Genomic DNA, 56,019 nt, shown 5'->3' with positions numbered 1-56,019 from the left:
ACCAGCTCATCCCCCACCGGATCCACCGCCAGCACGACCGAGATCGCCATGCACCGCTCACCCGCAGACCCGAACCCCGCCGACACCGCCGCATCAGCCACCAGATCCAGATCCGCGTCCGGCAGCACCAGCATGTGATTCTTGGCCCCGCCCAGCGCCTGCACCCGCTTACCGTGCCTGCTGCCCGTCTCATACACATACCGGGCGATCGGCGTCGAACCCACGAACGACACCGCCGCCACATCCGGGTGCTCCAGCAGCCGATCCACCGCCACCTTGTCACCCTGCACCACCGAGAACACCCCGTCCGGCAGCCCCGCCTCCCGCCACAACCGCGCCATCAGCAACGACGCCGACGGATCCCGCTCCGACGGCTTCAACACGAACGCGTTCCCGCACGCGATCGCCACCGGGAACATCCACATCGGCACCATCGCCGGGAAGTTGAACGGCGTGATCCCCGCCACCACCCCCAACGGCTGCCGCATCGAATACGAATCCACCCGCGTCGAGACACCCTCAGAGAAACCCCCCTTCAGCAGATGCGGGATCCCGCACGCGAACTCCACCACCTCCAGCCCGCGCGCCACCTCCCCCAACGCGTCCGAGTGCACCTTGCCGTGCTCGGCCGAGATCAACGCGGCCAGCTCGTCACGATGGGCGTCCATCAGCTCACGGAACCGGAACAGCACCTGCGCCCGCTTGACCAGCGAGGCGTCCCGCCACGCCGGGAAAGCCGCCACCGCCGCCGCGACCGCCGCGTCCACCTCGGCCACCGACGCCAGCGCCACATGACCGCTGACCTCACCCGTCGCCGGGTTGAAGACCTCCGCCGTCCGGCCACCGCCCTCCGTCAGAGCGCCGTTGATCCAATGCTTGACCGACTTCACCGTTCTCCCTCTCCCAGTGCCAGTTCCACCGCGTCCACGAGCGCGCCCTCGGCGCAGGGGCGCGACACCACGTCCGCCGCCGCCAGGACGTCCGGGTGGCCGTCTCCGACCGCGATGCCCACGCCGGCGGCCTGGATCATGTCGATGTCGTTGGGGTTGTCGCCGATGGCGGCGACCTGCTCCAGCGGCACCCCCCGGGCCTTCGCCAGCTCGCGCAGGGCGCTGCCCTTGGTCGCCCCCTCCGGCAGCACCTCCAGGTACGTCGCCTCCGACCGGACGGTGACCGTGCCCGCGATGTCCAACGCCGGCAGGCGGTCGCCGATCAGCATGCACTTGGTGATCCCGTCGGGGGGCAGCGCCGCCCAGTCGCCGGGGTCGCGCAGCGTGATGCCGTCCCGACGGGCGTAGTCCCGCAGCTCGGGGACGTCGTCCACGGCCAGCGCCTCCCCACCGGAGAACGCCACCGGGTACACGCCCGGAGGCAGCTCGCCGAACAGGCCGAGCAGCGTCTTCCAGGCGGTGGCCGGCAGGTGGCGGGAGCGCAGCACCTCGCCGGTCGCCAGGTTCACGGTGCGGGCGCCGTTGTAGAGGATGGCCGGGCCGTCCAGGCCCAGCTCGTCGTAGTAGGGGCGGGCCGAGCGTTCCATGCGGCCGGTGGCGATGACGACCTCGCCGCCCGCGGCCCGGTAGCGGCGCAGCGCCTCCCGGGCGGCGGGCACCATGGCCAGGTCGCGCCCGACGAGCGTGCCGTCCAGGTCGGTCACGATCCAGCGGATCACGACGCGCTCCCCGCCCCGGCGACGTCGGCGGCCCCGGCGGCCACGTCGGCCAGCACCGAGGAGGCCAGGTCGAACCCGCCGACGCAGGCGAGGTAGCCGCCCGGCTCGAAGACGCTGCCCGACAGCGGGATGTAGACACCGCCGGCCTGCCTGACCAGCAGGGATCCGGCCGCGACGTCCCAGGCGTTGACGCGGGTGCCGTACGCGACGTCGGACCATCCGGCGGCGACGTGGGCGAGCTTGAGCGCGGCACTGCCGGGACGGCGAATGGTCGCGAACGACTGGGTCATCCTGGAGAAGCGGCGCAGCGCGCCCTCCTCGTCCTCGGCCAGGTCGCGCGGCGTGGGGTAGCTGGACAGCAGCACCGCCTCGCGATCGGAACGGGCGCCCGCGCTGCGCAGCGGCTCACCGTTGCAGACGGCCCCGCCGAGCCAGGCGGTGAACTCGTCGTCGCGCACCGGATCGTAGATCACCCCGGCCACCACCTCGCCGTCCACGGCGGCGGCGATCGAGGTGCAGAAGAACGGCAGGCCGACGGCGAAGTTGGCGGTGCCGTCGATGGGGTCGACGTACCAGCTGACGGCGCCCTCTCCCCTGGTGCCGCCCTCCTCGCCCACCACGACGCTGTCGGGGCAGAGCCGGTCGATGACCTCGCGGATGCCCTCCTCGGCCGCCTTGTCGTGCTCGGTCACCGGGTCGTGGAAGTCGCGCTTGGTCTGGATCTCGGGCCGGGAGCGGAAGGCGCCGCGCAGCCTGTCGCCGACCGCCCTGGCCGCCTCGGCCGCGATGGCGGCCATCTCGCGCGAGGTGTTCACGTCCATGTCTCCTCCAGGAGGCTCAGCAGGGCGCGGGGGTCCTCGACCGTGGCCTGAGGGCGCTGCCGCACCGGATAAGGGATCTTGTCGGTGCTCGCGGACACCATCAGGACGGTCGCCCCCACCCCGGCCCGGGCGCCGCAGATCACGTCCCGGTCGTAGTTGTCGCCGACGTACCAGGTCTCGGCGGGGTCGACGCCGAGGGCGCGGCAGGCGAGCCGGATCATCTCGGGGTTCGGCTTGCGCACGCCGACCTCGTCGCTGTAGACCTGCGCCGCGACCAGGTGGTCCAGGCCGCTGCCGGCCAGGTAGTCGCGGTGCACGGCCCCGCACAGGGCGTTGCTGACGACGGCGGGGACGACGCCGTTCCGCAGGCAGGCGTTCAGCAGCTCCTCCATGCCGGTGCGCAGTTTCCTGTCGCTGCGCAGCTCGCCCATGCGCCTGCACAGGGGCGTCGCCTCGACGGAGACCAGCGTGCGGGCCTGCTCGGGCCAGTCGGTGGCGACGAACTCGGCCCAGAATCGGCGGTGCGTCATCTCCTCGGGCGCGAACTGCCGGGAGGTGGAGTCCTTCCAGTACTTGTCGGCTCGTGCACCGGCGCGGATGTCGCTCTCGACGTCCGCGGCCGTCAGGCCGTCGAACCCGGTCCTGGCCAGCATGGTGTGCACCTCGGCGGCCAGTTCGGCCGCCCAGGACGATCGCTTGGCGGTCTCGACGATCACGCCCCCGAAGTCCAGGAGCAGCGCCTTGGGCCGGATCACGCGGTCACCCCCGCCCGGTCCCAGGAGGAGAGGCGGGCACCGTCCGCGCCGAAGAGGTGGAGCTGCTCGGTCCAGCAGGGCAGCACGTCGCCGGGCGCGGCCCGCACCGGCGTGTACGACAGGGCGAACAGCTCGGTGTCCAGGACGCGCAGCCGTACCGTCCAGGAGGAGCCGGCCGGCAGCACGGCCTCGACCAGCGCGTCCTCGCTCCAGGCGGCGGCGGGCGGCGCGCCGAGCCGCAGCGCCTCGGGCCGGATGCCGACGGCGGACGGGGTGACCTCCGGGTCGCGCGCCGCCACGAACCGCAGCAGTGACCCGGCCAGCCCGCCGGGCGCGGGCCCGGTGTCCACGATGGCCATCGGCGGGCTGCCGACGAACTCGGCGACGAACCGGTTGGCGGGCCGCTCGTACATCTCCATGGGAGCGGCGAGCTGCTGCAGCTCGCCCTCGTTCATGACGGCGACGTCGGTGGCCATGGTGAGGGCTTCGAGCTGGTCGTGGGTGACGAAGACGATCGTCGCGCCGGACTCCTCGTGGATGCGCTTGAGCTCGGCCCGCATCTCCAGGCGCAGCCGGGCGTCGAGGTTGGACAGCGGCTCGTCCAGCAGCAGCACGGACGGGTTGACCGCGAGCATCCTGGCCAGGGCGACGCGCTGCTGCTGGCCGCCGGACAGCTGGGAGGGGTAACGGTCCATGGCGGCGTCGACGTGCACCATCTTCAGCGCCGCCTCGGCCCGCGCGCGCCGCTCGGGGCCCGGGACCTTGCGCATGCGCAGCCCGAATTCCACGTTGTCGCGCACCGACAGGTGCGGCCAGAGCGCGTAGTTCTGGAAGACCAGCCCCATGGCCCGCTTCTCGGGCGGGACGTAGACCCCCTGCTCGACCGAGTCCAGGACGCGGTCGCCGACGGCGATGCTGCCCGCGGTGGGCTGTTCAAGGCCGGCGATCATGCGCAACGTGGTGGTCTTGCCGCAGCCGGAGGGGCCGAGCAGGCACATGAAGGCGCCGTCGGGGACCACGAGGTCGAGGTTCTTCACCGCGTGGTCGCCGCCGCCGTAGCTCTTGGAGACTGCGCTCAAGGTGATGTTCGGCATCTATCCTCCTAGGCCGGACGCCAGGCTGCTCTTGGTCAGCCGCTGGGTCAGGGAAGTCATGGTGAAGGAGAGCAAAGCGATCATGAGGACGACGCCGTTGGCGAGCTGCGTGTATCCGTAGTCGACCAGGCCGATGGAGAGCGTCGTGAGGAGCTGGGTGCCGGTGGTGGTCAGCATCACGACGATGCTGAGCTCCTTCAGCCCCGAGATGAACGGCAACACGATCCCGGTGACCAGGGCGCCCTTTTGGATCGGGAAGATGATCCGCCGCATCCGGTGCCACCAGGACGCCCCGGCGATCTGCGCGGCCTCCTCCGGCTCCCGGCCGAGCTGCATCATCGCCGCGATGCCCGAGCGCGAGCTGTACGGAAGATGCGTGACCGCCATGACCAGGATCAGCAGGAACGTCGTCCCGTACAGCGCCGGGACGGGCCCGCGGGCGACCGCGAACAGCGACAGCGAGGCGGCCGCGAAGGCGATGCCGGGGATGAGGTACGGCAGGAACGACACCTGGCGCAGGAACCCGGCGATGCGCGGGGCGGTGCCGCGGACCACCACGTACCCGATGAGCAGGCCGGCGACCGCGCAGATCAGCGAGGCCAGGCCGACGATGCGCAACGAGTTCCAGGCGGCCTGCCACAGCTCGGAGCCGCGCAGGATGCCGTGCGGGAACCCGACCGCGCCGGGGAGCCGGTCGGCGATCCAGTAGTCGAGCGTCAGGGTGGACAGGTCCAGCGGCGTGCGGGTGAGCGTGGACAGCAGCAACGTGAGCACCGGGATCAGCACGCTGACCACGAACACCACCGCGCCCAGCGCGAACGCCGGCCAGCGCCAGCCGCGCAGGTCACCCAGCCGGTCCATCGCGCCCTTGCCGCCCACGGTGACGAACCTGCGCTGCTCGCGCATCAGCCGCATGTCGGTGAAGACGATCAGCACGCCGATGATCACGATGACGGTGGCGAGCACGGAGGCCACGCCGGTGCTGCGGTCCCTGATCGACTGGAACAGCCCGGTGGACAGCACCTGGTAGTCGGCGGGCAGGCCGAGCACGTACGGGGTGCCGAACGTGCCGAGCACCCGGCCGACCACGAGCAGCACGGCCGAGGAGAGCGCGGGCAGCATCAGCGGCACCACGATCCGCCGCACGACGACGCGCCGCGGCGCCCCGAGGATCCGGGCCGAGTCCTCAAGCTGGACGTCGATCCTGCGCAGCGCGTTGCCGACCAGCAGCAGCACGAACGGGTAGTAGTGCAGCCCCAGCGTGACGATGATCGGCAGCGGTCCGTAGGCCAGCCAGTCGGGGGTGCGCACGCCGGCCGACTCCAGGAATCCCACCTGCCCGCCGGCCCGCGCGTTCTTGAACAGCGTCAACCAGGCCAGCGAGAACGTCCACGACGGCAGCATGTACGGCACCACCAGCGCCCCGGCCAGCCACTTGCGGCCGGGCACGTTGGTGCGGGTCACCAGCCAGGCCATCCCGCCGCCGAGCAGCAGCGCGAACAGGACGGTGCCGACCGCGACCACCAGCGTGTTGACCAGCGGCCCCCAGAACAGCAGGCCGCTGATCTGCGAGCGGAAGACCCGCCACAGGTAGTAGCCCGTCCACTCCCCCGGCTGCTGGCCGGCGTGCAACTCGTCGCCGAACTGGAGGCGGACGGCGTCCGACAGGACCGCGATCAGAGGGGCGACGACGAGGTAGGCGAGCAGGACGACGAGGATCAGGCCGAGCGCGGCGGTCGGGTCGTGCCGCAGGACCTGGAGGCGGTAGCGGAGTCGGCGCCGTCTCGGCGGGCGAGGCGGCGGTTCCGTCTTGGTCAGAACAGCCATGGGTCTTCCTTCGGGGGGTCTTCAGTGGCTTCGTTTGAGCATGGCGTCGGCGAGGGCGTCGGCGGCCTCGCCGAGCCGCCGGCCCACGGCGTCGAGTCGGGAGAGCAGTTCGCGTTCGCGCAGGGTGTCCATGTCCAGCGGGCCGGCGAACAGCTCGGTGAGCCGGGCCTGGTGGAGCTGGCGGACGCGGCTGCGGGACTTGCGGGTGGCGAGCACGGCCACGGTGACCGAGCCGGGGTCGCCGGTGATCTTCAGCAGGGCGCGGTCCAGCTGGTCCAGGCCGTCGATGACGGCGCCCAGCGGCTCGGTGGCGAAGGTGAGGTCGGCGGGCCCGAACAGGTCCGCCTCGCGCACGAAGTCGCGTAGCTGGTCCAGCACGTCGTCGATCGAGCGGGAGAGCCGGAACAGGTCCTCCCTGTCGATGGGGGTGGCCAGGACCCGTCTCAGCGCCCGGACGAGCTCGGCCCGCGCCGCGTCGCCCTCGTGCTCGACGTCGGCCATCCGGGCGCGGGCGGCGGCCTGACCGGTCGTGCCCGAGGCGGCCGAGCAGGCCAGCACGGCTCCCTCCCTGGCCACGGCGACCTGGCCGCGGACGAGGTCGATCACCCGGCGTCCCGACCGGCCGCGCAGGTCGTCCCAGACGCGGGCGAGCCGGCGGCTCCTCCCGCCGCTCACAGCAGCCTCAGGCCGAGCCCGGCCAGGGCGCCCAGGGCCATGGACGACGGCAGCGTGACCAGCCACGCCGTACCCATGTTCAGCACTCCCTGCCATCGCACCCTCCTGCTTCCTTCGCTTGCCACCACGCCGACGACTCCGGCCGTCACGGACTGGGTCATGCTGACCGGGCTGCCCAGGGCCGAGCTGCCGAGGACGGCGCCGGTGGCCGCCGTCTCGGCCGACAGCACGTGCAGCGGCCGGGTGATGACCAGGCCACGGCCGACCCGCTCACCCACCCGGGGCAGCGTGGTGAGCGCCCCGGCGAGGAACAGCGCCACCAGCACGGCCATCCACCCCGGCGCGACCTGCACGGGCCCGACCCGGCCGAGTCCGTTGCGGCCCACGTCCACGGCGACGCTCACGACGGCGATCATCTTCTGGCCGTCGTTGACGGCGTAGGCCAGGCATTGGGCCGCGTAGGCCACCAGGTGGGCGGCCAGCACCAGCCCCGGCATCCGGCGCGAGGACGGCACCCGCCTGGACGCGGTCCCCAGCAGGTAACCGAGCCCCAGCCCGACCAGCGGCGCGCACGCCCCGATCGCCAGGACCGTGACCAGCCCTGCCCAGGCCACCGGCAGCCCCGCGCCGAGCCCGGCGCCCGCGATCCCACCGATCACCGCCAGCGTCAGGCTGGTGGGCAGCCCCTTGCCGGTCAGCACCGCCACCACCACGACGGCGATCGCCACGCCGGCCAGGAACACGGCCGCGCCGCTCCTGGAGTCGAGCCCCGCGAGCCCCTCGGTGAAGGTCCGCGCGACCGCGACGCCCAGCACGTACGGCCCGGCGAACAGGACCACGACGAGCAGCGCGGCGGCCGCCCAGCCGGGCGTGCGCGGGAAGCGCAGGCCGAGGCCGATCAGCGTGGCGCCGTCGTTGGCCCCGCTGATCAGCACGAACAGGGTGGCCACCGCGGCGAAGGCCAGCGTCCAGCCCATCAGAGGTAGGGCCGCTGGTCGCGCTTGGCCTCGTCGTAGCGCTCGCGCGCGGCCCGGACGTCGGGCAGCCCGGACACCTCCGCGACCGGCACGTCCCACCACGCCTGCGCGCCGGGGCCGCCGCCGGGGACGGGCTCCACGTACACGACGGTGGTCCTGGCCGACTCCTTGGCCTTGACCAGGGCGGCCCGCAGCGACTCGGGGCCGTCGGCGCGCAGCACGTCGGCGCCCAGGCTGGCGGCGTTGGCGGCGAGGTCCACCGGCAGCGGCTCGCCGTCGAGGTCGCCGCCGGGCCCGCGGGTCCGGTACGCGGTGCCGAGCCGCCGCGCGCCCACCGACTCGCTGAGGTTGCCGATGGAGGCGAACCCCCGGTTGTCCACCAGGACGATCACCAGCTTGATCCGCTCCTGCACGGCGGTCGCGATCTCCTGCGCCATCATCAGGTACGACCCGTCGCCGACCAGCACGAACACCTCGCGTTCCGGCGCGGCCAGCTTCACCCCGAGGCCGCCGGCGATCTCGTACCCCATGCACGAGTAGCCGTACTCCACGTGGTACTGCTCGGGGTCGGCGGGCCGCCAGAGCCGGTGCAGGTCGCCCGGCATCGAGCCGGCCGCGTTGACCACCACGCCGCCTTCGGCGACCTCGTTGAGGATGCCGAGCATGACGGGCTGGGTGAGCTCGGGGCCCGCGTAGGTGTGGCCGATCTCCGACTGCCAGGCGGCGGCCAGGGCGGCGGCCCGGTGGGTCCATTCGGGGTCGGCCCGCCAGTCCGTCTCGTCGAGGGCGCGCAGGGCCTCGCGGGCGTCGGCGACGAGCGTGGCGCCCGCGTTCTTGGCCGCGTCGAAGGCGGTGACGTTGACGTTGAGGAAGGCGGCCTGGCCGAACAGGGTCCTGGAGGCGGTGGTGAAGTCGGTGTAGCGGGTGCCGACGCCGATGACCAGGTCGGCCTCACGGGCCAGGGTGTTGGCCGCGTCGGTGCCGGTGTGGCCGATCGCGCCGGCCGCGCAGGGGTGGTCGTACGGCAGCGCGCCCTTGCCCGCCTGGGTCTCGCCCACCGGCACGCCGTGGTTCTCGGCGAAGCGGGTCAGCTCCGCCCACGCCCGGCTGTACCTGACCCCGCCGCCGGCCACGATCAGCGGCCTGCGGGAGCCGCGCAGCAACTGCTCGGCCCTGGCCAGCGCGGCCGGCTCGGGCACCGGCCGGGCGACGTGCCACACCCGGCGGGCGAACAGCTCCTCGGGCCAGTCGTACGCCTCGGCCTGCACGTCCTGGGGCAGCGCCAGCGTGACCGCGCCCGTCTCGGCGGGGTCGGTCAGCACCCGCATCGCCGCCAGCAGCGCGGACGGGAGCTGCTCGGGCCGGTTGATCCGGTCGAAGAAGCGCGACACCGGGCGCAGCGAGTCGTTGACCGACACGTCGTAGGACCGGGGGTCCTCCAGCTCCTGCAGCACCGGGCCGGGGGCGCGGGTGGCGAAGACGTCACCGGGCAGCAGCAGGACCGGCACCCGGTTGATCGTCGCCAGCGCCGCGCCGGTGACCAGGTTGGTGGCGCCGGGCCCGATGGACGTCGTGCAGGCGAAGGTGGACAGCCGCGCACGGGTACGGGCGTAGCCGACGGCCGTGTGCACCATGGCCTGCTCGTTGCGGGCCAGGTAGTACGGCAGCGGGTCGCGCGTGCCCGCGCCCTGCTCGGCCAGCGCCTGACCGACGCCCGCGACGTTGCCGTGGCCGAAGATCCCGAGCACGCCGGCGATCAGCCGCTGCTCGACGCCGTCGCGCTCCGACCACTGGTTGGCGAGGAAGCGGGTCAGCGCCTGAGCGGTGGTCAGCCTCATGAGGCACCTCCTTGCACGAGATCGGGCACGCCGCCCTCCAGCAGGCCGAGCGCGGTGTCCACGGCGGCTGCCACGTCGCCGTCGGGCGGGTAGAGCAGCGCCCGGCCGACCACCAGGCCGCGGACGCCGGGCAGGCGCAGCGCCTTGCGCCAGGAGTCGTACATCTCGCCGGAGTCCTGGCCGGAGTCGCCGCCCAGCAGCAGCACGGGCAGCGTCGTGGACTCCACGACGCGTTCCATGTCGCGCACGACCGGGATCTTCAGCCAGGTGCGGGCGGAGGTGGCGCCGAGCCCCTGGCCGACGCTGATGGAGTGGATGACGGCCTCGGGCGACAGGTCGTGCCGCACGGCGCCGTCCTGCCGCCTGGACCAGAACGGCTCGACCATCGCCATCAGGCCGTGCCTGGCCAGGTCGGTGACCGCCTGGCCGCAGCTCGCCAGGGTGGCGGCGGTGGCGCTGTCCTCCAGGGCGATCCGGCACAACATCTTGCCGCCGTCGAGGCCCATCGCGGCGATGGAGGGGGCGTCGTAGGCGGTGAAGCGGTCGTCGAACTCGAACACCGAGCCGGCCACGCCGCCGCGGTTCATCGAGCCGATGACGATCTTGTCGTCGAGGGCGCCGAGCAGCAGCAGGTCCTCGACGATGTCGGGGGTGGCCAGCACGCCGTCCACGCCGGGCCTGGCCAGGGCGGTCATGAGCCGGTCGAGCAGGTCGGCGCGGCTGCGCATCGCCATCGGGTGGCCGGCCACGCCGAGGGCGCCGCGGGCCGGATGGTCGGCGGCGATGATGAGCAACTGCTCCCTGCCGTTCCTGAGCGGCCTGCGCCGGCGGGCCGCCGCCGCCTCGGCTATACGCTCCGGCTGCCAGGCGCGCTGGTCGAGCAGCCGCCGGTAGTCCTGCTCACGCATGCGTGGCGGCTCCTTCCGAGAGGGGGGCGGACAGGACGGCCTCGACCTCGTCCGCCGTGGGCATCGCGGGCGCGCAGGCCAGGCGTCCGGCGACGATCGCGCCGGCGGCGTTGGCGAAGCGCAGGGTGCGCTCCAGCGGCCAGCCTTCGAGCAGGCCGTGGCACAGGGCGCCGCCGAAGGCGTCGCCGGCCCCGAGCCCGTTGACCACCTCGACGGGCACGGGCGGCACCCGTACGGTCTCGGTGGCGGTCATGCCGAGCACGCCGTCCGCGCCCTGCTTGACGATGGCCAGTTCGACGCCCGCGGCCAGCAGGGTCTCGCCGGCCGCGCGCGGGTCGCGGGTGCCGGTGGCCACCTCGACCTCGTCGAGGTTGCCGGCCGCGACGGTGACGTGCGCGAGCGCCTCCCGCACCCGTTCGCGGGCGGAGGCCGCGCCGGCCCAGAACATGGGCCGGTAGTCCAGGTCGAGCACGGTGTGCCGGGCGCGCCCGCGGGCCCGCCAGGCGGCCAGGTGGGCGGCGTGGGACGGCTCGGCCGACAGGCCGGTCACGGTGGCCCAGAACAGCCGCGCCTCGGTGACGGCCGTCAGGTCGAGGTCGCCGGGTGTGATCTCCAGGTCGGGCGCGTCCTGGCGGTAGAAGTAGAGCGGGAAGTCGTCCGGCGGCCTGATCTCGCAGAACGTGACCGGGGTCGGCCGGCCTGGCGCGGCGCCGACCAGGCGGTCGTCCACGCCGTACGAGCGCAGCGCGTCGTGGACGAACGCGCCGAACGGGTCGTCGCCGGTCCGCGTGATCACCGCGCTGGAGCGGCCCAGGCGGGCGGCGGCGACGGCCACGTTGGTGGGGCTGCCGCCCAGATACTTGCCGAACGTCTCCACGTGGCGCAGCGACACGCCGCTCTGGAGCGGGTAGACGTCCACGCCCACCCTGCCCATCGTCAGCACGTCGAGGGCGCTCATGCCAGGCCCCGCAGGAACGCCACGCCCGCCCGTACGTCGTCGGCCGGGCCGGCGCCCGCCGCGGGCTCGGCGTCGAGGACGACGTCCTGCTCCATGACGTACCAGCCGTCGTACCCGGCGGCGGTCAGGCGTTCGACGATGCCCCGGACGTCCACGTCGCCGAGGCCGAGCCGGCGGTAGATCCCGGCGCGGACGGCGTCGGTGTAGGTCAGCTCGCCGGCCCGGACGCGTCCGGCGAGCGCGGCGTCGACGTCCTTCAGGTGCACGTGGGCGATCCGCTCGGGGGCGCGGGTGACGAGGTCGAGCGGGTCGCCGCCGCCGATGAGCAGGTGGCCGGTGTCCAGGCAGAGCGGGACGGCGCTGCCGCTGAGCACCCGGTCCACCTCCTCGCCGGTCTCGACCATGGTGCCGACGTGCGGGTGCAGGGTGAGCGCGCGGCCGTCGCCCTTCGCCTCGTGGAAGGCGCGGTCGAGGTTGCCGAGCAGGGTGCGCCAGCCGGCCTCGTCCAGCTCGGGACGGGCGTCGTAGCCCTCGGCGCCGGTGGCCGCGGCCAGCACGACGACCACGTCCGGGGCGAAGGAGGCCCAGGTGGCGCGGAGTGCGGGCAGCGGGTCGTGGGCGGGGTCGTGCAGGACGGCGGGGACGAATCCGCCCACGGCGCGCAGCCCGTACCGGCCGAGCAGGTCGCGGTCGGCGGGAAGGAAGCCCTCGGGGCCCAGTTCGGTGGCGGTCAGGCCCAGCTCGGCCATCTCGGCGAGCACCCGGTCGGCGGTGAGCTGGTGTCCCCATCCGGGCACCTCGCACACGCCCCAGGAGATCGGTGCGGCGGCGATCCTCACTTGGCCACCTCCAGCACGCGCACCGGGCGGCCCTCGCGGCGCGCCAGGTCGGCGGCCTCGGCCAGGTAGAGGGCGGCCAGGGCGTCGCGGACGGTGCAGGGGCTCTCGCTCTCGCCCCTGGCCATCGACAGGAACGCGCCCATCTCGGCGACGTAGGCGGCCTCGAACCTGGTCTGGAAGTCCGGCCACGGCGGCCCGTCCGGGCTCAGGCCCTCGGCCGAGCGCAGCGGGGTGCGGTCGCCGAGCCCGACGGCGCGGGTGCCGAGCGTGCCGGCCAGCTCCATGCGCACGTCGTAGCCGGCGCCGTTGTAGCGGGAGCCCTGGAGGGTGACCAGCGTGCCGTCGTCCATGACGATCAGGGCGGCGCTGTTGTCGACGTCCCCGGCGGCGGCGAAGTACGGATCGCCGCGATTGGCGCCGACCGCCTGCACGACGTCCGCCTCGCGGCCGGTGACCCAGCGCAGGATGTCGAAGTCGTGGATGTGGCAGTCGCGGAAGATGCCGCCGGACTGGGCGACGTACTCGGCGGGCGGGGGCGCGGGGTCGCCGGTCAGCATGTGGACGCGGTGCAACTCGCCGAGCTCGCCCGCCAGCAGCGCCTCGCGGGCGCCCCGGTACCCGGCGTCGAAGCGGCGCTGGAAGCCGATGTGCACGCCGATCCCGGCCCGTTCGACGGCCTCGGCGACCCGTAACGTCTCCCTGACGGTCGGCGCGGCCGGCTTCTCGCAGAACGCCGGCACCCCCCGCTCGCACGCCAGCAGCAGGGCCTCGGCGTGGGCGGAGGTCGGCGTCGCGATCACCACCGCGTCCGCGTCGAAGGGGTCGCCGGTCCGGGCGCCGAGCCGCCGCGCCACCTCCTCCGCCCTCGCCGTGTCCACGTCGGACACGACAAGCTCGTCAACCAAGGTGGACAGCGTTGTGGCATGGAACATGCCTATACGTCCAAGGCCCAGCAGACCCACACGCATGATCGCTCCTCATCCAGGGGGGCCTCCAGTTCTAGATGAACAGGAGATGAACAGTCAAGGGTTTGTCCTGACATAAGGATGAACTGTCGTAGCTGGGCGGCAAGGCCGTAGCTGGATCCCCACGTAAGAATGTCTTGACAAATTATTCACGTGACGTTCATCGTGAGCACACAATGGCGCCGGTCGGGGCTGGCGCGGCGCCTGCGAACCCGAGAGGCAAGAGGAGTGACGCCATCATGAGGCGTACCGGGAAGATCATCTCCATGGCGTTGCTGGCGACCGCCGCCGTGGCGTGCGCGCCCTCCACCGCAGGCGGAGGACCGTCGGCGGCGGCGACGGCCAAGGCGCTGCCCGGCCCGTCACTCGATGCGAACTTCGACCTGGAGGCGCTGGTCTCCGCCGCGAAGAAGGAAGGCAGCGTCCTGGTCTACGACTCCAGCGGCGACATCGAGGAAGTGGCCAAGGCGTTCACCGCGAAGTACGGCATCGCCATGGAGGGGGTGAAGTCGGACACCCCGCAGACGGCCGAGAAGATGACCAGGGAACACGCCGCCGATAACGTCACCATCGACGCGGCCATGTACGAGGACGGCGGCGTCCTGGTCGGCCAGCTCGCGCCGCAGGGCGTCACGCAGACCTGGATCCCCGCGGACCTGAAGGACCAGATCCCGGCCGAGAACCAGAACCCGCTGCTCGCGCTCTCCAAGGCGACGGTCTTCGGCTACAACACCAAGCTCTCCCCCGGCGGCTGCCCGGTGAAGAACGTCTGGGACCTGACCGACCCGGAGTGGTCCGGCAAGCTGGTGATGCAGGACCCGCTCGGCAAGCCGACCGTGCTGTCGTTCTTCACCCAGCTCGACGCGTACGGCAACCAGGCGCTCGAACAGGCCTACCAGGCCAAGTACGGCAAGCCGCTGAAGACCGAGGAGAAGAGCGCCGCCCTGGAGTGGATCAAGCGGATGTCCCTCAACAAGCCGGTACTGACAGGCTCGGACGAGGACATCTCCGCCGCGGTGGGCGCGCCGGCCGCCACCGACAAGAAGATCGGCTTCATGTCGATCTCGAAGTTCCGCAACAACGAGGACAAGGGCTACCATCAGGCCGCCTGCGAGGGGATGACCCCCTTCGTCGGGTTCAGCTACCCGAAGTACGCGGCGATCGCCACCAAGAGCAAGCACCCGAACGCGGCAAAACTGTTCGTGCACTTCATCATGACCGAGGAAGGCGTCAAGCACGAGATCGGCGAGGGCGGTGTCTCGGGCAACAGCACGGTCAAGCCGATGGTCACCCCGCCCGGCCTGTCCGACTGGCAGGGCCAGCTCTTCCACACCGACCCCGAGGGCCTGCTCGGCGACCTGCGGAACCGCCAGACCATGTCCGACTTCTGGCGCGTCAACCGCAGCTAGCGCGGCCGAGAACCGCCCGGCCGGGAGCCTCCGGCCGGGCCGTTCGGCATGCCCTGGCTCAGGTGTAACACTTAATGTCCTGACATAAGGATGACGTATTGATTTCTTGTAAAACTGTCGTTACGTTCTGGGGCAACATCAACACCCCGAACGAGGAGGCGCAATGCGTCCCCTGTCCAGGCTCTCCCTGGCAGCCCTGATGTTGGCCATGGTTGGCGGGACCGCCTTACCCGCGGCCGGTTCCGGCGTGGCGACCGTGTATCCCGAAGTCGAAACCCCCTCCCTCTACGACGACGCAGCCGGCGGCGACGCCAACGGCGACGACCCCGCGATCTGGGTGGACCCGTCCGACTCCGAGGACAGCGTGGTGATCGCCACCGCCAAGAAGGGCGGCCTCTACGTCTACGACCTCGACGGGCAGCAACTTCAGCACCTGCCGGCGCCCGCCGCCCCAGGGCCGGACGACGAGGCGGGCCGCTTCAACAACGTCGACGTCACCTACGGCTTCGGCGGCAGGGACCTGGCGATCGTCTCCGACCGCGGCCGGGACACACTGCGCATCTACTCCATCTCGCACGGCCACCTCACCGACGTGACCGACCCGGCCGCGCCGTTCGTGTTCAACGCGACGCAGCAGCAGGTCAACGACGCGGAGACGGCCTACGGCCTGGCTGCCTGGAAGGACTCCACCGGCACGTATGCGCTGGTCAGCCGCCGCCACAAGACCTCGGTCGGCCTGGTCAAGCTGCTCGCCAAGCCGGGCGGCAAGATCGGCTACCAGCTCGTCAGGACACTGACCCTGCCCAACTCCTTCACCCTGCCGAACGGCCAGACCTGGTCCCCCTGCCTTGAGCCGGACGAGCAGGCACAGGTCGAGGGCATGGTCGTGGACCAGGAGCGGGACGTGCTCTACGCCGCCCAGGAGGACGTCGGCATCTGGCGCGTGCGCGCCGACCTCACCGGCACGCCCGTCCTGGTGGACAAGGTCCGCGAGTACGGCGTCCCCGGCACGTACGACCCCGCGACCGAGGAGTGCACCCCCGGCGCCGACCCCGGCTACGGCGGCAAGCACCTCACCGCGGACGCCGAGGGCCTGACCATCTACTACCGCGAGGACGGCAAGGGCTATCTGCTGGCCTCCAGCCAGGGTGACAACACCTTCGCCGTCTACCGCAGGGAGGGCTCCAACTCCTACCTCGGCCAGTTCCGCGTCGGCGAGGCGAACGGCATCGACGGCTCGGAGGTGAGCGACGGCTCGACCGTGCTCAACGTGCCGCTGGGCGAGTTCGACGAGGGCCTGTTCATCGCCCACGACGGCGTGAACACGCCGGCCACGGCGGACCGGGAGAACACCAACTTCAAGTTCGCCGACTGGGGCGACATCGCCGACGGGCTCGACCTGGACGTCGACACCGACGGCTGGGACCCGCGCGACTGATCCAGGCCGCTCAGCGGTCCCGCGAACCGGGGCGCCGTCCGACAGGGCGGCGCCCTTTCGGCGGTTCGGGCGTCCCTGCGTTGATTTGGGCATTGCTGAGCCGGGCGGAGAGAATGGGCTTCGCGTGCGGAGGAGGAGCGTGACCGAGAGTCAGTCGCTGGACAGCCTCGCCCGCCGCCTGGAAGAGGTGGTCGGCGAGCTGCGCGGCATACCCGTGGACGTCGAGCGGCTGGAGGACGCCGAGCTCGTCCGCCGGCACATCCTGCGCGCCACCCGCTCGGCGGCCGAGCTGCGGGCCATGCACCCGGTGGGCTCGCCCGAGCAAGGACGCGACGAGCAGCGCAGCAGGCGTACCGTGCTCGACGCCCTGGGGCACGGGCTGGCGATGCGCACGATCGTCCATTCGAGCATGCTGGACGACCCGCGCAAGGCCGCCCGGATCAAGGAGCTGCACGCCGCCGGGGACCTGCACCGGGTCATCGACGAGCCGATCCAGCAGCTCCTCATCTTCGACCGCTCGGTGGCGTTCGTCCGGATCACCCCGATCGCTCACACGCCGGGCGCGCTGATGATCAGGCAGCAGGGGCTGATCGCGGCTCTCATCGACCTGTTCGAGCTGTCGTGGGCGCGGGCCAGGGAGGTCACCGAGCCGGCGTACCAGCTGTCGCCCCGGGAGCGGGAGGTGCTCGCGCTGATCGCCGAGGGCCGTTCCAACAGCGCCGTCGCCCGTGCCCTGTCGATCACGGAGGCGGCCGTCGGGAAGCACGTGGCCTCCGTGTTCACCAAGCTCGACCTGCCCGCGACCGAGGACGACAACCGCCGGGTGCTGGCCGTGCTGGCCTACCTGCGCGGCGTGGCGCGCTAGGGCCATCCCGCACCACGCGGCGGTGGGGTAGGGACAGGGCTACCCCGTACTCGGTCCAGCCCCCGCGCGGGCGGATCGCGGCGGGCGCTTCGATGGACGTCATGCAGAGAATGACTGGATTGCTGGTCGGCGCGGTGTTCGGCGCGGTGTTCGTCGTCGTCAACGCGCACGACCCCCTCGGCCCCGTGACCGCGAACCTCCTGCGGGGCGCCGCGTGCCTGGCGGCGGCGGCCGTGCTCGCGATGTGGTTCCGCGCCGCGCGCGCGGGACGTCCCGCCCCGTCCGGACGGCGGGGCATGTTCGGGCCCGGCTACCTGGCCGTGGTCGTGGTCGAGGCGGTCCTGCTGTTCGGCGGGCTGCGGGTGCTGGCCGCGCTCGGACGTCCCGAGGAAGGGAACGTGGCGTGGGTGGCGTTCGTGGTGGGCGCGCACTTCGTCGCGCTGGCGCCGATCTGGAAGGACTGGAGCATCGCCGTGCCGGGCGTGGCGCTCACGGTGCTCGGCGTCGGCGGTCTCGTCCTGGCCGGCACGCCCGCGCTGGCGTGGGTGCCGATTGTCAGCGGGGTGCTGTCCGGCGTCGTGCTCCTGGCCGGCAGCCTCACCCTCGGCCTGCGCGGGACGGCACGAGTGGCGGCCTGACCGTCCGGCGGGCGCGCCTCCTCCCCTGGCACAGACCCTCTGATACTCTCTGTGCTGAATTGATTACTTTCTGTCGCTAGGGGAGCTAGTGTGAAGGTCGCCTGCGTCGGCGGTGGACCCGCCAATCTGTACTTCTCGATCCTGATGAAGACGGTCGACCCGTCCCACGAGATCACCGTCCATGAGCGCAACCCGGCCGGGGCGACCTACGGCTGGGGCGTGACCTACTGGGACGACCTGCTCAAGAACCTGCGCGCCGCCGACCCCGAGTCCGCGGACGTCATCCGCGAGAACTCGATCCGCTGGGACAGCTGGGCCACCCACATCCAGGACCGCGCGACGGTGACGCTGACGGAGTCGGACGAGGGCTTCGGCATCTGCCGTCACCGCCTGCTCGACATCCTCGCCGACCGCGCCCGCTCCCTCGGCGTGCACATCGAGTACGGCCGCGAGATCGCAAGCCAGGACGAACTGGACGCCGAACTGGTCGTGGCCGGCGACGGCATCAACAGCGCCCTGCGCGAGCCGCACGCCGACCACTTCGGCACCGAGGTCGCGGTCGGCCGCAACCACTACATCTGGCTCGGCACCACGAAGGTCTTCGACGCCTTCACCTTCGCCTTCGTCGAGACCCCGCACGGCTGGATCTGGTGCTACGGCTACGTCTTCAGCGAGGACCACAGCACGTGCGTCGTCGAGTGCTCCCCCGAGACCTGGAAGGGGCTCGGCCTCGACCAGGCCGCCGAGGCCGACGGCCTGGCGCTGCTGGAGAAGCTCTTCGCCGACATCCTCGACGGTCATCCGCTGATCGGCCGGGCCCACACCGACGGCAGCGCGTACTGGCTGAACTTCCGCACGCTGACCAACCGCACGTGGTACCGCGACAACCTCGTCCTGATCGGGGACGCCGCGCACACCACCCACTACTCCATCGGCGCGGGCACCGCCCTGGCCTTCGGGGACGCCGCCTTCCTGGTCAACGCGCTGAACCAGGAGCCGGAGCTGGACGCCGCGCTGGCCCGCTACGACCGCGAACGCCGTGCGGCGATCCGCCCGCACCAGAAGTCGGCCCGCCTCAGCGCCCAGTGGTACGAGAACCTGCCGCGCTACATCGACCTCCCGCCGGTCGAGTTCATCGCGCTGCTCGGCCAGCGGCACTCCCGGGTGCTGCCGCACCTGCCGCCCCGGCTGTACGTCCGGCTCGACCGCGTCCTCAGCTGGTTCGGCGGGGGCGGGTTCGACAGGAGCGACCAGGAAGCGCCGCCCGAGTGAGGATCAGGGGAAGTCCTTCGGGTTCACGGGGCTCGTGCGCGCGTTGCCGCCCCTGATCGGGTTGAGGGTCAGGGTCCAGATGGTGTACTGCGTGGAGGTCGTGCGGAAGCGCAGCCGGTCGTTGAACTTCTGGTAGCTCGCGGCCCTGGTGAAGCGGCCCTTCGAGGTGCTGAACCGGTAGCCGGTCGTGAAGTAGATGCGGTACGTGCCGTCCCTGACGTCCCGGATGCGGGCCGTGGATCTGGCGCGCACGTAGATGCTGACGGCCTTGGTCCTGCCCTTGACGATGGTGACGACGCCGTCCTTCGACGTGCCGTTCTTGATCTTGAGTGTGCCGCGGCCGCCGCTGAGGCGGTCGTAGATGATCCGGCCGTTGGCCGGGCGGGAGGCCGCGGCGGCCTGGACGGCGGAGGTGGTCCGGGCGGCGGAGGCGGTCTGGAGGCCCGCCGCGGTGGCGCCGGCCGGGGTGGTGGTCAGCAGCGTGCCGGTCAACGCGACGGCCGCCACGACCCCTGCGCGTAACGGGGTCGCTTCGAGAAGTCTCTTCACCATGGTCTTCTCCTTGGGGGGACATGGTCAGACTGATCGCGTACCCGTGTATATCAGGACAGAAAGCTTCTACGCCCGTAGACTTTAAGGCGTCCGTCCATCTCCGAGAGGCGGCACGATGAGCCACGTCCCCGTCCCCTATGACCCTGAGCTGGCGGAAGGTCTCGCGGCGTTCCTGACGGCGGTCGAGAGCGTGCCGCTGCGCGCGGACACCATCCTGCGCAACCGCGAGATCTTCGCCGGGCTCATCCCGCCCATGGAGGAGATCGTCGCCGGCCGTCCCGTCGAGTGGTGGGACGTGGACGTGCCCGGCCCCGAGGGCGCCCCCGACGTCACCCTCACGGTCGTCCGTCCCAAGGGCGGGCCCGCGCCCGGCGCGGCGGCCGTGTACGAGATCCACGGCGGCGGCATGATCCTCGGCAGCCGGTTCTTCGGCATCGAGAGCCTGATCCAGGCGGCCCTGGAGCACGGCATGGTCGGCGTGACGGTCGAGTACCGGCTGGCCCCCGAGAACCCGGCGCCGGCGGCGGCCGAGGACTGCTACGCGGGCTTCGTCTGGACCGCCGCGCATGCCCGGGAGCTGGGGTTCGACCCGGGCCGCCTGGTCGTGTCCGGCTTCAGCGCGGGCGGCGGGCTCACCGCGTCGGTCGGCATCATGGCCCGCGATCGGAACGGCCCGTCCGCCGCCGGCCTCTACGTCGGCGCGCCCATGATCGACGACCGGAACTCGACCGTGTCGAGCCTCCAGTACGACGGCATCGGCGCCTGGGACCGCAACAACAACGACACCGCCTGGACCGCCCTGCTCGGCGAACGGCGCGGCACCCCGGACGTGCTGCCGCACGAGGTCCCGGCGCGGGCGTCCGACCTGTCGGGGCTGCCGCCGGTCTTCATCGAGGTCGGGGCGGCCGAGGTGTTCCGCGACGAGGCGGTCGAGTTCGCCGGCCGCATCTGGGCGACCGGCGGGCAGGCGGAACTGCACGTGTGGGCGGGCGGTCACCACGGCTTCACGGGCACACCGGGCGCGCGCGTCTCCCGCGCCGCCCTGGAGACCAAGCACTCCTGGTTCCAGCGAACCCTGGATCTCTGACCCCACCGCGGCGGCCCCCCTCGGGCCGTGCCGCCGGAGGCCGGAGCCGGGAGGACGGGGGTTCAGAGGGTGAGGGTGCGGCGGAGCCAGGAGAGGCGGGTGGCGAGGGCGGCGCGGGTGATCTCGTGGTCCGGCGCGAAGATGTCGAAGCCGTGGAAGGCGCCGCTCCAGATGTGCAGCTCGGCCTGACCACCCGCGGCCCAGATCCGCGACGCGTACGCCACGTCCTCGTCACGGAACAGCTCCGCGGCCCCCGCCTCGACGAACGCGGGAGGCAGCCCCGACAGGTCGGCGGCCCGCGCCGGGGCCGCGTAGCAGGAGACGGCGGCGTCCGGGTCGCCGGCCCGGTCGCCGAGCAGGGCCTGCCAGCCCAGCAGGTTCAGGGCGCGCGGCCAGGTGCCGAGGCCGTCGTACTGGTGGCTGGAGACGGTGGTGTTGAGGTCGTCCAGCATCGGGCACAGCAGGAGCTGCCCGGCCAGGTGGGGGCCGCCACGGTCGCGGGCCAGCAGGGCGACGCCGGCGGCCAGGCCGCCTCCGGCGCTGCCGCCCATGACCACGACGCGTCCGGGGTCCACGCCGAGTTCGGCGGCGTGCTCCGACATCCAGGCCAGCCCGGCGTAGCAGTCCTCGACCGGCGCCGGGTGGGGGTGCTCGGGGGCCAGGCGGTACTCGACGTTGACGGCGACGACGCCCAGTGCCTCGACGAGCGCGACCAGGCGCGGGAAGTCCATGGCCCGATGGCCGGTGATCATGCCGCCGCCGTGGATGTTGAACAGCCCGGGTACCGGGGCCGCCGGGCGGCGCGGGCGCAGCACGGTGACCTCCAGGTCGGGCGCGCCGGCCGGGCCGGGGACGAACCGCTCCTCGGCGTCGATCTCCCGGTCGCCGATCACCTCGGCGACGGGCGGCATGGGCATGGCCGCGCCGGCCGCGCGCATGAGGGGGATGGTCTCCAGGGTCGGGGCGGGGCCGTCGGGCCGGGGCATGCCGTCCAGGACCGCGGCCAGCGCCGGCTCGAAGGGGACGGGGGTGGGGGGCATGGTTCTCCTGGTCACTGCGGGGCTGCGAAGGCGAGGGCCCGTGCCGGGTTCTCGACCATGATCATGTGGATGGCCTCGGCACTGACGCCGAGGCGGCGCAGGGCGGGCAGGAAGTGGCGCGGGATGTAGTCGTAGCCCTTGCCGCCGTACCTCTTGAGCTGGATCTTCTGGCAGACGTCGTGGCCGAGCACGATCTGCCGTCCGTAGCCCCGTTCGACCAGGTCGGCGATGCCGCGCAGGACCTTGTGGTCGCTGCCCAGGACGAGGTGGCCCCACGGGCTGCCGGGCCCGGCCAGGAAGTCGAACTCGACGAACACGCCCCGGGCGAGCAGGCGTTCGGCGAACTCGGGGCCGGACAGGACGTCCACGCAGTGGCCCAGGACGACGTTGCCGGGGGCGACGCCCTCCTCCTGGAGGATGTCGAGCACCCGGAACTTCTCCTCGCCGACGCCGCCGAAGTGGAAGGTGACCGGCGCGCCGGTGACGCGGGAGGCCCGTCCGGCGGCGCGTACGCTCTTGAGCTCGCCGTCCGTCAGCGGCGCCGACTCCGCGCCGACCTCGCCGATGATGCCCGCGCGGACGCCGGTGCCGTCGGCCCCCAGCACGACGTCGCGCACGATGACGTCGGCCAGCTCGTCCACGGTGCGCCCGGCCATGTCGGCCGGATGGAACGTCGGGGTGTACCAGCCGCCGCCCATGACGATGTGCAGCCCGCTGGCCCGCGACAGCCGCAGCAGCGCCTCCGGGTCCCGGCCGAGGCCGATGGGCGAGACCTCGACCATGGTGCGCCCGCCGCTGTGGGCGAAGGCGAGGGTCTCGGCGAGCATCTCGTCGAAGTCGCCCAGCAGGTCGTTGTCGGCGTTCGGGCCGCCGTGGCGGACGCGCGCGAGGGTGTCCAGGGTGAGCGGCTCGGCCGCCGCGGGCGCGTCCTCGCCGGGGCGGCGGGACCGGGCGGGCCTGCGCAGGTCGACGAAGATGTGCTCGTGCATGGACGTCTGCCCGAGCAGCGCCGGGTCCACCGGGCCGGCGACGGTGAGCGCCTGTCCGGCCAGGTTCGGGATGGGGAAGGGGTAGCGGCTCACGAGCCCGCCTCCTCGGTCCTGAGCGCGAGCAGCCGCCTCGGGTTGCGCACGGTGACGGTCTCGATCAGCTCGTCGTCCGCGCCGAGCATCCGCAGGTACGGGACGAACTGCCGCAGGACGAACGCGTACCCGCCGCCGCCGTAGGCGAGGAGCTGCGACTTGGCGCGTACGTCGTGCGAGAGCAGGAGGCGTCCGGCGTGGCCGCGGCGGGCGAGTTCGAGCACGGCCGCGGCGACGTCCTGGTCGTCGGAGACGCTGAGCGCGGTGGGCAGCCTGCCGAGCTGGTCGAACTGCACGAAGACGCCGCGTTCGAGCAGCGGTTCGAGCTCGTCGGGACGCGGGGAGAGCGCGTCGCAGTGCCCGACGGCCACCCGCGCGAGGTCCGCGCCCTCCTCGGCGAGCAGGTCGAGGACGCGCTGCTGGACGGCGGGGTCGTCATCGCGGGCGAGCGAGACGGCGGCGCCGGTGGCCGCCGACGCGCGGGCCGCCGCGACCAGCAGCGCGCGCTCGGCGGGCACGCCGGGGTCGAGCGCGGCCAGCTCGCCGATGACGCCGGCGCGCACGCCGTCCACGCCCTCGGTGAGGTCGTGGAGCAGCTCCTCGGTCAGCTGCTCGGCGGCGTCCCCGCCGGTGGGGAGGCCGGTCCGCGCGGGGTGGTGCCGGCCGCAGCCCATGACGACGGTCAGGCCGGTCGCCTCGGCGAGCCGGCGCAGCCCGGCCGGGTCGCGGCCGAGCCCGTCGGCCGTGAGGTCCACCACCGTGCCGCCGCCGGCCTCGCGGAACGCGGCGAGCTCGGCGGCGGCCAGGCCCGCGTCGCCGAGCAGCAGGTCGTCCCGGTTGACGGCGCCCATGCCGACCTCGCCCAGCAGGTCCATCGTGAGCGGCGCGCGGTAGAGCCACAGCGTGCTCGCCGCCGTCGGACGGGCGCGGCCGGCACGGGCCCAGGCTTCGGGCGTGTCGTCGGTCGGGGCGAAGTCGCTCAGCAGGTGCTCGTGCGGCAGGACCGCGCCCAGCGAGGCCGCTGGGACCTCGCCGGTGACGGCCACGACCGTGGAGTCGGTGGTGGACACACGAGCAATATAGCCCCAGAACGTCTACAAGTGTAGATAAAAGCGTCAGGCGACTCCGTCCACCATCCGGGGGACGGCGAGCGGGTTGGCCTCGCGCAGTTCCGGCGGCAGGAGGGGGTCAGGGGTGTCCTGGAAGCACACCGGGCGCAGCCAGCGCTCGATCGCGGTGCCGCCGACCGAGGTCGAGGTGCTGGTCGAGGCCGGGTACGGCCCGCCGTGCTGCATCGCAGGCGCGACCGACACGCCTGTGGGCCAGCCGTCCACGACGACCCGCCCGGCCAGCCCGGCGAGCCTGGCCACCAGGCCGGCCGCCGCGCCCTCGCGCTCGTCGGCCCCCAGGTGCACGGTCGCCGTGAGGTTGCCGGGCAGCGCGTCGAGCACCGCGTCCCGCTCGGCCTCCGAGCCGTACCTGGCCACGACGGTGACCGGTCCGAAGCACTCCTCCAGCAGTTCGGCGTACGCGTCCCCGTCCGCGAGCCGTCGCGCCGCCACGGTCAGCACGCCCGGCCGGACGGCGAGCGGCGCGGCGTCGTCCTCGCCCGCGGGCAGCGCCTGCGTGACCCCGGGCAGCAGGGCGCGGGAGCGCACGCCGTCCAGGAAGGCCGCCCGCATGCGCGGGTCGAGCAGCGGTCCGGCGGGGACCGCGGCCGTGACGACGGCGTCGAGCACCGCGTCGCCCGCCGGGCCCGCGGGCAGCAGGACCAGGCCCGGCTTGACACAGAACTGGCCGAGCCCCTGGGTGTAGGAGGCGGCCAGGCCCGCGCCGATCTCGGCCGCCCTGGTCCCGGCGGCCCGCTCGGTCACCACGACCGGGTTGAGGCTGCCCAGCTCCCCGTGGAACGGGATCGGCCGGGGACGGGCGGCGGCCAGGTCGTGCAGCGCCCGCCCGCCGCGTACCGAGCCGGTGAAGCCGACGGCGGCGGTCAGCGGGTGCCGGACCAGCTCCGGACCCGCCTCGAAGCCGTGGACCAGGCCCACGACGTCGGCCGGCAGCCCGGCCTTCTCCGCGGCGGCGCGCAGCGCGCGGGCGGTCAGGACGCTGGTCGCCGGATGGTCCGGATGCGCCTTGACGACGACCGGGCAGCCGGCGGCCAGCGCGCTGGCGGTGTCGCCGCCCGGCACGCTGAAGGCCAGCGGGAAGTTGCTCGCCGCGAACACCGCGACCACGCCCAGCGGCACCTTGTAACGCCGCAGGTCGGGACGGGGGGCCGGGCGGGCGGCCGGGTCGGCGTGGTCGATGATCACGTCCAGGAAGGCGCCCGACTCGGCCACGTCGGCGAAGGCGCGCAGCTGGTAGCAGGTGCGGGCCAGCTCGCCGGTGAGCCGTACCCGGCCGAGCGCCGTCTCGGCGTCGGCGGTCGCGATGATCTCCTCGCCGCCCTCCTCCAGCAGCGCGGCGGCGGTACGCAGCAACTCGGCGCGTACGGACCGGTCGGCCAGCGCCGGGGCGGCGGCGGCAGCGGCGCGTACGGCGCGGTCCACGTCCTGCGGCGTGGACTCCGCCGCGACGCGCCCGCGGGACTCCCCGGTACGCGGATCGACGCTCAGCACGTCACTCACGGTCTCTTCCTCTTTCGTCTTCGTCGGGAGTTTCGTCGGCGAGGGCGGCCAGCTCGCCCAGCGGCACCGGGGCCGCCAGGCTCCGGGTGGACAGCGGGCGCAGGTCGGCAGCCGTGCTCTCGCGGCGGCTCAGGCAGGCCGCGACGCCGGCGGTGGCGAACCCGCACACCCGTCCCTGGCACCAGCCCATACCCGGCCTGGCCAGCATCTTCAGGGTGCGCGGGTCGTCGGCCCCCAAATCGTCGTGGGCATGCCGAAGATCGCCGTAGGAGACCTCCTCGCAGCGGCAGACCAGCGTCCCGTCCCGCAGCCAGGTCGTCCAGGCGCGCGGCACGGGGTAGGTCCGGTGCATGGCCGCGGCGAAGCGCCGTCCGCGGGCGATCGACCGGCGCAGGCGGCCCATCAGCGCCGGGTCGGCGCGGCGGCCCAGCGTACGGGCCAGGGCCAGGGCGCTCAGCCGGCCCTCCTGCCGGGCCAGGACGGCGCCGCCGACGCCGGTCGCCTCGCCGGCGACGTACAGGCCGGGGACGCCGGTGCGCTGGAAGGCGTCCACGATGACGACGAGCGAGCCGTCGATGTCCTTCCTGGTGTCCGCGCCGAGCATGAGCGGCAGTTCGAGCGAGGGCGTGAAGCCCCAGCCGAGCGCGACGAGGTCGACGGGGACCTCGCTGACCGGCCCGGCCGGGCGGCCGTCGCCGCCGATCCCGCTGAGCCGGACCGCCTCGACCCGGTCCTCGCCCAGGATCTCGGTGACCACGGTCCTGGTGCGGTACGGGACGCGGTGGCGGGCCAGCAGCGCGGCGTACTGGAGCGCCTCCAGCCCCTTGGCGGGCACCGACGCGGCGCCCCGGAGGTCGCGCAGCCACCCGAGCGTGGCGTTGGCCTCGGCGACGGCCGCCACCCGCGCCCCGGCGGCGGCCAGGCCGGTGGCCACCGGAAGCAGGAACGGCCCGGTCCCGGCGACCACCGCGCGGCGGCCCGCCAGGGTGCGCTGCCCCTTGAGCAGGGCCTGCACTCCCCCGGCGGCCATCACGCCGGGCAGGTCCCAGCCGGGGACGGGCAGTTGCCTGTCGTAGCCGCCGGGGCACAGGATCAGCGCGCGGGCGGTCACCGTCGTGCCGGCGACCCCCTCCTCGGGGACGGTCGGCGTCGTGCGCAGCGTGAACGTGCCCTCGCCGTCGCGGGTGGCCAGCCAGACCTGGTGGCCGGGCAGGTAGCGGACCCGTCCGGCGGCGGTCAGGGCGCGCAGGCGGTCGCGGAGCCGGGTGAAGACCGGCCAGCCGTGGTGTCCGGCGGCGTCGCCGGGGCGGGCGTGGCGTTCGTCGTAGTGCCGCCAGAACTGGCCGCCGGGCTGGCCGGCGGCGTCCACGAGGGCCACCCCGAGCCCGGCCTCGGCGGCCTCGACGGCGGCGGCCAGCCCGGCCGGCCCCGCGCCGACCACGGCGACGTCGTACGGCTCACGCATGATGCCCTCCCCGCTCGCCGGCACCCTGTTCGCCGTCTTCCTGGGCGGGGGTGTCGTCGCCGAGGCGCATGCCGTCGCGCGCCGGGACCAGGCAGGCGCGCAGGTCGGGGACGCCGTCGACGGTGATGAGGCAGTCGAAGCAGATGCCGATGCCGCAGAACAGGCCGCGCGGCCGGCCCGCCCCGCGGGTGGTGCGCCAGTCGAGGATGCCGGCCGCGACCAGGGCGGCCCCCACGCTCTGTCCGGGCTCGGCGGGGACGCTCTCGCCGCGGAAGGTCATCTGGTGGGTCATCGGGGCGCCTCCTCGGTCGCGGAAGACCCGGTCCCGGAGCCGCCGGGGGCCTCGGTGTCAGAAGCCTCCGCGTCATGGGCCTCGGCGTCGGGGAAACGGTCGGGGGCGAACGGGGTGAGGTCGAGGTCAGGGGTGCGGCCGGTGAGGGCCTGGGCGATGAGCTTGCCGGTGCCCGCCGACAACCCGATGCCCGCGCCCTCGTGCCCGCAGGCGTGCCACAGTCCGGGCGCGCGCGGGTCGGGCCCGATCACCGGCAGATGGTCCGGACAGTACGGCCGGAACCCCAGGTACGTGCGCATGGCGCGGACGTCCCGCAACATCGGGAACAGCGCGATCGCCTTGGCCGCCAGCGCCCCGGCCGCCGCCGGGGAGAACGTGCGGTCGAAGCCGACGCGCTCCCGGGAGGCGCCGATGAGGATCGTGCCGCTGCCGGTGCCCTCCACGACGGGCGAGGTCTGCAGGGCGGCGTCGGAGCTGGCCACGTCCCCGACGTACTCGGCGGCGTAGACCTTGTGGCGGATCGTCCGGGGCGGCATCGGCTGGGTGACCAGCACGAACCCGCGCCGGGGCAGCACGGGCACGTCCACCCCGGCCAGGGCGGCGAGGTCGCCGGCCCACGTGCCGGTCGCGTTGAGCACCGCCCCGGCGGGCAGGTCGCCGGACGTGGTGCGCACGCCGGTCACGCGGCTCCCGTCGCGCAGGAACCCGGTGACGCCGGTACGGGTACGCACCTCGGCGCCGTGCGCGCGGGCCAGGCGCAGCAGGTGGGCGACCACCAGCATGGGCTGGACCTGGGCGTCCTGGGGGTAGAAGGCGGCACCGGCGAGGCCGGGCGCGAGGTGCGGCTCGTAGTCGCGCAGTTCCTGCGCGGCCACGTCGCGCACCTCGACGCCGTGGCGGCGCTGGTGCTCGCCCAGCTCGCGCAGCGACGCGAGGCCGGCCCCGGACGAAGCGACGACCAGGCCGCCCTTGGCCTCGAACTCCCACGACCCGGCGTGCTCGGCCAGGTCCTCGCGCCACACCCGCTGGGAGTGGAGCGCGAGGTCGAGCTCGGGCCCGGCCTCCTTGTCGGACACCAGCAGGTTGCCCTCGCCCGCGCTGGAGGTGCCGCCGGCGATGGCCGCGCGCTCGACGACCACCACCCGCAGCCCGGCCAGCGCGGCGAAGTAGGCGCTGGCCGCGCCCACCACGCCCGCGCCGACCACGACCAGGTCGGCGCTCACCGGGTGCCCTTCGCGCCGCCCGCCCGCGGGCCGGACCGGCTCACAGCAGGAACCCCGCCGGGAACGGGTCGGTCGGGTCGAGGTGGAACTGCGAGGTGCCGGTGACCCAGGCGCGGCCGGTGATCGAGGGCAGCACGGCGGGCAGCGGGCCGACCGTGGTCTCACCGAGCAGCCGCCCGGTGAAGCGGGTCCCGATGAACGACTCGTTGACGAAGTCGTCCCCGAGGGCCAGCTCGCCCCGGGCGTGGAACTGGGCCATGCGGGCGCTGGTGCCCGTGCCGCACGGCGAGCGGTCGAACCAGCCGGGGTGGATGGCCATGGCGTGCCTGGACAGCTGCGCCGTCGAGCCGGGGGCGGCCAGGTAGACGTGGTGGCAGCCGTTGATGTCGGGACGTTCGGGGTGGACCGGGCGGTCGTGCTCGTTCACGGCGTCCATGATCGCCAGCCCGGCGGTCAGCAGGTCGCCGGCGCGGGCCCGGTCGAAGGGCAGGCCCAGGTCGGCCAGCTCGACGAAGGCGTAGAAGTTCCCGCCGAAGGCCAGGTCGTAGGCGATCTCCCCGAAGCCGGGCACCTCGACCTTGCGGTCCAGCGCGTACGCGAAGGAGGGCACGTTCTGGATGGTCACCGAGGTCGCCGCACCGTCCTCGACCGCCACGGACGCCACCACGAGCCCGGCGGGCGTGTCGAGCCGGATCGTGGTGACCGGCTCGACCACGGGCACCATCCCGGTCTCCACCAGGACGGTCGCCACCCCGATCGTGCCGTGGCCGCACATCGGCAGCAGCCCGGAGACCTCGATGAACAGCACGCCGTAGTCGGCGTCCGGCCGGGTCGGCGGCTGGAGGATCGCCCCGCTCATGGCGGCGTGGCCGCGCGGTTCGTACATCAGCAGCGTGCGGACGTCGTCGCTGTTCTCCATGAACCACAGCCGGCGCTCGGCCATGGTCGCCCCCGGGATCGTGCCGACGCCGCCGACGATCACGCGGGTGGGCATGCCCTCGGTGTGGGAGTCGACGGCGTGGAAGGTGCGGCGTGATCTCACTTGTAGCCCTTTTCCAGGACGGTCTCGGTGTCGGCGGTGATGCGGGCGACCAGTTCGGGCGCGAGCGGCAGGCGCGGCGGACGGCAGGCGCCGCCCTTGCGCCCGGCCAGGTCCATGGACAGCTTGATCGACTGCACGAACTCGGGCTTGGAGTCCCAGCGCAGCAGCGGGTGCAGGTCGCGGTAGACGCGCAGCGCCTCGGGCAGGTCGGCGGGGTCGCCCGAGGTGGCCAGCCGGTACAGGCGGGTCGTGGACTCCGGGATCATGTTCGGGTAACCGGCGATCCAGCCGACGGCCCCGGCGAGGCCCAGCTCCAGCAGCACGTCGTCGGCCCCGATGAGCAGGTCCAGGTCCGGCGCCAGCTCGGCGATCTCGTACGCCCTGCGCACGTCCCCGGTGAACTCCTTGACGCCGACGACCAGGCCCTCGTGGAACAGCTCGGCCAGCAGGGCGGGGGTCAGGTCCACCTTGGTGTCGAACGGGTTGTTGTAGGCCACGACCGGCAGCCCGGCCTTGGCGACCTCCCGGTAGTGGGCGACGACGGCCTCGCGCGGGGCCCGGTAGGCGTTCGGCGGCAGCAGCAGCACGGACGTGGCCCCGGCCTCGGCCGCCTGCTCGGCCCAGCGGCGGGCCTCCATGGCGCCGTACGCGGCCACGCCCGGCATGACGCCGAACCCGGCCGGCGCGGCCTGGACGGCGGTCTCGACGACGCGGGTCCGCTCCTCCGGCGTGAGCGTCTGGTACTCGCCCAGCGAACCGTTGGGCGTCACACCGTCACAGCCGCCCGCGACCAGGAACCGAACGTGTTCGGCGAACCCGTCGTAGTCCACGGAGAGGTCGTCGTGGAAGGGCAGGGCCGTCGCGACGTGGATGCCGCGCCACGGTGTGGCGGAGGTGGTCATGCTGAGGTCTCCTCACTGGGGATTTTCGAGATTATGCGGTGTGATGTCACGGTGATGTCACAGCGGCTACCTACCCGGCGGCCATCCACTTCTCCAGGCCGTCGGCGTCCAGGGGCAGCGCGGCCGACAGCACGTCGGCGCCCTGTTCGGTGACCAGCAGGTCGTCCTCGATCCGGACGCCGATCCCGCGCAGCTCCGGCGGGACGGTGAGGTCGTGCGCGTGGAAGTACAGGCCGGGCTCGACGGTGAGCGCCATGCCGGGGGCCATGACGGCGTCCTGGTAGGACTCCTGGCTCGCCCGGCCGCAGTCGTGCACGTCCAGGCCCAGGTGGTGGCCGACGCCGCAGACCAGGTAGCGGCGGTGGTGCTGCCCGGCGTCGGACAGCGCCTCGTCCACCGAGACCGGCAGCAGGCCCCAGTCGGCCAGGCCGTGCGCGACGACCTCCATGGCGGCGTGGTGGAAGTCGCTGAAGCGGCGGCCGGGGGCGACCGCGGCGAGCGCGGCCCGGTGGGCCCGTTCGACCAGGTCGTGCACCTGCCGCTGGGCCGGGGTGAAGCGGCCGGAGACGGGGAAGGTGCGGGTGACGTCGGCGGTGTAGCAGCTCTCCGCCTCGACGCCGAGGTCGAGCAGCAGCAGTTCGCCGGGGACCACGGGGCCGTCGCAGCGCACCCAGTGCAGCGTGGGCGCGTGCGGGCCGCCGCCGACGATGGAGGGGTAGCCGGGGCCGTTGCCGTACGCGCGGGCGTACCGGTCGAAGGTGCCCTGGAGCCACCGCTCGCCGCGCCCGGCGACGGCGGCGGGGATCTCGCGGACGACGGCGGCGAACCCCTCGACGGTGCGGTCCACCGCCTCGCGGAGCTGCCCGATCTCCCAGTCGTCCTTGTACATGCGCAGCTCGGCGAGGACCCGGCGGGCCTCCTGGTCCTCGGTGACCTCCATGGTCAGCTCGGCCAGCGGCCGGACCCGGACGCCCAGCGCCTTCGCCCAATCCTCCGGGCCCGGCGCGGCACCCACCCACAGCTCGCCGTACCTGGAGTCGGCGAAGAACGCCGGATCGCCGGGGACGGCGGGCGGCGGCAGGTAGAGGGTGGCCTCGGCGCCCTCCAGCACGACGACGGCGTTCTCGATCTGGCAGCCGGTCAGCCAGACGAAGTCGCTGGCGGCGCGGAAGTCGTAGGCCATGTCGTTGCTGCGGATCGGGGCCTGCCCCGCGGCCAGCACGACGGTCCGGCCGGGCAGCGCCTCGGCGAGCCTGGCCCGGTGGACGGCGGCGGCCTCGGCCGCTCCGGGCACGACGGGCGGTGTGCGGTCGGGGGTGCCCCAGCCGGTGTTCATGTACGCGGTGAAAGCGGGGATCTCGGACAGCCTCGGGGGCCTGCCGTCACGCACCGATGACTCTCCTTCCATAGGGCTCAGTAATGTGTGGCATTGCACTGAACACTAGGACGACGGAAAGCCGCCGCCAAGAGGTGACCGGAAAAATCCGCATTCTGTGACAAACGCTCGGCTACTCTTCGGGGGCCACGCGATCAACGCACACCGCTGTCAACACACACCGCTACCAACGCACACAGAGCCCCGCGGCGGGACAAGCGCGGCGGGACGAGAGACGGGAAGAACGATGACCTCTTGGATCCTCATCGTCGCCGGCGTGCTGCTGGCCCTGGTCGGCGGGCTGTGGGCCCTCCAGGGGCTGGGCGTGGTGGGCGGCAGCGTGATGACCGGCGACGCCACCTGGGCGGTGATCGGGCCGCTGGTGCTCCTGGTGGGCGTCGCCGTTGTGGTGATCGGCCTGCGCCTGCGGCGTTCGCCGTCCCGCTGAGCGCGGCGGGCGACCCGCTCACGGACAGAGCCGAGGGCGATGCGGGCCGTGCGCTCGCGGGGGGTCAGGTCGCGGATGACCTGCGACAAATAGCCTAGAATCCGACAGATGTCCCCCGCCCCCACCCGGCTGGCCTGGTTGGACGCCCTGCGGGGGCCGGCCGCGCTGGCCGTCACCGCGCACCACGCCGGTTGGTCCTTCGTCCCCGCCGTGTGGGCGGTCGTGGACCGCAGGATCGACCTCGGCACGTGGGGCGTGTTCGTGTTCTTCCTGGTCAGCGGCTACATCATCCCGGCCTCCCTGGAACGGCGCGGCGACCTGCGCGCCTTCTGGACCGGCCGGGCCTTCCGCCTCCTGCCGCTGCTGCTGGCCGCCCTCGGCCTGGCCTTCCTGCTCGGCCTCGCGGGCCTGCTCCCCCTCGACCCCCGCCTCGGCGAACGTCCCGCGCCCCTGGTCGCGCTCGGCAACCTGACGATGTTGCAGGAGCTGCTCAACCTGCCGCCCGTCATCGGCGTGACCTGGACGCTCTCGTACGAGATGGCGTTCTACCTGATCAGCGTGGGGCTGTTCGCGACCGGTCAGGCCCACAGGTCGGCGGGGATCGCCGTGTCCCTGGCGGCGCTGGCCGTGCCGGCGGGGCTGCTGCTGCCGGGCGCGTCGATCAACGGCGGGGCCGACCTGGTCGCCGCGCTGCTCGCCCTCGCGGTCGTCGCGGCGATCGCGGTCACCGTCCTCGGACGCGGCCGGGCCCGTACGGCGGCCGCCGTGGCGGGCGGGCTGCTCGGGCTGGCGCTGGTGGTCCTGGGCAGCCGGGCGGGCACCTGGCAGGGCGTGATCATCCTGGCCGCGATGTTCGCCGGGACCGCCGTTCACCGCGCCGAGCAGGGCACGATCTCCTGGCGGACCGCCGGTCTGGCCGCGCTGGCGGTGCTGGCCTGCGGGATACCCGCCAAGGACGACCCGGGCTGGGCGCCCGCGCTCGTGCTCGCCTTCGCCGTGTTCGGGCTGGGGCTGGCGTTGCGCCACAGGGCGTTCCCGCGGGTGCTGACCCGGCTCGGCGTGATCAGCTTCTCCGTCTACCTGCTGCATCCCCTGCTGCTGCGCCCGCTGCCGAACCTGCCGCTCTACTACGTGGTCCTGATCCCGCTGTGCCTGGTGACGTACCACGTGGTCGAGGCCCCGGCGCAGCGGCTCGGCCGCCGGTTGATCGCGTCGCGCACCCCCCTCCCAGAAGTGGGGACCGACGCCGCGGGCGGGCACCCCCCAGCCCCCGCCCGCGCGTCCGGTGCCGCGAGCGGGTCCCGCTCGCGGAGGTGGCCGCCGTCGTCAGGCGACCACGAGTGACTGCGCCCTGAACTCCCTTCCGGCCACGATCTCGGAGACGAACCCGTCGGGTCCGACGGGACGGTCGCCGATCAGCGTGACCCGGTGCAGCGTGCGCGGCACGTCGAGGTGGTCGAGGTCGGACGGGGCGAGGTGGGCGGTGGCCCGGTTGTCCCAGAAGGCGACGCTGCCGGGACGCCAGCGGAACCGCACGGTGTACTCGGGCCGGGTGAGCTGCTCGTACAGCAGGTCGAGAATGCGGCGGCTCTCCACGGCCGACAGGCCCACGATGTGGTCGGTGAAGCCGGGGTTGACGAACAGCGCCCGCTCACCGGTCTCCGGATGCACCCGCACCACCGGGTGCACGGAGATCAGCAGGTTGTCGTTGATCCGCTTGACCAGCTTGCCGTCCTCGTCGGCGGACTGGTAGCCGGCCAGGAAGCGGTGCTCGGCGCGCAGGCCGTCCACCAGGTCGCGCAGCGGCGCGGACAGGCCCTCGTAGGCGGCGACCAGGTTCGTCCACTGGGTGTCGCCGCCGAACTCCGGCACGGTCTCGGCCCGCAGGATCGAGGCGGCGGGCGGGTTGACGGCGGCGGTGACGTCGGTGTGCCAGCCGGAGAAGTAGGAGTAGCGCCGCCGCTGGTAGAGCTCGCGGTAGTTGACGCCGTAACGCTTCTCGTACCGGCGGGGGTCGATGGTGAGGATCTGCGGGAACTCCTCGGGCGGCGCGTCCTCGTGCGGGTGGGCGTGGGTCAGCTCGCCGAACTGGCGGGCGAAGGTGATCTGCGCGGCGTGGTCGAGCTCCTGCCCGTGGAAGAACACGACCTTGTACGCGAGCAGGGCCTGCCGGATCTCCTCGACCACGGACGGGTCGAGCGGGTGGGCCAGGTTGACGCCGCTGATCTCGGCGCCGATGTGCCCGGCGACGCGCCGGACGGTGAGAACGCTGGTGGTCGACATGGTCGGGCCACTCCTCTGAGCTTCGGGGAAGGTCTGGGGGAAGGACGCTCGGGCGTCCGAGGAGAGCGGGGACCCGGAGGTCACCGCATGGCACAGAGCGCGCTCGCCTGCCGCCGGAGGTCGACGTGGAGGCGGGCCACCAGAAGGCTCTTCACGCCTTTGATCCTGCGCGAAATTTCCCATAAAAGCAATAGGTAATACATGAAAGGCGGCTCAGCTCCGGCCGGGGCCGCCGTCCGTCATCGTGATCCGGCCCGAGTACGCCGACGTGCCGTCCGGGTTGAGCTGGAGGATCGGGATCTCCTTGGTCTGGCGGGCGCCGCCTTCGACGATCCTGATCGGGCCGCTGGCGCCCTCCACCGCCACCGTGCCGCTGGTCAGCATGTTCGCCATGTCCTGCGGCGAGGGCACGTCCGGCTCCCGGGCGAACGCCTTGACCGTCTCCAGGGCCACGAACATGGCGTCGTGGTGCATGATGGCCATGCCGTCGCCCAGGCTCTCGTGCGGGAACACGCGCGGGAAGGCGTCGGGGTCGTCGCCGGCGAACCTGGCCCTGATCGCCGTGAGCACCTCGCCGCCGGGCAGGGTGAGGCCCGCCGGGTGGGCCAGGGCCGTGTAGAAGAGCCGGATCCTGGTGTCCCCCCACATGTTCAGGTCGGCCTTGCGGTTCATCTCGCTGGCGTCGTCGCCGGTGATCACGGTCATGCCGGGCCGGACGCACCGGTCGCGCTGGCTGAGCGCCTGCATCAGCGCGGGAAGCTGCTCGCTGCGCCCGGCGTACAGGACGGTGTTCGCGCCGGAGTTGCAGACCCGCTCGGCGATGACGTCCAGCACGGTGCCGGAGAACCGGGTCGAGGAGTCGAACGACAGCTCCATCACGCGTTCCCGGTCGGCCAGCGAGCCGGTGTAGAACCGGGCGAGGGTCTTGACGTAGCTGTCCGCCGGGTTGAGGTCCTTGATCACAACCGCCTTGAGCCCGGGGTTCACCTTCCTGGCGTGCACCACCCCGGCCCGGGCCTGTTCGCTGTTCAGCGCCGCGACGCGGGCCAGCCCGCGGACCCCGGTGAGCTCGTCGGAGGTGATCACCGCCGAGACCATCGCGTACCCGCTGCCGCTCAGGCTCTCCACCGTCCTGCGGGTCGTGCCGGTGCTGGCGCCCAGCCCGGTCACGGCCACGATGTGCTCGTCCGCGGTCCGGGCCTTGATCGCCTCGACCGTCGGCTCCCAGTCGTCCGGCCCGTCGCTGCCGACCAGCACCCGCACGTACGGCGGCGAGGACGGCTGCCGGTTGCGCCACACCTGCGCCAGGTGGATGCCCTCCAGGCCGTGCCTGATGCTCTCCCTGTTCAGGCCGATGTCGGTGAGGGAGCCGGTCATCGGGAACATCGCCACGACGGTGACGTATGCGCCCGGGTGGTTCTTCTCCACCTCGGCGTTCTCCGCGGCGATGCGGTCCATGACCGGGGCCAGGTCGGGGCCGAAGGCGCCGCTCTCGTCGGTGAGCCTCGACGTCCTGACGGAGAACCCGAGGACGACGACGACCGCCACGACGAGCACGCCCGCCAGAGCTCTTCTCAGGAAGACGCGGTTGCGGCGGTCCCGCGCCCACTTCGCGCCGACCTCCGCGGGGGCCGGCTCGCCCGTCCCGGCCCTGCCGGGGTCGTCACCGTCGTCGCTCATACCTGTCGGCCTCCCGTAACAAGATCGCCGGACTGGTGGCGGACCTCCTGGCCAGGTCCCGCAACCCGCGCGCGACCTGCTCGGCCCGGCTCCCCGACGGGTCGAGCAGCGGGTCGAGCCAGAACCAGCGGTCCACGACCAGGGTCCTGACCACGACGAGCCAGTCCCCGCGCTCGCGCGGGCCGGCGGTCGCCACCAGGGAGTCGTACAGCTCGTCCAGAGGGGTGACCAGCGGCAGCCGGTTGGGGGCCGTGGTCACCTCGTTGAAGCCGGCGAGCCATTCCGGCAGGCGGCTCTGGCCGTCCTCGCGCACGTCGAGCCGGTCGAACAGGCGGTGCAGGTGCCCGGCCACGTGGGTCAGGTGGCCTTCGGGGTCGTCCCGGCCGACGAGGGCCAGGCGGTGGTGCAGGCTGCGCGTGTTCTCCTCGCCTCCGGGGCCGAGGTGGAACCGTTCCAGGTCGCGGTGCACGTCGTTCCAGCGGCCGGTGACGGCCAGCCGGTGCAGCAGCAGCCGCCGCAGCCACGGGTGGATGACGGTGACCTGGGGGCCGCGCGTCCCTTCGTAGCGGCCATGCGGGTCCCGTTCCTCCGGACGGCGGGCGAGCCAGAGCAGGTCGGCCAGCTCGTTACGCAGGTTCGGCGCCCGGCCGGCCCGCTTGAGCAGGGCGCTCTCGGCGTCGTCCACGTTCCTGGCCGCCGCCCAGTCGGTGAGCTCGTCCAGGTGGGCCAGGTGCAGCCAGTCCGGCCAGCGCAGCAGGTCCTCCCGGCACACGACGGCGCGGAAGGCGTCGTCGTCCTGGGCCGTGGCGGCCAGCCTGCCCAGGCGCCGGGTCACCGCCGGATGGCCGCCGGTCAGCTCCTGGACGGCCGAGGCGTAGGCGCGCGACCTGTCGGCCGGCAGCGGCGGCATCAGCACCGGGTACCACCACGGCTGCTCGCGCGCGTCGTAGCCGTCCCGCCAGTCCCGGTAGCCCGCCTCGGCGAGCGTGGGCGGGTAGGCGGCGCCCGGGACGACCGTGCCGGGACGCGCCCACGAGCCGCCCATCGGCAGCCACTGCTTCGACTCCGCCACCACCAGCAGCGGGTCGGCGCCCTTGGCCGGGCCGAGCGCCTTGAGCAGGGCCCGGCCCGCCGCGGTCTCGGCCCCCTCCAGCAGCAGCAGGCAGCTCCGGGCATGGCGGTGGCTCTTGGACCAGGAGTCGGTGAGGTCGGCGACGAGGGCCCGGCACAGGATCGACCCGGCGGACCCGGCCGGGTCTCCGGCGTGGCCGTCCCGGCGCCTGGCCAGGTCGATCACGTTGCCGTTGGCCATCTGGGCGGCCAGCCACGTCCTGCCCTTGCCGTTGAGCAGCCTGACCACGCGGCGGCGCTGGCCCCGGGCGGCGTACTGGAGCACCGAGGTGAGCACGGAGGTGAGGGCGGCCAGCGGCTCGGCCCCCGGGATGCGGCCGAGCAGGTCGCGCAGCAGGGCCAGGGCGTCGGACAGGCGTTCGGGGTCGCCGCCGTCCACGAGGTCGTCCAGTTCGCCGGTCAGCTCGTTGTCGGAACGGTCCCGCGGGTCCAGGGCGAGCACGTGCAGCGCGAAGACCACCCGGGGCAGCCTGACGCTGGAGGTCTCCATCAGGTCGTGGGCGATGCGCTCGACGGTCTTGACCACCGGCGCGTCGCGCAGCCCCGGCAGCCGGAAGTCCACCCGCACCCGGGGGGACTCCGGCCTGGTGACGCTCTTCCAGACGCGGGTCAGGCACACCTCACGGTCGGTGCCGTCCGGCCCGAGCAGCACGATGACCGGGAGCCGGTCGCCGCTCCCGAGCGGGAGACATTCCTTCGTCACCAGGCGAAGGTGAGCGTCGTCGAACGAATCCGCCATTGGAGCAACCTGCCGGGTCGTCGTCAGCTGGTGCGTACCCGAATGAGCATCAATGAGCACCACCCCGCGGACGCTCCTTTCCATCATAGAAACGAAGCGTCGAACGACGCGGAGAAATCCGCATTAATCCGGAACCTCCGGCCGGGGCCGGAGGTTCCGCACGGGGTTCAGGGATGCGGGCGTTCGTCCACCACCTGGAGCACCTTCCCGGTACGCGGGTGCGTCACCAGCTCCGACGGCCGCACCCATTCGACGGTCAGCGGGTGCACCAGCCCCTCGGCCACGGACTTCGGGTAGAGCGGCTTGGCCGCGTACACGGCGTCCACGAGCCGCTGGGTCAGGCCGGGCGGCGGCTCCTGCGCGCAGGCCAGGCGGAGCAGCAGGCCGTCCTTGCCGTCCCAGCGGCGCTGGACCATCTGCATCGCCGACATCGCCCGGTCCGGGTCGGCGGCGACGAGCACGGCCCGGACGGCCTCGCTGGACATCGCCACCGTCTCCACCCTGGCCCCCTCGGACGTCCGTCCGACCAGCCGGAACGCCCGGCACTCGGCGTCGGTCCACTCCCCCAGGTCGCCGACCGGGTAGCGGATGACCGGCATCAGCGTCCTGAACAGGTTGGTGACGACGACCCGGCCGCGCACCCCCGGCGCGCTGATCGGCTCGCCGGTCACCTCGTCGATCAGCTCCACCAGCGTGCGGTCGGGGAACGCCTCGTGCACCCGCACGTCCGCGCCGGCCACCGGCCCGCCGATCAGCCCGGCGTCCACCGAGGCGTAGCCGAGCGAGGCGATCGCCGCCCCGGGGAAGGCCTTGGCGAGCTGGGGACGCAGGTCGTCGAAGAGCAGGTCGCCGGCGAACAGCAGCAGCTCCACGGTGTCGGCGCTGCGCCCGCGCGCGATCACCGCCTCGGCCACCTTGCCGAGCTTCATCGGCGGCCCCGCCAGCACGTGGACGCCGAACAGCTCGATCAGGTCGGCGATGTAGCCGTCCGGGGCGTGGCAGGCGATGGGCAGGCGCACGTTCTCCACGGGGGCGTTGTGCAGGGCGTGCTCGATGTAGAGGAAGCCGCCGTACATCTCGCCGGCGGAGAACAGGTTCGCCACCCGGTGGCCGGGCCGCAGGCCCGCCTTCACCATGCCGGCGCCGAACGCGGTCACCGAGTCGGCGTGCTCGGAGCGCGTCCACGGGGAGAACGTGGGCGCTCCGGTGGTGCCGCCGGAGGCGTAGACGCCGGCGTCGGTGAGAGGGCCGGTCAGCAGCCGGTTGTCGGGGTAGGTGTTGGCGGCCCAGAAGGCGTCCTGGTCGATGATCGGCAGCGCGGTGAGGTCGTCCACGCCGTCGGGCAGGTCGCGGTAGGTCTCGGCGTAGAACGGCGAGTGCCGCCGGGCGAAGTCGATCAGGTCACGCAGGGACTTGGCGGGCATGTGTCACTCCTTGGGGTCGTCGGTGCTCAGAGCGGTGCTCAGATTCGGCTGTGGGCAAGGCTGGGGACCCGCGCCAGCACCCTGCGGCGGTAGAACCACCAATTGGTGGCCAGAAAGACGGCGTAGGCGCCGATGAACACCTGGAGGGCGGGCGCGACGGAACCGGATCCGGCCAGCGAGACCGCGAAGCCGCGCGGGATGAGGAACCCGCCGAACGCGCCGATCGCCGAGGCGATGCCGATGGCCGCCGCGGCCTCGCGCCTCGCCCGCAGCCGCACGTCCGCCGACCCGTGCCGGGCCTGCGCGGTGAAGATGGCCGGGATCATCCGGTACGTGGACCCGTTCCCCGCCCCCGAGGCGACGAACAGCAGCAGGAACGCGCCCAGGAAGAGCGGGAAGCTGTGCCGTCCGAGCTCGGCCAGCGCGGCCACGGCCCCGGCGGCCATGACGACGAACGACCACGAGGTGACCCTGGCCCCGCCGTACCGGTCGGCCAGCCAGCCGCCGACCGGCCGCGCCAGCGACCCGGCCAGCGGCCCGATGAAGGCCAGGTACGGCGAGGCGGACTGCGCGAACACCGACTTGGCGACCAGTGGGAACGCCGCCGAGTATCCGATGAACGAGCCGAAGGTGCCGATGTAGAGGAAGGACATGACCCAGGTGTGCGGACGCAGGAACGCCCTGCCCTGGGTGCCGAAGCCGGTCCTGGCCACGGCCAGGTTGTCCATGAACAGGTACGCGCACAGTGCGGCGGCCACGATGAGCGGCGGCCACACCAGCCCCGCGTACGCCAGGCCGCCCGCCGCCACCAGCGGGATCAGCAGCTGCACGACCGCCACGCCCAGGTTCCCGCCGGCCGCGTTCACGCCCAGCGCGAACCCCTTGCGCCGTTCCGGGTAGAAGTAGGAGACGTTGGCCATGGAGGAGGCGAAGTTGCCGCCGCCGAGCCCGGCCGTGGCCGCGGCGACCAGGAACATCCAGTAGGGCCTGGCCGGATCGGTGACCAGCCAGGCCAGCAGCCCCGTCGGCGCCAGGAGCAGCAGGGCGCTGGCCACGTTCCAGTTGCGCCCGCCGAAGGCCGAGACCGCGAAGGTGTAGGGCAGCCGCAGCGTGCTACCGACCAGGTTCGGCACCGCGACCAGCCAGAAGAGCTGGTCGACGGTGAACGGGAAGCCCGCCTTCGGCAGCAGGACGACGACGGCGCTCCACAGCAGCCACACCGCGAAGCCGAGATGCTCCACGAAGATGGAGAAGATCAGGTTCCTGGTGGCGACGCGGCGTCCGACGGCCGCCCAGAAGCCTGGGTCCTCGGGTTCCCAGTGCTCGATCCAACGCCCGGTTCGTCTGTTCTGCCCGGTCATGGCGCCTTCCTTTCGTCGGTGGGACGGCCGCCGACCACGACGCCGTGGCCGCGGAACTCGGCGACGATCTCGCCGGCGGGGCGGCGTACGGTGACGTCGTAGACGCCGTGCCGACCGTGTCTTGCCCGTTCCGTGGCCTCGGCCACCAGCACGTCGCCCGCCGCGGCCGGGCGCACGAACGTGACCTGGGCGCTATGGGCCAGCATGACCGGTCCGCGGCTGTTGCAGGCATGGTCGAAGGCGGCGTCGGCGAGCAGGAACAGGTAGCCGCCGTGGGCGACGCCGTGCCCGTTCACCATGTCCTCGGTGACGCGCATGCGCAGCCGGGCCCGGCCTCCGGCCGCCTCCTCCAGGGCGATGCCGAGCGCCCGGCAGGCCGGGTCCGGGCCGGTCACGGCGCGGCTCCGATCCAGGTCCTGGCCATGATCCGGACGGCCGAGCCGTCGGGGTCGGCGAGTTTGCGGGCCACGTACTCCGACACCCAGGGGCTGGTCGGGATGCGGAAGGGCGGGTCGTCGGCGGTCAGCGCGTCCACGACGACGTCGGCCACCTGCCAGGAGGACTGGCCCGCGCCCTCCCAGCCGGGGCCGCACACCCAGTCGAGGTAGGCGTCGAACGTCGGGGCGTACGGACCGGAGGCGGCCCGGATCGTCTTCCTATTGATGTCAGGAAAAATCCCGAACTGGGTGTCGGAGACGAAGCCGGGCACGACCACGCTCACCCGTACCCCGTGCTCGGCCGCGACCGGCGCCAGGCTCTCCATGAACCCCTCGACCGCCGCCTTCGCCGCCGCGTACGCCTCGTTGAACGGCTGGCCCACGACGCCGTGCACGCTGCCGATCGTCACCAGACGGCCTCCGGCGGCCCGCAGCAGCGGCATCGCGAGCCGGCTGACCTCGACGACGCCGAAGAAGTTGACCTCGAAGTTGGCGCGCAGCGCCTCCGGCGTGGACATCTCCATCGTGGGGTCGAAGTTCGACACGCCCGCGTTGTTGACCAGCGCGTCCAGCCCGCCGTACGTCTCGCGCACGCCCCGCAGGCAGGCCCGCGCCGAGGCCGGGTCGGTGACGTCGAGGCGGCGGACGTCCAGGGTGACGCCGGCCCGATCGGCCGCCGCGCGCAGGTCGCCGTCCCGGCCGGGGTCGCGCATGGTGGCCACGACCGTCAGCCCGGCCCGCGCGGCGGCGACCGCGGTGGCCAGCCCGATCCCCGACGAGGTCCCCGTGATCAGCACTGTCGTCATGACGCGCTCCCCGCCAGGTGCGCCCGCGGCTCGGCCCGGTCCATCAGCGCCTGGATGCCCGAGGCGGGCAGGAACGAGAACGCCGCCAGCAGCGTGCCGCCGGCCATGACCGCCTGCGCCGCGCCGAGCACGCCCAGCGCGGGCGTCAGCAGGGTGACCGCCGACCCGCCCGCGAGCGCGGCCAGCGGGATCACCCCCCAGGTCGCCGTGCGGAACGCGGCGTGCATCACGCCCTGGTTCTCGGCGGCCATCCGCGACTGCCGGATCGGCGCGCTGCACACGTTGATGCACGACATGAAGAAGCCGTAGCAGCCGAACGTCACGCCGATCACCGGCGCGGCGGGCAGCGCGGGCGCGGCCAGCACGCCGAGGCCGACCAGGCAGTGCAGCAGGAGCGCCCACGCCATGGTCCGGCCGAGGCCGAGCCGGTCGCTGATCCTCGGGGCGACCAGCGCGCCGAGCACCGCGCCGACGGCCGCCGCCGACATCGCCGCGCCGAACACGCCCACCGAGACGCCGAGCCCCTGGTAGGCCAGCACCGGCAGGACCGTGACGAAGATCGGCCCGCCCGAGTTGAGCACCACCGCGGCCAGCACCACCCGCCGCAGCACCGGATCGGCCCAGTTCAGCCGGAACCCGAGCATCAGCCGCGAGCGCACCGGCACCCGCTCCCCGGTCGTGACGCCCCACGGCTTCATGGCCCGCAGGCACGCCGCCGAGACCAGGTAGGTGGCCGCGTCCACGAGCAGCGAGGCCACGCCGAGCAGGTGGTAGAGGCCGGCCGCGATCGACGGCCCGGCCACCTCCGACACCGTGCTGCTGCCCTCCAGCCGCGAGTACGCCCGCACCAGCCGGTCCTGCGGCACGGTCGTGGGCACGGCGACGAGGTAGCCGATGTTGAAGAAGATGGTCGCGCCGCTGATCAGCGCCACGCACACGAACAGCACCGGCGTCGAGAGCACCCCGCACCAGTACGCGACCGGCATGGCCCCCACCGCCACCAGCCGGACGAGGTCGCACACGACCATGGTCAGCCGCTTGTCCCACCGGTCCACCAGCACCCCGGCGATCGGCCCCAGCAGCGGGATGCCCAGGTACTGGGCCATGGCCACGATGCCGACCTCCAGCGCGGAGGCGTGCAGTACGAAGATCATCAGCGTCGGGACGACGAACACGGTGATCCGGTCGCCGAGCAGGCTCACCGTCTGGCCGCTCCAGTAGAGGCCGAACTCCCTGCCGAGCGACCCCGGCATCCTCACTGCTCCTCCCGGACGACGAAGGACGAGGTCTTGCCGGTGCGGTCGTTGCCGATCAGCGCGTCCACCGCCCGTACGCGGAAGGAGCCGGGGTCGTGCTGGAAGGCCGTGCTGAGGGTGAAGGTGGCGGCCAGGAGGTCGCGGCGCAGCCGTTCGGGCAGGTCGGGCGGGGCGTCCGGGCCGGTCAGCAGCAGCACGTCCACGCCGGAGACCCGGCCGCGCCGCTCGGTGACCAGGACCTGGGCCCGCAGCACGCCGGGCTCGCGCTCGGCCTGGGCGACGACGTCGTCCACGTGCAGGCCGAGGCCGCGTACCTGGACGACCGAGTCGCGGCGGCCCAGGATGCGCAGCGCCCTGCCGTCCCGGCCGCACGGGCAGGCGACGAAGCGGCCGGCGTCGCCGGTGCGGTAGCGCAGCACCGGGTTGAGCATGTCCGGGTCGAGCGTGGTGAAGTCCAGCAGCTCCTCGGCGTCGCTGTGGACGAGCTGGTCAGGCAGCGGGTGGAAGACGTCGGCCGGGCAGTCCGGGGTGTTGGTGGCCGCGACCCAGGTCTCGGTGCTGCCGAACATGCCCCAGCGGCGGGCGTCCGGGGCGACCTCGGCCAGGTCCTCGTCGAGCTGCGGATGCCACGCCTCGCCCAGCCAGAGCACCTTGCGCAGGGCGGGCAGGCGCAGCCCGGCGGCCCGCGCGTGGGCGAACCACAACCGCAGCACGCTGGGCGTGCCGCCGAACGCGGTCACCTTCCGGTCGGCGAAGAAGCCGAGCCAGTCGCCGTACTCGTCCTTGCCGACCGAGCCCAGGGCGATGACCCGGCAGCCGGACAGGTCGGCGAAGGCGGCGGCCAGGAAGTGGGCGCCCCACATGCGGCCGGCGCCCCAGGCGTTGACGAAGACGTCGTCCGGTTCCAGGGGCCGCCACTCGCGGTGCACGCCCGCCATGTAGAAGCCGGTGGGGGCGTAGCCGACCTTGGGCGCGCCGGTGCTGCCGCCGCTCTGGAAGAGCCAGGTCGCGCCCTGCGCGGCCTTGGGCTCCAGGTGGGCGAGGGCGACGTTGAGGTCGTCCTTGACCAGCGGGGGCAGGGCGGCCAGGTCCTCCAGCGTGAGCACCTTGCCGTGGCCCTCGTAGCGCGGCGCGAGCGCGGGCACGCTCCTCAGCCGCTCCAGCGAGCGCCTCGGGACGCTCAGGCGCGGCTCTGCCGCCTCGGGCGTCAGCGAGAACGATTCGGTCATGGGGGTCACCAGCTCTCGGGTTCGTGCGGGAGGCGTTCTTTGAGGAAGCGGGCGTGGCCGTCGCGGTAGGCCGTCCAGCGGGCCCGGGTGACGTCGCGCTGGAGGGTGCGGGCGGGGTCGCCCAGGTCGGGGGCGATCACGCCGTCGGGCTCCAGCTCGGAGAACCAGTAGCGCTCGCCGTCGTGGAGGAAGTCGACGCAGAAGAACGGGATGGGCACCCGCTCGTAGAAGTACGCCGTGGCCGCCGCCAGCTCCGGCGGCACGGGCGGGAACTCCATCGTGCCGCCCCTGCTGGCGTTGGCGACCGGTGAACCCGGCTCGGGGATGCGCTTCATGACGGCGTACGGCTCGCCGTCCACGACGTAGACGCGGTAGTCCACGGTGCCGTCGCCCAGGTACGGCTGGATCACGAGCGTGGTGTCGCCGCCCTGGGCGAGGCTGGCCAGGCCGCGCAGCTCCTCGGAGTCGCGGGCCAGGTTCACCCCGCCGCCGCCGCACCAGCCGGCGGGCTTGACCAGGGCCGGGTAGGTGAGGCCGGCGATCGCGGCCTCGTACAGGTGCTTGCTGGTGTCCCGGCCGGTGCCGATGCGCAGGGTCGGGATCGGCGGCACGGGCGAGTCGCGCAGCCGCAGGACGGTGGCCAGCTTGTCGTTGGCCACCGGCGACAGGGACGGCGGGAACGGCAGGTAGAAGCCGGCCTCCTCCAGCACCGCGTAGAGGGCGTACTGGTTGAAGACGTCCATGGACTGGTAGGGCAGGGAGTACAGGGCGGTGATGAAGAGCGTGTCCTCGGGGGTGACCGGCTCGTCGTCCACGTAGACGCGGGGGTTGCCGGGGTCCAGCGCGTCCACGGTGACCGAGTCCGGGGAGTTCCTGGTCCAGCGCAGGCCGAGCTCGGCGGCCACGTCCTCGTACAGGTCCCAGAAGAACGGGTGCCACATCGCGGTGGCCCGGGTGGACTCCCGGTCGGGGAAGATCCAGCACATGCGGCGCAACGGGGTCATGACTCTCCCTTCTGGCTCGTCCACCAGCGGCGGCCGGGCTCGGGCAGGGTGTCGATCGGGTCGTAGAAGGGGAAGCGGCGCTCAGGGCCGGGCGGCTCCAGCCCGATCCCGTGACTCCTGGTCCAGTACGAGACGCCGCGTTCCCGGTCGTAGGCGGCGGCCTGGTGCACCCAGCGCTTGCCGACGTAGGGCACGTCGCACACGATCCGGGGCGTGGCGTAGCCGGGCAGGTGGCCCATGATGGCCTCCTGGAGGCTGCGTGCCTGGTGGAGGGGGGTGCGCCAGTGCTCGGCGTTGGGGATCAGGTCGCAGACGTAGAAGTAGTAGGGCAGGATGCCGGCCTCGCCGTGCAGGGCGAAGCACAGGTCGAGCAGGTCGTGCGGGGTGGCGTTCACGCCGCGCATGAGCACGCCCTGGTTGCGCACGTCCCGTACGCCGGCCGCCAGCAGGGCCCCGGCCGCCTCGGCGACCAGCGGCGTCACCGAACGCGCGTGGTTGGCGTGGGTGTGCACGGCCAGGTTCACCCCGCGGGCGCGGGCCACGGCGGCCACCCGGCCCACGCCCTCGACCACGGCCGGCTGGAGCCAGTGCTGCGGCAGCCCGACCAGCGCCTTGGTGGCCAGCCGGATGTCGCGCACGGACTCCAGTTCCAGGAGCCGCAGCAGGAACGCCTCCAGCCGCGGCCACGGCATGTTGGCCAGGTCGCCGCCGGAGACCACCACGTCCCGGACGGCGGGCGTGCGCTTGAGGTAGTCCAGCATCAGCTCCTGCCGGTCCACCGGCCTGAGCGCGAGCCTGGCCTTGACGACCTGCGGCGTGGACGTGCCGACCAGGTCCATCCGGGTGCAGTGACCGCAGTACTGCGGGCACGTGGCCAGCAGCTCGGCCAGCACCTTCGTCGGGTAGCGGTGGGTCAGGCCCTCCACCGCCCACATCTCGGCCTCGTGCAGCGAGTCGCGCTGGGCCCGCGGATGGCTCGGCCAGACCGGGTGCCGGTCGGAGGCGACCGGCAGCAGGTAGCGGCGGACCGGGTTGGCCAGGAACGCCGCCGTGAACGCGGCCGGGTCCTCCGGCTCGTCCGGCGCCATGACGTTGAGGAGCTGGGGCGTGACCAGTATGGACATGGTGGCGAAGCGGGCCACGTCGGCGGCCAGGTCGGCGAGGAAGGCCTCCTGGAGCAGGTCGCCGGTCACGGCGCGCAGCTGCGCCGCGTTCCGCACGCAGTGGGCGCGCTGCCACTGGGCGTCGCGCCACTGCGCCTCGGTGACCTCCCGCCAGCCCGGCAGCCGCCGCCAGTCGGGCTCGGCGAGCGCCCGCCGCGCGTACACGAAGGGGCGGACGCCGCCGGACTCGGCGGTCCCGGGCCCCGCGGCGCCGGACCGGGCACTGGCGGGCCCCGCGGCGTCGGACCGGGCGGTTCCGGTGTCGGCTGAGCGGGCGGTTCCGGTGGCGGCGACGGGGTGGCGGGGGGTGTCGTCGTGCGGGCTCATCCGGCGAACAGCGCCGCGTGCCGGGTGCGGAGCTCACGCTTGAGCACCTTGCCTGTGGGGCCGAGCGGGTAGTCCTGTTCGGTGCGCGCCAGGACCACGGCGGCCAGCGTGGCCAGGCCCGCGTCGGCCAGCGCCTTGTTGGCCTTCTCCCTGACCTCCTCGGCGGTGACGGCGGCGGCCCCGGCCTGCGGCCGTACGACGGCGATCGGCACCTGGCCCTCGGGCCCCGGCACGCCGACGACCGAGCAGTCCTGGACGAGGTCCGCGCAGTCGGCGATCAGCACCTCCTCGACGGGCAGGCTGTAGACCGGCCCGGCCGCGGTGTCGATCACGTCCACGGTGCGGTCGAGGTGGTAGAAGTTGCCCTCGGCGTCCCGGCGGGCGACGTCGCCGGTGAGCCAGAAGCCGTTGAGCTCGAAGCTGCCGGTCAGCCTCTGGTCGTTCCAGTAGCCGGGGGTGCGCGACGGAGTGATCACGCCCAGCAGGCCGACCTCGCCGTCGGGCAGCTCCCGGCCGTTCTCGTCGAGCACGGCGGCCTTGATCACCGCGTCCTGGGGCTTGCCGACGCAGCGGTCGGCGCGCGGCGTCTCGGGGGAGGTGACCTGGCCGAACAGCGCCATGCCCATCTCCGAGGAGCCGAGCCCGTCCACGAACTGGGAGCCGGGCAGCGGCTCGCCGGCGGCCTCGCCGCGCGGCAGCAGCCACGACCTGATCAGCCCCGCGGGCCGCTCGCCGAGCGTGACGAGCCGCCGGATGTGGCCGTAGTGGGCGCTGTCGCCGGTGTTGAACCAGGAGTGCACCCTGGCTGCGCCCCTGACCGGCAGCTCGCCGGTCGCCAGCTCCACGAACGTGCGCGGGAACGAGGCCACCATCGTCGGCTGGAACGCCTCCATAACCGGCTCCACGCCGGCGCGCCGCCAGTCCGACATGATCACGGTCGGCAGCCCGAGCAGGATCGCGGTGAGGAAGTAGCTGAGCCCGCCCGCGTGCGTGTGCGGCATGAGCGACATCAGCCGGTCGTACGGCTCCGCCGGGAAGCGCACCATCCGGAGCTGTTTGCCGTCCCAGAAGCTGCGATGCCCGAGGATGGTGGACTTGGGCGTGCCGGTGGTGCCCGAGGAGTGGATGAGCGCCACCACGTCGTCCGGTTCATGCCGGTACGGGTACTGCTCCGGCAGGCCGCCCGACGCCGCGTCGTGGGCGCGCACCTCGGCGGCCAGGGCGAGAAACCTGGGCCGGGCCCGGGGCGTGTTGCGGTAGGCGAGCTGCAGCCTGGTCGTGTCGTCGGCGACGACGCCGACCACGCCGACGTGCTCCAGGTAGCCGGCCATGACGTCGGCCCGCATGGCGTCGTTGACCATCGCCGGGATTGCGCCGAGCGCGGTGAGCGCCAGGAAGTGCAGCAGCGGCTCCAGCCCCTCGGCCACGACGACGCCCACGGGCTCGCCGGGCCGCACGCCGTTGGCGTGGTACCAGGTGGCGTACCGGTCGCGCAGGGCCGCGAGGTCGGTCAGGCTGTGGCCGCGTAACACGACCTGGCCGCGGTGGTCGGTGTGGTGGCTGTGGACGAACGGCACCGCGCGGTTGGGGTTGGCCGCGAGGGCGTGGTCGAGGAAGTTGCCCGCGCCGAGGCCGGGCTCGGTCATGAAGCCCTCCCGTACGGCCAGGGGGGCGATCGGGGTCCGGTCAGTCATGGATGTGCCTCCAGGTCGCGTCGATCTCCGCGGCCACCCGGTGTCCTGAGCGGATGGCGCCTTCCATCAGGCCGAAGAACTCGGTGCTCGTCTCGGTGCCGGCCCAGTGCACCCGCTGGTGGGGGGTGGTCAGCCGCGGGCCGAGCCGGAGCCAGTCGCCCGGCCCGAACAGCGCCGCGTAGCAGCCCCGGCTGTAGTCGTCGCCGAGCCAGTCGGTCACGTGGCAGGCGTCCGGGGCGGGCAGCCCGGGGAACAGCCGCGCGACCTGGGCCCGCGCCCGCCCGGCCTGCTCGCGCGGGGGCAGCGCGGCGAACGCCTTGGCCTGCGCGCCGGTCACGAACCCGGTCAGCACGCCCGCCGAGCCGCCCGCGGGCGAGTCGTCCACGGTGGACAGCAGGGGGCCCTCCGCGCTGACCGACCAGCCCGAAAGGCCCTGCTCGCGCCAGAGCGGCGCGGGGTAGACCAGGTGCACCTTTACCGCGCAGCCGGGCGCCGTACGGGGGCCCGACCGCGGCGCGTGCAGGCCCGGCCGGAACTCCATGGCGTCGGCGAGCGACGGCGGCACGGCGACCACCACCGCGTCCGCCCTGGCCGAGCCGGTCGCGGTGACGACGTCCACGCCGGAGTCGTCCTGGTGGACCGCGCGCACCGGCTCGCCGAGGCGCACCCGGTCGCCGAGCCGGGCGGCCAGGCGCAGGCACACCTGGTGGGCGCCGCCGTCGATCCGGTCCTCCTGCGCGCCGCCCGCGAAGGCGTTCAGGTAGCGCAGCCCGCCGCCCGAGCGCAGGTAGAAGGCCAGGTGCAGGACGGACACGTCCGCCGGGTCCGCGGCCATCATCTCGCCGGCGAACAGCGGGAAGAACAACCGCGCGTCCGGATGCGTCAGGTGTGCCTCGGCCCAGTCGGCCGCCGTGGTGGCGTCCAGGCGGGCGGCGTCCGGGGTCAGCCAGGGCGCGTCGGGGCGGACGGCGGCGGCCAGTTCCTCCAGCGCGTCGAACAGGCCGCCCAGCGCGACCGCCGACAGAGGCGGGAAGCGGCCGGTCACCGGCTCGCCGCCGAGCGCGAACCTGGCCGCGCCGCCCACGGTGGCCGGGGTGGTCTTCAGGTCCAGCTCGGCCAGCAGGGCCGTCAGCGCGGTGTGCCGCTCCCCCAGGTACGCCGCGCCCGCGTCGGCCCAGCCGCCGGGGGCGACCTCGATGCCGTGCGTACGGCCGCCGACGCGGTCCCTGGCCTCGATCACGGTGACCTCGGCGCCGGACGCGGCCAGGTCGGCGGCGGCGGTGAGCCCGGCCAGGCCCGCGCCCACGACGACGACCTTCAAGCCCGGCGCCTTGACGCCCGCCTCCCTCAAGCCCGGTGCCTTGACGCCCGGGGCCCTCGTGCCCGGCTCGCTCATGCCAGGCTCGCGATCTTCTTGGCCAGGGCGGCCGGGGTGGGCGCGTCGAGGAAGTCGTCGAAGTCGAGCTCGGCGCCGCAGTCGCGGGCGATCGCGCTCAGGACGCGGGTGGCGAGCAGCGAATCCCCACCCAAGACGAAAAAGTCGGAATCATCCGTTATTTCGGGATTTTCCAGTACCCGCCGGAAGATGTCAGAGACGGCGGTGACGTCCACGTACATGATCTCCTTCAGTTGGTGGTGTAGCGCCGGTGCGAACCGGCGCGGTCGACCTTGCCGCTGGTGGTGTAGGCCAGTTCGGGCACGACGGTGATCCGGCTGGGCACGAGGTGGCACGGCACCCGGTCCCGCAGGTAGTCCCGGACCTCGGCGGCCAGCCCGTCCTCGGTGTCCCGGCCGGGCTGCGGGCGGGGCACGACGTACGCGGCGAGGGTCGTGTGATCGGCGACCGTGACACCCGCCACCGCCACCGCGCCCACGCCCGGATGGCCGGCGATGTGCGCCTCGACCTCGGCCGGGTCCACCCGGATGCCCCGGATCTTGAGCTCGTGGTCGAGCCGGCCCTCGTGGACGAGCGCCCCGCCCCCGGTCACGGTGACCCGGTCGCCGGTGCGGAAGAACCGCCCGGACTCCGTCCCGGGGGTGACGAAGCGGGCGGCGGTCGCCTCGGGCAGGGCCAGGTAGCCCAGCGCCAGGGCCGGCCCGCCGACCAGCAGCTCCCCCTCCTCACTCACCCGCTGCACGACGTGCGGCAGCGCCCAGCCGATCGGCACCCGCTCCCCCACCGCCGTGCCGCCCGGCTCCGTCGAAGCCCGCTCCCCCGACGCCCGCTCCCGCGCCGCCGCGCCGCGCGCATCCCCCGGCGCCCGTTCCCCCGCGTCCCCGGGCGCCAGGGGGCCGTGCAGGTCGACGGCGTGCGTGATGAGGGTGGTCTCCGTGCAGCCGTAGGTGTTGAGCAGCCGGATGTCGCCGGTGTCCAGGGCCCGCCAGTCCGCCAGACGCGGCGGGCTCACGGCCTCGCCGCCGATGATCACCAACCGGACGCACGAAGGCAGCGCGGCCCGCTCGTCCACCAGGTGCCGTACCAGCTCGTGCCAGAACGCCGTGGGCAGGTCCAGCACGGTGACCCGCTCGTCGGCGACCGCGCGCAGCATCCGGCGGAACGACCCCGAATGCGCGCCGTCGTGGAAGACCAGCGCCGCCCCGCCGGTCAGCGCGGGCAGGATCTCCTCCAGGCAGGTGTCCCAGTTCAGCGAGGCGAACTGGAGCACCCGGTCGGCGGGGGTGATCCCGAACAGCTCGCGCAGCGCCCCGGTCACGACGGAGATCGCCCGCCTGGGCGTCACCACGGGCTTGGGCGCGCCGGTCGAGCCGGAGGTGAACAGGATGTACGCGGGCGTGTCCGCCTCGACGGCCGCGAGCTCGTCGAGCTCGTCCACCGGTCCGCCGTCCGGCTCGACGCGATCGGGCGGCTCGATCACGCGCACGCCGTCCGGGGCCCACGCGCCGGGTCCGGACGCGATCAGCGTGCGGCAGCCGGCCGCCGCCAGCACCGCCTCCCGGCGGGCCCGCGGGTGCGCCGGGTCGACGGGCACGTACGCGCCGCCCGCCGCGAGCGTGCCCAGCAGCGCGGCCACGGTCCCCGGCGTGCGGGACGTCAGCACGCCCACCGCCCCGGGATCGGGCCCGAGCCGCCGGGCCGTCGCGCGGACCCGGGCGGCCAGCTCGGCGTAGGTGAGGGTGCGGCCGGCGTGGACCAGGGCCGGACGGTCCGGGTGGCGCTCGGCCGTCCGGGCGAACTCCCGGAGAACGTCGTGGTGCGGTTCGGACAACGCTGCCTCTTCCCCGGGGTGACGCGGCGACGCCGGCCGCACGGCCCGCGCGTCTGTCAGCCCGTGTCAAGCGAATGTGGGGCGAACCAAGCGAGATCGCGTTCAGAGTGCAGCAGGCCGCTGCACGGGGGCTTGATGGCGTCAGGATTTCGGCTGTACTGCCTGTCATGTCTGCTGTACGGCGGCCTGCGACGTGGCAAAGGGGAAATACGACATGTCAGACGAAACAACACGGGCAGGTCTGGCGGACGTACTGAAGATCGGGCTCCTGGGGGCGGTGCGAGCCTGGCGGGGGCGCCAGGAGATCCCGCTCGGGCCGCCCCGGCAGCGGGCGGCGCTGGCCCTGCTCGCACTGGACGCGGGCCGGCTCGTCTCGGTGAACCGGCTGATCGAGGGCCTGTGGGGCGAGCGTCCCCCGGCCGGGGCGCGCAACCTGGTGCAGGGGTACGTCTCCCGGCTGCGCCCCGCCCTGGCCGCGGCCGGCGTCACCATCGCCTACCGCCCGCGCGGCTACCAGCTCGGCCTGGACCCCGGACAGGTGGACGTGCACGAGTTCCGGACGGCGGTCACCCGCGCGCGGGCCGGGGAGACGGCCGAGCGGCAGGCCACCGGGCTGCGCCGCGCCCTGACCCTGTGGCGGGGCGAGCCGCTGACCGGCGTCTCCGGCGGCGAGCTGCTGGACCGGCTGCGCGACGCCCTGGCCGAGGAACGCCTCGCAGCCGTCGAGGAGTGCCTGGACGCCGAGGTCCGGGCGGGCCGCGCCGCCGTGCTGGTCCCGGAGCTGATGGCGCTGGTCGCCGAGCACCCGTTCCGTGAGGGGCTGGTGGGCCTGCTCATGCTGGCGCTGTGCCGGGCCGGCCGCCGCGTGGACGCCCTGGAGCGGTACGACCGCACCCGCCGCCGCCTCACCGAGGAACTGGGCCTGGACCCCGGCCCCGAGCTGCGGCAACTGCACCAGCGCATCCTGCGCGGGAACGTTCCGCCGATCAGGCCGTCCGATTCCCGGGAAACGGTGACGCCCGCCCAGCTGCCGCCCGGCCCCGGCCAGTTCACCGGGCGGACGGCCCAGCTCCGGCTGCTCGACCCGCTCGGGACCGGCGGCGACCCGGCCTCCGGCGGGACGTCGATCGCGGTGCTGACCGGCGCGGGCGGCTCGGGCAAGACCGCCCTGGCCCTGCACTGGGCCCACCGCGACCGCCACCGCTTCCCCGACGGCCAGCTCTACGTGGACCTGCGCGGGCACTCGGCCGAGCGGCCGCTGCTGCCGATCGAGGCGCTGGGCCGCTTCCTGCGCGGGCTCGGCGTGCCCGCCGAGCGCGTGCCCGGCACGGTGGAGGAGGCCAGCGCGGCCTACCGCAGCCTGCTGGCCGACCGGCGGGTGCTGGTGGTGCTGGACAACGCCGGCAGCGAGGAGCAGGTCCGCCCGCTGCTGCCGGGCGGGCCGCGCTGCGCCACCGTGATCACCAGCAGGGACCGCCTGGACGGTCTGGTCGCCCGGGACGGCGCGATCCCCGTCCCGCTCGGCATGTTGTCCACCGGCGAGGCGGTCACGCTGTTCGGCGGCCTCCTCGGCGGCGAGCGGCTGGCCGCCGAGCGGGACGCGGCGCTCGACCTGGCCAGGGCGTGCGGCCGGCTGCCGCTGGCGCTGCGCATCGCCGCCGCGGGCATCCTCGGCAGGGCCGACGGGGACGCCGCCGGCGGCATCGCCGGCCAGGTGCGCCGGCTGACCGGCACCCGATTATCGGCCCTGGCGGTCACCGGAGATCCGCACGCGGCCGTGCGCGGCGCGTTCGACCTGTCCTACCACCGCCTGGATCCGGCGGCACGGCGGCTGTTCCGGCTGCTCGCGCTCGTCCCGGGGCCCACGTTCACCGCGGGGGCGGCCGGCGCGCTGGCCGGGACCGTCCCGGCCGAGGCCGACCGGCTGCTGTCCGGGCTCGCCGCCGCGCACCTGGTCGAGGAGCCGGAGCCGGGCCGCTACACCTTCCACGACCTGATGCGGGAGTACGCCCGCGAACGCGTGCTGGCCGAGGAGTCCGCGCCGGGGCGGGCCCGCGCCCTGGACGCGCTGATGGCCTGGTACCTGCGGATGGTCCGGGAGGCCGGCGACGTTGCCTATCCCCACCTGCTGCGCGCCCCCGCCGACGGCTCCCGCCGTCCGGTCGCCTTCACCGGCGCGACCGCCGCGCTGGCCTGGCTGGACGCCGAACGCGCCAACCTCGTCGCCGCCCTCCGGAACGCCCCCGGCCACCCGTACGCCTGGCGGCTCATCGACGCCATGAACGGCTACCTCGACCTGACCGGCGGCCAGCCCGGCTGGACGGACGTGCTGCGGGACGCCCGGCAGGCCGCCCGCGCGGCCGGCGACCACCTGGGCCAGGCGGCCGTCGGGCACTGCCTGGCCTCCACGCGGTGGCGGGCGGCCGAGCTGACCGAGGCGGTCGAGGAGTTGCGGGGGGCGTTCACGGCCGCCGAACTGGCCGGCTGGCCGGAGGGCAGGCTCGCCGCGCTGGCCGCGCTCGGCGTGGTCCACCTCCAGCAGGGCAGGCTGGGCGCGGCCCGGCGGCTGCTGACCCTGGCCGTGGACGGCTCCCGGCGCTCCGCGCGGGTGGGGGCCGCGCCGCTCGTCCACCTGGGGCTGGCGCTGACCCAGATGGGCCGGCTCGGCGTCGCCGAGGAGCACCTGAGCGAGGCGTTGTCGCTCTGCCGCGACCGCGGGCTGCCGGCGACCGAGGCCGCCGCGCTGGCCGGGCTCGGCGCCGTGCTGCGGCTGACCGGGCGGCTGGGCGAGGCCGTCCGGTGCCTGACGGCGGCGCGCGGGCTCGGCGCCGCGATCGGCGAGCGGTACCAGGCCGACCTGTGCAGGGAACTGGCCGACGTGCACCTGGACGCGGGCCGGCGGGCCGACGCGCTCGGCTACGCCGAGGAGGCGCTGCGGCGGGCGCTGGCGGTCGGCGATCCCAAGCTGGAGCTGGACGCCCTGATCGGGCTCGGCCGCATCCGCAGCCAGACCGATCCGGGAGCCGCCGTCGGGCAGCTGAACGCCGCGCTGGAGCGGGCCCGCGGCATCGGCGCCGCCGTGGGCCAGGCGGACGCGCTCGTGGGGCTGGCCGTGGCGCGCACCGGCCTGGACGAGCACCTGGCCGCCATGCGCGACACGCTGGCCGGGCTGGGGCTGGCCAGGAAGGCGGGCGCGGTGCTGGTGCAGGGCGCGGCGCTGGCGGCGTGCGCGGAGGCGGCGCTGGCGGCCGGCGACACGGGCGCGGCCATCTCGTACGCCGCCCGCGCGGCCCGCGTCCACGCCGGCAGCGGCTACAAGCTGGGCGAGGCGCGGGCCCTGGTGACGCTGGGACGCGCCCACCGCCGCATCGGCGACGAGCCGGCCGCCGTACGTTGCCAGGACCGGGCCGGAGACCTGTTCACGGCGGTCCTCGACCCGCCACCGTCCCGCCCGGCCGAGGTGGCCGCGGGCCGATGACCGGCCCGGCCGCGAACGCCGCGCCCCGCCCGGGGGGCGAGGTCAGCGGAGGACGCCGTGCCCCGCCGGTGGGTTCGGTCAGTGGAGGACGCCGTGCTCCGCGGCCCAGGCGGCGACCTGCGTGCGCGAGCCGAAGCCCAGCTTGAGCAGGATGTTGGCGACGTGCCGGGCGGCGGTGGCCGGGCTGATGAACAGCTCCTCGCCGATGGCCCGGTTGGACAACCCCCGGCTGATCAGCACGACGATCTCCCGCTCGCGCGGCGTGAGCACCGACGCCGGGCCCGCCGGAGGCCGGGACGCCCCCTGGGCGGGCCGCTCGCCCGCCAGGCCGTAGCGCAGGGCCTCCTCCTCCGTCATGCCGCCGCCCATCGTCCACCAGAGCTGGACCTGCCCCTCACCGGCCTCCGCACGGGCGCGGGCGAGCAGCGGCTCGGGCGTGGCCGAGGTCCAGACGGGCAGCCCGAGGCGGTCCTCCATGGCCCTGGCCGCGGCCCAGAGGCGTACGGCGGGTTCGAGGTCGTGCTGCCCCTCGGCCAGCACGGCCAGCGTGACCAGCACGGAGATGATCGGCAGGTGCTGCCCCATGGACCGGCTCAGCGTCACGCACCGGGCCAGCCGCTCCCTCGCCCGCTCCGCCTCGCCCTGGCGGGCCAGGACCGCGCCGAGCAGGCCGAGACTGGTCGCGAGGACGGGC

General features: G+C 73.7%; 50 protein-coding genes (1 of these 50 only partly in view). 9 read left to right on the top strand and 41 right to left on the bottom strand.

The window, feature by feature from the left end; genetic code table 11:
• The 13 genes from mmsA to ACIA8R_RS44690 all read right to left on the bottom strand — a co-directional run.
• On the bottom strand, window positions 1-890 hold an 890-nt coding region (gene mmsA, locus ACIA8R_RS44750), incomplete at its 3' end, for a CoA-acylating methylmalonate-semialdehyde dehydrogenase (RefSeq protein ID WP_397043821.1).
• Window positions 887-1,669 (bottom strand): Cof-type HAD-IIB family hydrolase, encoded by a 783-nt coding sequence (locus ACIA8R_RS44745; protein WP_397043819.1) that lies wholly within the window; start codon window positions 1,667-1,669, stop codon window positions 887-889. The genes ACIA8R_RS44745 and mmsA, both read right to left, overlap by 4 nt.
• The gene (locus ACIA8R_RS44740; RefSeq protein WP_397043817.1) at window positions 1,666-2,490 is read right to left on the bottom strand and encodes an inositol monophosphatase family protein; all 825 of its coding nucleotides are present in this window, start codon (window positions 2,488-2,490) and stop codon (window positions 1,666-1,668) included. Before ACIA8R_RS44740 ends, ACIA8R_RS44745 begins: the two co-directional genes overlap by 4 nt.
• The gene (locus ACIA8R_RS44735) at window positions 2,481-3,245 is read right to left on the bottom strand and encodes an HAD family hydrolase (protein WP_397043815.1); all 765 of its coding nucleotides are present in this window, start codon (window positions 3,243-3,245) and stop codon (window positions 2,481-2,483) included. The genes ACIA8R_RS44740 and ACIA8R_RS44735 overlap by 10 nt, the downstream gene beginning before the upstream one ends.
• The gene (locus ACIA8R_RS44730) at window positions 3,242-4,339 is read right to left on the bottom strand and encodes an ABC transporter ATP-binding protein (protein WP_364087360.1); all 1,098 of its coding nucleotides are present in this window, start codon (window positions 4,337-4,339) and stop codon (window positions 3,242-3,244) included. Before ACIA8R_RS44730 ends, ACIA8R_RS44735 begins: the two co-directional genes overlap by 4 nt.
• The gene (locus tag ACIA8R_RS44725) at window positions 4,340-6,166 is read right to left on the bottom strand and encodes an iron ABC transporter permease (protein ID WP_364087358.1); all 1,827 of its coding nucleotides are present in this window, start codon (window positions 6,164-6,166) and stop codon (window positions 4,340-4,342) included.
• 21 nt (window positions 6,167-6,187) lie between these two features.
• Complete coding sequence (locus tag ACIA8R_RS44720) at window positions 6,188-6,841, bottom strand: DUF47 domain-containing protein (RefSeq protein WP_397043813.1); 654 nt, start codon at window positions 6,839-6,841, stop codon at window positions 6,188-6,190.
• Window positions 6,838-7,818: an inorganic phosphate transporter gene (locus ACIA8R_RS44715; protein WP_397043811.1), complete on the bottom strand. Its 981-nt coding sequence runs from the start codon at window positions 7,816-7,818 to the stop codon at window positions 6,838-6,840. Before ACIA8R_RS44715 ends, ACIA8R_RS44720 begins: the two co-directional genes overlap by 4 nt.
• Complete coding sequence (gene iolD, locus ACIA8R_RS44710) at window positions 7,818-9,656, bottom strand: 3D-(3,5/4)-trihydroxycyclohexane-1,2-dione acylhydrolase (decyclizing) (protein WP_397043809.1); 1,839 nt, start codon at window positions 9,654-9,656, stop codon at window positions 7,818-7,820. Before iolD ends, ACIA8R_RS44715 begins: the two co-directional genes overlap by 1 nt.
• On the bottom strand, window positions 9,653-10,564 hold the full coding sequence (locus ACIA8R_RS44705; RefSeq protein ID WP_357708005.1) for a deoxyribose-phosphate aldolase: 912 nt from the start codon (window positions 10,562-10,564) through the stop codon (window positions 9,653-9,655). Before ACIA8R_RS44705 ends, iolD begins: the two co-directional genes overlap by 4 nt.
• Entirely contained in the window at window positions 10,557-11,522 is a 966-nt protein-coding gene (gene iolC / locus ACIA8R_RS44700) for a 5-dehydro-2-deoxygluconokinase (protein ID WP_357708003.1), read from the bottom strand. The genes ACIA8R_RS44705 and iolC overlap by 8 nt, the downstream gene beginning before the upstream one ends.
• Window positions 11,519-12,361 (bottom strand): TIM barrel protein, encoded by an 843-nt coding sequence (locus tag ACIA8R_RS44695; protein WP_397043806.1) that lies wholly within the window; start codon window positions 12,359-12,361, stop codon window positions 11,519-11,521. Before ACIA8R_RS44695 ends, iolC begins: the two co-directional genes overlap by 4 nt.
• Entirely contained in the window at window positions 12,358-13,329 is a 972-nt protein-coding gene (locus ACIA8R_RS44690; protein ID WP_364087343.1) for a Gfo/Idh/MocA family oxidoreductase, read from the bottom strand. Before ACIA8R_RS44690 ends, ACIA8R_RS44695 begins: the two co-directional genes overlap by 4 nt.
• Window positions 13,330-13,565: 236 nt before the next feature.
• On the opposite strand from ACIA8R_RS44690, the gene ACIA8R_RS44685 reads away from it, so the two are divergent.
• The 5 genes from ACIA8R_RS44685 (at window position 13,566) to ACIA8R_RS44665 (ending at window position 18,948) form a co-directional block, all read left to right on the top strand.
• Complete coding sequence (locus ACIA8R_RS44685) at window positions 13,566-14,735, top strand: ABC transporter substrate-binding protein (RefSeq protein WP_364087341.1); 1,170 nt, start codon at window positions 13,566-13,568, stop codon at window positions 14,733-14,735.
• A 163-nt stretch (window positions 14,736-14,898) separates the two neighbouring features.
• Window positions 14,899-16,173 (top strand): phytase, encoded by a 1,275-nt coding sequence (locus tag ACIA8R_RS44680; RefSeq protein ID WP_364087339.1) that lies wholly within the window; start codon window positions 14,899-14,901, stop codon window positions 16,171-16,173.
• Window positions 16,174-16,312: 139 nt separating this feature from the next.
• Window positions 16,313-17,038: a helix-turn-helix transcriptional regulator gene (locus ACIA8R_RS44675; RefSeq protein WP_357707993.1), complete on the top strand. Its 726-nt coding sequence runs from the start codon at window positions 16,313-16,315 to the stop codon at window positions 17,036-17,038.
• A 101-nt stretch (window positions 17,039-17,139) separates the two neighbouring features.
• Window positions 17,140-17,676: a hypothetical protein gene (locus tag ACIA8R_RS44670; protein ID WP_364087336.1), complete on the top strand. Its 537-nt coding sequence runs from the start codon at window positions 17,140-17,142 to the stop codon at window positions 17,674-17,676.
• 90 nt (window positions 17,677-17,766) lie between these two features.
• Entirely contained in the window at window positions 17,767-18,948 is a 1,182-nt protein-coding gene (locus tag ACIA8R_RS44665) for an FAD-dependent monooxygenase (RefSeq protein WP_364087334.1), read from the top strand.
• A 3-nt stretch (window positions 18,949-18,951) separates the two neighbouring features.
• Here ACIA8R_RS44665 and ACIA8R_RS44660 read toward each other — a convergent pair whose 3' ends face one another.
• Window positions 18,952-19,500 carry a hypothetical protein gene (locus ACIA8R_RS44660; RefSeq protein ID WP_364087332.1) on the bottom strand — a complete coding sequence of 183 codons (549 nt, stop codon included), beginning with the start codon at window positions 19,498-19,500 and terminating at the stop codon, window positions 18,952-18,954.
• A gap of 115 nt (window positions 19,501-19,615) precedes the next feature.
• Here ACIA8R_RS44660 and ACIA8R_RS44655 point away from each other — a divergent pair, with 115 nt between their 5' ends.
• Window positions 19,616-20,587, top strand: a complete 972-nt coding sequence (locus tag ACIA8R_RS44655; RefSeq protein ID WP_397043802.1) for an alpha/beta hydrolase — start codon at window positions 19,616-19,618, stop codon at window positions 20,585-20,587.
• Window positions 20,588-20,649: 62 nt separating this feature from the next.
• Here the strand turns inward: ACIA8R_RS44655 and ACIA8R_RS44650 are convergent, their stop codons facing one another.
• From ACIA8R_RS44650 to ACIA8R_RS44605, 10 genes are all read right to left on the bottom strand, one after another.
• Complete coding sequence (locus tag ACIA8R_RS44650) at window positions 20,650-21,627, bottom strand: alpha/beta hydrolase (protein WP_364087328.1); 978 nt, start codon at window positions 21,625-21,627, stop codon at window positions 20,650-20,652.
• Window positions 21,628-21,638: 11 nt separating this feature from the next.
• Complete coding sequence (locus ACIA8R_RS44645; protein WP_397043800.1) at window positions 21,639-22,709, bottom strand: phosphotriesterase; 1,071 nt, start codon at window positions 22,707-22,709, stop codon at window positions 21,639-21,641.
• A complete protein-coding gene (locus tag ACIA8R_RS44640) occupies window positions 22,706-23,779 on the bottom strand; it encodes a phosphotriesterase (protein ID WP_397043798.1) in 1,074 nt (357 codons plus the stop codon). Before ACIA8R_RS44640 ends, ACIA8R_RS44645 begins: the two co-directional genes overlap by 4 nt.
• A 45-nt stretch (window positions 23,780-23,824) precedes the next feature.
• Window positions 23,825-25,339, bottom strand: coding sequence for an aldehyde dehydrogenase (NADP(+)) (locus ACIA8R_RS44635; RefSeq protein ID WP_397043796.1), 1,515 nt, complete (start codon window positions 25,337-25,339; stop codon window positions 23,825-23,827).
• Entirely contained in the window at window positions 25,332-26,804 is a 1,473-nt protein-coding gene (locus tag ACIA8R_RS44630; RefSeq protein ID WP_397043794.1) for an NAD(P)/FAD-dependent oxidoreductase, read from the bottom strand. Before ACIA8R_RS44630 ends, ACIA8R_RS44635 begins: the two co-directional genes overlap by 8 nt.
• Window positions 26,797-27,096 carry a (2Fe-2S)-binding protein gene (locus tag ACIA8R_RS44625; protein ID WP_397043792.1) on the bottom strand — a complete coding sequence of 100 codons (300 nt, stop codon included), beginning with the start codon at window positions 27,094-27,096 and terminating at the stop codon, window positions 26,797-26,799. Before ACIA8R_RS44625 ends, ACIA8R_RS44630 begins: the two co-directional genes overlap by 8 nt.
• Window positions 27,093-28,319, bottom strand: coding sequence for an NAD(P)/FAD-dependent oxidoreductase (locus ACIA8R_RS44620; RefSeq protein WP_397043791.1), 1,227 nt, complete (start codon window positions 28,317-28,319; stop codon window positions 27,093-27,095). The genes ACIA8R_RS44625 and ACIA8R_RS44620 overlap by 4 nt, the downstream gene beginning before the upstream one ends.
• A 40-nt stretch (window positions 28,320-28,359) precedes the next feature.
• A complete protein-coding gene (locus tag ACIA8R_RS44615; RefSeq protein ID WP_357707978.1) occupies window positions 28,360-29,361 on the bottom strand; it encodes a proline racemase family protein in 1,002 nt (333 codons plus the stop codon).
• The gene (locus ACIA8R_RS44610; RefSeq protein WP_397043789.1) at window positions 29,358-30,263 is read right to left on the bottom strand and encodes a dihydrodipicolinate synthase family protein; all 906 of its coding nucleotides are present in this window, start codon (window positions 30,261-30,263) and stop codon (window positions 29,358-29,360) included. The genes ACIA8R_RS44615 and ACIA8R_RS44610 overlap by 4 nt, the downstream gene beginning before the upstream one ends.
• A gap of 70 nt (window positions 30,264-30,333) precedes the next feature.
• Window positions 30,334-31,653 carry an aminopeptidase P family protein gene (locus ACIA8R_RS44605; protein WP_364087313.1) on the bottom strand — a complete coding sequence of 440 codons (1,320 nt, stop codon included), beginning with the start codon at window positions 31,651-31,653 and terminating at the stop codon, window positions 30,334-30,336.
• A 232-nt stretch (window positions 31,654-31,885) separates the two neighbouring features.
• On the opposite strand from ACIA8R_RS44605, the gene ACIA8R_RS44600 reads away from it, so the two are divergent.
• Window positions 31,886-32,086, top strand: coding sequence for a hypothetical protein (locus ACIA8R_RS44600; protein WP_357707974.1), 201 nt, complete (start codon window positions 31,886-31,888; stop codon window positions 32,084-32,086).
• A gap of 108 nt (window positions 32,087-32,194) precedes the next feature.
• Window positions 32,195-33,430, top strand: coding sequence for an acyltransferase family protein (locus ACIA8R_RS44595; RefSeq protein WP_397043786.1), 1,236 nt, complete (start codon window positions 32,195-32,197; stop codon window positions 33,428-33,430).
• Here ACIA8R_RS44595 and ACIA8R_RS44590 read toward each other — a convergent pair.
• The 16 genes from ACIA8R_RS44590 to ACIA8R_RS44515 form a co-directional block, all read right to left on the bottom strand.
• The gene (locus ACIA8R_RS44590) at window positions 33,413-34,369 is read right to left on the bottom strand and encodes a TauD/TfdA family dioxygenase (protein ID WP_364087308.1); all 957 of its coding nucleotides are present in this window, start codon (window positions 34,367-34,369) and stop codon (window positions 33,413-33,415) included. The two genes, ACIA8R_RS44595 and ACIA8R_RS44590, sit on opposite strands and share 18 nt — an antisense overlap.
• An 80-nt stretch (window positions 34,370-34,449) precedes the next feature.
• Entirely contained in the window at window positions 34,450-34,572 is a 123-nt protein-coding gene (locus tag ACIA8R_RS44585) for a putative leader peptide (RefSeq protein ID WP_357707970.1), read from the bottom strand.
• 10 nt (window positions 34,573-34,582) lie between these two features.
• Window positions 34,583-36,049 carry an ABC transporter substrate-binding protein gene (locus ACIA8R_RS44580; protein WP_397043784.1) on the bottom strand — a complete coding sequence of 489 codons (1,467 nt, stop codon included), beginning with the start codon at window positions 36,047-36,049 and terminating at the stop codon, window positions 34,583-34,585.
• Window positions 36,033-37,883 (bottom strand): hypothetical protein, encoded by a 1,851-nt coding sequence (locus tag ACIA8R_RS44575; RefSeq protein WP_397043782.1) that lies wholly within the window; start codon window positions 37,881-37,883, stop codon window positions 36,033-36,035. The genes ACIA8R_RS44580 and ACIA8R_RS44575 overlap by 17 nt, the downstream gene beginning before the upstream one ends.
• Window positions 37,884-38,086: 203 nt before the next feature.
• The gene (locus tag ACIA8R_RS44570) at window positions 38,087-39,343 is read right to left on the bottom strand and encodes a phenylacetate--CoA ligase family protein (RefSeq protein WP_397043780.1); all 1,257 of its coding nucleotides are present in this window, start codon (window positions 39,341-39,343) and stop codon (window positions 38,087-38,089) included.
• 38 nt (window positions 39,344-39,381) lie between these two features.
• Window positions 39,382-40,704, bottom strand: coding sequence for an MFS transporter (locus ACIA8R_RS44565; protein ID WP_397043778.1), 1,323 nt, complete (start codon window positions 40,702-40,704; stop codon window positions 39,382-39,384).
• Entirely contained in the window at window positions 40,701-41,099 is a 399-nt protein-coding gene (paaI, locus tag ACIA8R_RS44560; RefSeq protein WP_364087298.1) for a hydroxyphenylacetyl-CoA thioesterase PaaI, read from the bottom strand. Before paaI ends, ACIA8R_RS44565 begins: the two co-directional genes overlap by 4 nt.
• On the bottom strand, window positions 41,096-41,947 hold the full coding sequence (locus tag ACIA8R_RS44555) for an SDR family NAD(P)-dependent oxidoreductase (RefSeq protein ID WP_397043776.1): 852 nt from the start codon (window positions 41,945-41,947) through the stop codon (window positions 41,096-41,098). Before ACIA8R_RS44555 ends, paaI begins: the two co-directional genes overlap by 4 nt.
• On the bottom strand, window positions 41,944-43,200 hold the full coding sequence (locus tag ACIA8R_RS44550; RefSeq protein WP_364087294.1) for an MFS transporter: 1,257 nt from the start codon (window positions 43,198-43,200) through the stop codon (window positions 41,944-41,946). The genes ACIA8R_RS44555 and ACIA8R_RS44550 overlap by 4 nt, the downstream gene beginning before the upstream one ends.
• A gap of 2 nt (window positions 43,201-43,202) precedes the next feature.
• Window positions 43,203-44,432, bottom strand: a complete 1,230-nt coding sequence (locus ACIA8R_RS44545) for a phenylacetate--CoA ligase family protein (protein WP_397043773.1) — start codon at window positions 44,430-44,432, stop codon at window positions 43,203-43,205.
• A 5-nt stretch (window positions 44,433-44,437) separates the two neighbouring features.
• Window positions 44,438-45,436, bottom strand: a complete 999-nt coding sequence (locus ACIA8R_RS44540; protein ID WP_397043771.1) for a RimK family alpha-L-glutamate ligase — start codon at window positions 45,434-45,436, stop codon at window positions 44,438-44,440.
• Entirely contained in the window at window positions 45,433-46,926 is a 1,494-nt protein-coding gene (locus ACIA8R_RS44535) for a lysine 2,3-aminomutase (protein WP_364087290.1), read from the bottom strand. Before ACIA8R_RS44535 ends, ACIA8R_RS44540 begins: the two co-directional genes overlap by 4 nt.
• Window positions 46,923-48,620, bottom strand: a complete 1,698-nt coding sequence (locus ACIA8R_RS44530) for a class I adenylate-forming enzyme family protein (RefSeq protein WP_397043769.1) — start codon at window positions 48,618-48,620, stop codon at window positions 46,923-46,925. The genes ACIA8R_RS44535 and ACIA8R_RS44530 overlap by 4 nt, the downstream gene beginning before the upstream one ends.
• Window positions 48,613-49,941: a flavin monoamine oxidase family protein gene (locus ACIA8R_RS44525; protein ID WP_397043767.1), complete on the bottom strand. Its 1,329-nt coding sequence runs from the start codon at window positions 49,939-49,941 to the stop codon at window positions 48,613-48,615. The genes ACIA8R_RS44530 and ACIA8R_RS44525 overlap by 8 nt, the downstream gene beginning before the upstream one ends.
• A 71-nt stretch (window positions 49,942-50,012) precedes the next feature.
• Window positions 50,013-50,237, bottom strand: coding sequence for an acyl carrier protein (locus tag ACIA8R_RS44520; protein ID WP_357707953.1), 225 nt, complete (start codon window positions 50,235-50,237; stop codon window positions 50,013-50,015).
• A gap of 8 nt (window positions 50,238-50,245) precedes the next feature.
• Window positions 50,246-51,847 (bottom strand): AMP-binding protein, encoded by a 1,602-nt coding sequence (locus tag ACIA8R_RS44515; RefSeq protein WP_397043765.1) that lies wholly within the window; start codon window positions 51,845-51,847, stop codon window positions 50,246-50,248.
• A 214-nt stretch (window positions 51,848-52,061) separates the two neighbouring features.
• Between ACIA8R_RS44515 and ACIA8R_RS44510 the strand changes: the two genes are divergently transcribed.
• Window positions 52,062-55,325: a BTAD domain-containing putative transcriptional regulator gene (locus tag ACIA8R_RS44510; protein ID WP_397043763.1), complete on the top strand. Its 3,264-nt coding sequence runs from the start codon at window positions 52,062-52,064 to the stop codon at window positions 55,323-55,325.
• A gap of 78 nt (window positions 55,326-55,403) precedes the next feature.
• Here ACIA8R_RS44510 and ACIA8R_RS44505 read toward each other — a convergent pair whose 3' ends face one another.
• Window positions 55,404-56,019: the 3' end of a LuxR C-terminal-related transcriptional regulator gene (locus ACIA8R_RS44505; protein WP_397043761.1), read on the bottom strand. 1,829 nt of this gene lie beyond the right edge of the window; 616 of the gene's 2,445 nt are visible here — the last part of the coding sequence; its start codon lies off the right edge, out of view — the gene reads right to left on this strand; it ends in the stop codon at window positions 55,404-55,406.

It is taken from the genome of Nonomuraea sp. NPDC051191 (genome assembly GCF_044455665.1).
Lineage (GTDB): Bacteria > Actinomycetota > Actinomycetes > Streptosporangiales > Streptosporangiaceae > Nonomuraea.
Note: the sequence above shows the minus strand (reverse complement) of the source record. Positions and strands in the feature narration are given on the sequence as shown.

Excerpts from the sequence above, each read along its gene's own strand:
- ACIA8R_RS44740 (WP_397043817.1), bottom strand. The coding sequence starts at position 2,490 with ATGGACGTGAACACCTCGCGCGAGATGGCCGCCATCGCGGCCGAGGCG.
- ACIA8R_RS44730 (WP_364087360.1), bottom strand. The coding sequence starts at position 4,339 with ATGCCGAACATCACCTTGAGCGCAGTCTCCAAGAGCTACGGCGGCGGC.
- ACIA8R_RS44725 (WP_364087358.1), bottom strand. The coding sequence starts at position 6,166 with ATGGCTGTTCTGACCAAGACGGAACCGCCGCCTCGCCCGCCGAGACGG.
- ACIA8R_RS44715 (WP_397043811.1), bottom strand. The coding sequence starts at position 7,818 with ATGGGCTGGACGCTGGCCTTCGCCGCGGTGGCCACCCTGTTCGTGCTG.
- iolD (WP_397043809.1), bottom strand. The coding sequence starts at position 9,656 with ATGAGGCTGACCACCGCTCAGGCGCTGACCCGCTTCCTCGCCAACCAG.
- ACIA8R_RS44705 (WP_357708005.1), bottom strand. The coding sequence starts at position 10,564 with ATGCGTGAGCAGGACTACCGGCGGCTGCTCGACCAGCGCGCCTGGCAG.
- iolC (WP_357708003.1), bottom strand. The coding sequence starts at position 11,522 with ATGAGCGCCCTCGACGTGCTGACGATGGGCAGGGTGGGCGTGGACGTC.
- ACIA8R_RS44690 (WP_364087343.1), bottom strand. The coding sequence starts at position 13,329 with ATGCGTGTGGGTCTGCTGGGCCTTGGACGTATAGGCATGTTCCATGCC.
- ACIA8R_RS44685 (WP_364087341.1), top strand. The coding sequence starts at position 13,566 with ATGAGGCGTACCGGGAAGATCATCTCCATGGCGTTGCTGGCGACCGCC.
- ACIA8R_RS44680 (WP_364087339.1), top strand. The coding sequence starts at position 14,899 with ATGCGTCCCCTGTCCAGGCTCTCCCTGGCAGCCCTGATGTTGGCCATG.
- ACIA8R_RS44670 (WP_364087336.1), top strand. The coding sequence starts at position 17,140 with ATGCAGAGAATGACTGGATTGCTGGTCGGCGCGGTGTTCGGCGCGGTG.
- ACIA8R_RS44660 (WP_364087332.1), bottom strand. The coding sequence starts at position 19,500 with ATGGTGAAGAGACTTCTCGAAGCGACCCCGTTACGCGCAGGGGTCGTG.
- ACIA8R_RS44655 (WP_397043802.1), top strand. The coding sequence starts at position 19,616 with ATGAGCCACGTCCCCGTCCCCTATGACCCTGAGCTGGCGGAAGGTCTC.
- ACIA8R_RS44650 (WP_364087328.1), bottom strand. The coding sequence starts at position 21,627 with ATGCCCCCCACCCCCGTCCCCTTCGAGCCGGCGCTGGCCGCGGTCCTG.
- ACIA8R_RS44630 (WP_397043794.1), bottom strand. The coding sequence starts at position 26,804 with ATGCGTGAGCCGTACGACGTCGCCGTGGTCGGCGCGGGGCCGGCCGGG.
- ACIA8R_RS44625 (WP_397043792.1), bottom strand. The coding sequence starts at position 27,096 with ATGACCCACCAGATGACCTTCCGCGGCGAGAGCGTCCCCGCCGAGCCC.
- ACIA8R_RS44610 (WP_397043789.1), bottom strand. The coding sequence starts at position 30,263 with ATGACCACCTCCGCCACACCGTGGCGCGGCATCCACGTCGCGACGGCC.
- ACIA8R_RS44600 (WP_357707974.1), top strand. The coding sequence starts at position 31,886 with ATGACCTCTTGGATCCTCATCGTCGCCGGCGTGCTGCTGGCCCTGGTC.
- ACIA8R_RS44595 (WP_397043786.1), top strand. The coding sequence starts at position 32,195 with ATGTCCCCCGCCCCCACCCGGCTGGCCTGGTTGGACGCCCTGCGGGGG.
- ACIA8R_RS44590 (WP_364087308.1), bottom strand. The coding sequence starts at position 34,369 with ATGTCGACCACCAGCGTTCTCACCGTCCGGCGCGTCGCCGGGCACATC.
- ACIA8R_RS44585 (WP_357707970.1), bottom strand. The coding sequence starts at position 34,572 with ATGTATTACCTATTGCTTTTATGGGAAATTTCGCGCAGGATCAAAGGC.
- ACIA8R_RS44580 (WP_397043784.1), bottom strand. The coding sequence starts at position 36,049 with ATGAGCGACGACGGTGACGACCCCGGCAGGGCCGGGACGGGCGAGCCG.
- ACIA8R_RS44570 (WP_397043780.1), bottom strand. The coding sequence starts at position 39,343 with ATGCCCGCCAAGTCCCTGCGTGACCTGATCGACTTCGCCCGGCGGCAC.
- ACIA8R_RS44565 (WP_397043778.1), bottom strand. The coding sequence starts at position 40,704 with ATGACCGGGCAGAACAGACGAACCGGGCGTTGGATCGAGCACTGGGAA.
- ACIA8R_RS44555 (WP_397043776.1), bottom strand. The coding sequence starts at position 41,947 with ATGACGACAGTGCTGATCACGGGGACCTCGTCGGGGATCGGGCTGGCC.
- ACIA8R_RS44550 (WP_364087294.1), bottom strand. The coding sequence starts at position 43,200 with ATGCCGGGGTCGCTCGGCAGGGAGTTCGGCCTCTACTGGAGCGGCCAG.
- ACIA8R_RS44545 (WP_397043773.1), bottom strand. The coding sequence starts at position 44,432 with ATGACCGAATCGTTCTCGCTGACGCCCGAGGCGGCAGAGCCGCGCCTG.
- ACIA8R_RS44540 (WP_397043771.1), bottom strand. The coding sequence starts at position 45,436 with ATGACCCCGTTGCGCCGCATGTGCTGGATCTTCCCCGACCGGGAGTCC.
- ACIA8R_RS44535 (WP_364087290.1), bottom strand. The coding sequence starts at position 46,926 with ATGAGCCCGCACGACGACACCCCCCGCCACCCCGTCGCCGCCACCGGA.
- ACIA8R_RS44530 (WP_397043769.1), bottom strand. The coding sequence starts at position 48,620 with ATGACTGACCGGACCCCGATCGCCCCCCTGGCCGTACGGGAGGGCTTC.
- ACIA8R_RS44520 (WP_357707953.1), bottom strand. The coding sequence starts at position 50,237 with ATGTACGTGGACGTCACCGCCGTCTCTGACATCTTCCGGCGGGTACTG.
- ACIA8R_RS44510 (WP_397043763.1), top strand. The coding sequence starts at position 52,062 with ATGTCAGACGAAACAACACGGGCAGGTCTGGCGGACGTACTGAAGATC.